Genomic DNA, 57,671 nt, shown 5'->3' on the forward strand with positions numbered 1-57,671 from the left:
CCCGCGCAGACCGCGTTCCGGCGGTCCATCGATGGCCGCGCCATGCCGGCGGTTTCGTGTTCTGTACAACGCGATAGCGCGGGCGCCACCATCACGTGCCGGCTCGATGCACGGAATGACGCGATCACGGCAGCATCGGTGTCGCTCGCAACATACACCGGTGCACACGTCGCCACGTTGCCCCTTGCGGATAACGGTCTGCATGATGACGGTGTCGCGGGCGATGGCATCTGGGGAGGCTCTACGCGCATCCCCGTCTGCTCCTCTGGCCTGAAAGCGAGCGCCGTGCTCACCTACGCCGGAGGTACGGAAGCCCGTTGGGAGAATGTTGCCGATCATATCACCACAGCCAGGCTGTCTGTGGTGTCGTTCGGCGTGGCGTCGGACAACATCAACAGCGACGGCATCGCGAACCCCGGCGAGAACGCTCGCTATGTGTTCGCGTTGAGGAATGATTCCCCCCTTGATCTCCGGATCTTGATCACACGTCCGAACCCGCTCGCGAATAATGGAACGTACGCCATCCCCATGCTGCCCGGTCACGCGGTGTTCCGGCCTCGCTACGACGTGAACGATGCGGCAACATACTTCATCTTTGACGTCCCTGCGGGATACACGGACTCCACGGTGCACATCGAGATCGCTGACCACGGACGACAGTCTGAATGTGGCCCGACACCTGATCTTTCCCGTCCGTCCCTTCCCCGCCACACCGTACGCGACACCGCTCGCCATGCGACAGGGAAGGCTTCCGGGGCGTATGCCGTCCAGATCGTGGATCCGACCCGGGTCAGGGACCATCTGTATGTCGTGAGGGGTGTCGATAGCGCCGGCGCAGTCGGAAGCTACACCGTGAAGGATTCGACGACGGGGGAAGTGGTGATCCCGCCGCATACGATCCCGGATGAACTCGGACACACAAGCCCGGTCGTGGACGGCTTCAAAGTGCTCCGGGGAACGATCGATGTGCATCCCGGCATGAAGTCCTGGATGGTGCCGTCGGGCGTGCGCCGCTTCACGCCGGTGGGCGGGCTTAACCGCGTTGGGTTGGAGGGGTTCAGTGCTGCGAATGACACGGATGCGTACGATCCGGCGCGCGGAACGATCGGGGGCGATGCATCACCTTCGGGGGTCGGTACAACGCTCAGAGCGTCGGACTGTCATGCGGTGCTGCTCAAGCTCGCGGCGGTGGACAACGTGAATCTCTGGGACCCGAAGAGCGTGCCGGTTGATGCGAATCCTCCCGGTGCGTACCGGTATCTGGGTTCGGCAACATCCGCTGCAGGACAACCGGCGTTCGCCCCCTGGATCATCAACCGGGAAGCGGGGTATCCCTATCAGGACTACAATCACAGCGTGCCGTTCTCCGCGTGGGATATGACTGCGGATCCGCCGGTGCGCCTTGCGGTCGGACATATGGAGACCAATGTTGCCTCCGGACTCGTCGACGGCCGCTACTGGCCCGGATATTATCAGAATGTGGAGAACAGCCAGGCGTTGGAGTTTGCGTTCATATTCAGTGCCCCGTACACGGACACGCCGGATCCGGCACTCGCCGTGAACCTGTCCAACAACGCCGGCACACCGCTCATGTGGGTGATGACGTGTGGCCGCCGCGAGGAAGCTCCCTGGGTGAAAGGCGATGAGTTCATGATCATCCCCCACCACATTCCGACCTCGCAGGATGCGTGGCTCTTCAACCCCGCGGTGATCGCAGGAGTGCAGGGGTCCGAAAGCCCCACGTCGTTCGCGTTGCTCCAGAACTATCCGAACCCGTTCAACCCTGTGACGACGATACGGTACGAGCTTCCGGCGCAGAGCGAAGTGACGATCACGGTGTACGATGTGCTCGGCCGCGCGGTGCGGCATCTGGTACGCGAAGTGCAGCCCGCCGGGTCGCACACGGTGTTGTGGCATGCGGATACCGATGCCGGCGGTACTGTTGCGAGTGGTGTGTACTTCTACCGGTACACCGCTGCGCGTTCCGACCGCAGCGGTCTGTACGAACGAACCATGAAGATGATCCTTCTCCGATGAACAGGAGATCTCCTCCATGCCATGACCAGGTGAGGCACGCCGGTACGTGAACGGCGGTCCTTCACGGCGCCGCCGTTCTTGTGACTCGCTTGTGACATTCCCATGACATGTCCGGCCGGTGCACTCGCTATCATGTCCGCAAGGACACGGTGCCATGAAGAAGAAGAAGTGATTCGGTCGTGCACGGCAATCCCGGGACCTGACGACATGGCCCGCATCCTCAACGATGCGCTGGCACATACGCGCAACCGCAGTACATGTGCACGCCGGACCTGGGCTACCGCTTCGACTATTCCCGATCGACAGCACGAAGATCTTCTTCATGCCGGTCCTGCTCGGGGTGGGATGCCGGAACACATGCGACTACTGCTGCATCGGGACCCTGTACAAGGGGCACTACTACCTGCGCAAGCTGCCGACCGTGCTTGACGAACTCGCAGAACTCCGCCGGAGAACCCGCCGGAGCGCTTTCGTCGAGACCAACAGCTACAACAACCGCGACTACCTCCGGCGTGTGTGCCGTGCGATGATCGACCGCGGGTTCCAATTCATCTGGGGCGCGCAGTCGACGGTCGATATCGGCGACGACCCGGAGACGCTTGCGCTGATGAGAAAGGCCGGATGCCGCGTGCTGTTCATCGGCATGGAGGCCATCGAGCAGATGAACCTCGACGCGGTGCACAAGCCGTATGCGGTGTCCTCGTACGAGCGCAAGATCAGGACGATCCACGAGGCAGGGATCAGGATCGCGGGATTCTTCATGTATGGACTGGATGGCGACACCACAGCGACTGCCGCGCAGATGAGCAGGTTCATCATCCGGCATCGCATCGCATTACCCATGGTGAATGTCCTCGTTCCAACGCCGGGTACCCCGCTCTACGAACGGCTCAAACGCGATGACCGGGTGCTGATGAAGGACGAGCAGGAATTCCTCACGAACAATCCCACATACAACTCCTCTTTCAACCTCTGTTTCTACAAGCCCCGGAACATGACCCCGGCGGAGGTGGAGGAGGGGTTCGTGGAACTGCTCGAGAAGGCTGTCGGATACTGGCAGGTCCTGCGGCGATCGGTCACCACCGACATCGCACTCTCCCTGTTCCTGCTCTATATGAACTATCTGTTCAGAAAGAATGTCTCACGCTCAGGAAACAGCGCAATGAACAGCAGCTTCAACCCTCAGGCGGCCGGACGCTCCAGACGGCCGACGCGGCAGGACCCCGGCCCTGACAATGTTGCCATGGCCGACGGGTCGAACCACGTGATCGAGGCAACACTCCTCCGCTATCTCCGCGAGGAATGCCTTCCCGGCAATGGATCCGTCACCGTAGGCCTCGACGACAACCTGTTCGACCGTGGGATCGTGGATTCCGCCGGCCTGATCTCGTTCATCGGATTCATGGAAAAGGAGTTCGGCCTGACGATCCCGGACGAGGACCTCCTTCCGGACAACTTCATGTCGGTGGCGGCGATCGCCCGGTATGTCCGATCGCATCAACAGGAGCCCCATGGCAGCCAGCAGAAAATGTCTCGTCTGGGATCTTGACGACACCCTCTGGGACGGCATCCGGCTCGAAGGGCCGGTGACGCTCAGGAAGGCGGTCGTCGAGGCGATCACGGAACTTGACCGCCGCGGCATTCTCCATTCCATCGCCAGCAGGGGCGAAGAGGACCTCGCGTTGGAGACGCTGAAGGAGTGCCGGGTCCGGGATCTCTTCCTCGTCCCGAAGATCAACTGGCTCCCGAAGTCGCAGAACATCACGGCGATCGCACATGAACTGGGGATCTCCCTGGACGCAATGGCATTCATCGATGACGACGCATTCGAGCGTGAACAGGTGGCCCACATGCTCCCCGCGGTGATGACCATACCGGCCTTGCAGGCCCCGGAACTCCCCTCGCACCCTGCCTTTACACCCACAACGGCCAGTGCAGAGGCGGCACACCGCCGGCAGATGTACCAGGCGGAAATGACCAGACGAAGCACGGAACATCAGTTCGCATCGCGGGAAGACTTCCTCGCCTCCTGTGCGATGACCCTGACGTTACGGGAGATGGCCCGGGAGGATATCCCCCGCGTCCTGGAGTTGATGACACGGACACATCAACTGAACACGACCGAGCATCGCCCATCCGCAGACCTCGAGGCGATCGTGACGTCAGATCACGGCGCGAGGAGCGTCGTCGTTGCCCGGCTCACCGACCGGTTCGGCGGCTACGGGATCATCGGTGTGGCCGTCGCGTCGAGGCAGGATGCACGATGGGTGCTGGAGTATCTTGCACTTTCCTGCCGCGTGATGGGCCGTGGCATCGAACGGGCCATCCTGGGGACCCTCATCGGGCAGGTGATGCACACCGGACAGATCGCCGTGGAGGCGGAATTCCGGGATACGGGCCGGAACCGGATGATGCGTGCACTCTACCAGATGATGGGATTCCTTCCTTCGGACCCCGATGCGCGTGGGATCGTGACCTTCCGCCTGAACCCGGCCTCCTGTGCTCGGAGTGCCATCATGGGTGCATGTCCAATGAGAATTCTCCTCGTTGATATCCTCCGCACCTCCTCGAGGAAGTGTGGCCGTCGGCCGAACACTCGCTCGGCTCATGTACCTCGCCGCGGCGGTCCGTCGTGAATTCGGCGACGGTATCGATGTCGCGATCTGGACGCTCATCTCCAGTTCCCGTCAGCCCGACCAGGAACGGACGGAACTCCTGAAGCAGATGGAAGAGTACCGTCCGGACATTGTCGGCATCCGCTCCCTGTCGATCGGACAGGATGCGTATCATCGTGCGGCGCGGACGATCAAGGAGCGGGATCCGGAATGTCTGGTCGTAGCCGGCGGGCCGTATGGCACGGACGATCCCGCGGGTGTGCTGTGCGATGGGTACACGGACTGCGTGGTCATCGGCGAAGGGGAGGTCACCTTCAATGAGCTCGTTCGCTGCGTGAAGAACGGCCTTCCCTGCAGGCGATCGCCGGGATCGTCCACCGCCGAACGGAACCATCATCCGGACAGAACCCGTGCCACGATCCAGGACCTCGAATCAGCGCCGATGCCGGACTACTCGTTGATCGACCCGAGCGCTTTTCCAACCGGTATCTCACGTTCACGTCGAAGATCTCGAAACCCCATGCCAACATCATGACCACCAGGGGGTGCCCGTACCGCTGCGCGTACTGTCACAACATCCTCGGGAAGACATTCCGGGTGCGCTCACCGGAACACGTCATGCGCGAGATCCGGATGATCCATGATACCTACGGGATCACGGACTTTCAGGTCATCGACGATATCTTCAATCTGGATATGGACCGCGCCAAGAAGATCTGCGATCTGATCGTCGGGAGCAGGTTGCCGCTCACGTTGTCGTTCCCGAATGCGATCCGCAGCGATCGCGTGGACGAGGAGCTCATCGACAAGATGGCGGCCGCGGGAACGAAGTTCATCTCGATCGCCATCGAGACCGCATCGCCACGCCTGCAGCGGCTGATCCGGAAGAATCTCGATCTGGACAGGGCATTCAAGGCCATCGACACCATCACGCGCGTGGGGATCGTCACGCGGGGCTTCTTCATGATCGGTTTCCCGACCGAAACTGAGGATGAAGCCCGGCAGACGATCGAATACGCCAAGGCATCGAGCCTGTGCGGGTGCAACGTTCTTCACGGTCGTCTACTTTCCCGGGACCGATCTGTACCGGATCGCCCGGTCGCTGGGGTACTTCACCGATCAACCGTTCAACGTGCAGGGACTATGTGAACGTCGGCGAGGGACCGTACGAAGATTCGATCTCGCAACGCTCACGGAGCTGAAGAAGAAGGCGATCTCGGGAGTTCGCTTTCACGCGGGAGCGTCTCACAGGTCCTCCGGCTTCTCCTGGCTATTTCACACAACGGGAGATCGACGGCTTCCTCATGGCCTATGTGGTGAGCCCAGGGCGGCGCTGGACGACATCGATGATCCGTATGTGCGGCAGATCCTGAAGCGCTACTTCGCCGTTGCGAACACCTTCTCAAAGAAGAATGAATTCTATGTCTGAACCGAAAGGCGCCGGAAGCACCAGGGCGTTCTATGAACGCTATCACTTCCCCGGACATCGGCCCGTCGATCAGGACGGACTCATCTTCCTCCGGCATTTCTCGAAGGCACTCGAACAGCAGTGCAGGGACGACGCGCGGCGGCCCTGCCGTGTTCTGGACGCCGGATGCGGCACCGGCAATACGTCCGTATCGCTCGCCAGACGCCTTCACGGATGTCTCGTTCCAGGGGATCGACCGCTCGAGACGTTCGCTGGCCTCGGCGCGCGGTGCGGCACGATGCGAAGGGCTGAAGAATGTACGGTTTCGGGGATGGGACCTTCTTGTCCCGCTCTCCCGGGGACCGCTACGATATCGTGCTGTCTCTCGGTGTGTTGCATCATACGGCGGATATGGCGCGTGTGCTTCGTAACCTGCGCCGGGCGCTGAAGCGGCCGGGACTGCTGTTCCTTTGGATCTACGGGAAGCACGGGCGATACAACCACACGCTGACCCGGCGTGCCCTCGCATATCTCGTCGCAACACTCCCCCCGCGGAAGGCACTGGATGTCGCAACGGCATTCGTCCACGATGGTGGCACCGGCCAGGCCCTTGCGGATCTTGTCGGGAAGGTCCCTGTGACCGCCCTGCAGCGCGAGGCATTCGAAAGCCCGGTCTGGATCGCGGATCAATTCCTCGTTCCCCATGAGGACCTGCTTGACATGGAGGGGCTGCTTGCTCTGGTGCAACGAACGGGATTCACGGTCGAATGCGACATCGGGCGGCATGCGGTGAAGGAGGACTGGTGTGCGGTGCCAGTGCTCCGCGACCGTCTCCGGCGGTTACCAGCGCGTGAACAGTTGATCGTGCAGGACCTGCTTGCGAAACCCGAGCGATATTTCGTCATCCTTTCGTCCCACCGACTGAGCGGAGCGCCGGCATGTACGTCCTTGGCTATAGCGGCTTCACACGGGATGCCCGGCATGGGCAGGGAAGACGGAGTCCCTTCGCGAACACAGCCCGGGATCTTGACTCCCTCTTCGCGTTCAGGGATGGCGAGGTGCCGTTCCCTCTGTTCCCGCTCGGATACTTCGGACACGACGCCTCTGCGGCCCTTCTCCATGATGGGCGGGTGGTGGCCTGTGCCGCGGAGGAACGGTTCACGCGCGTGAAGTACTCCTGAACCTTGCCGGCAACACCCTCCTTCCCGTGAACGCCGTGCGCTATTGCATCGCCGAGGCAGGGATCACGATGGACGATGTGGATCTCGTCGCTCACTACTGTGCGTTCACTTCTGCCTGGTGGATCGCCGGTGCGATCTTCTGCGGCCGTTCCTGAGTGACGCAGACCTCACCCGGCTCCGTGCATCGTACGGCGATGTCTATGAGGAGATGATGAGCCACGGATGCCGTGCACAGGCAGTTCACGGCAATGGCGGGTGCAGCCCGCGGTGTCTGGTGCCGGTCCGCCATCACCGTGCGCATGCCGCAAGCGCCTTCTTCCCGTCAGGGTTTCCGGAGGCCCCTGGTCGCCACGATGGATGGCACCGGCGAGGTGGAAAGCGGCATGATCGCGGTCGGGAGTGGAGGAGCATCACGGAGATCGCGACGGCCTCTTTGCCGGCCTCGCTTGGCACCCTGTATCTGATCATCACCGTCTTCCTCGGCTTCAGGAGTCTGGGGGACGAATACAAGGTGATGGGGCTTGCGTCGTATGGCGATCCGTCGCGATACAGGCGCGCGTTCGAACGGTTCGTGCAGCTCGGCCCGGACGGCACGTATGGAACCCCGCTTTTGCCTGGTGAAGCATTGAAGGACCATCTGCTGTCCGAACTCGGCCTGCCACGCGCGCCCGGAGAAGAGCTGGGATCGCGTCACGCGGACATCGCCGCGGCGCTTCAGGATGCGCTCCATCGGGCGGTCATGCATGTACTTGCCCATGCACGCCATGAAACAGGACTGGATCGTCTCTGCCTTGGGGGGCGTGGCCCTCAACTGTACGCTCAACGGCGTGATCGCGCGCTCGGGTCTGTTCAAGCGGGTCTTGTGCAACCGCCTCGGGCGACGAGGGCTGGCATCGGTGCGGCATATGCGGCGTATCTGGAGGAGACCGGCGGGGAATTGCCCGATGATCGGCGGTGGAGCACGCGTACTGGGGACCGGGGTATGCTGACGGCGAGGTGATGAACGCCCTGCAGGAATTCTCGGACCGCGTGAGCTGCGTGCGCAGCGAAGATATCGTCAATGAGACGGCTGCGCGGCTGGCCTCAGGTCAGGTCGTGGGATGGTATCAGGGGAGAATGGAATTCGGGCCGCGGGCACTGGGGAACAGGAGCATTCTGGCGGATCCAAGGGATGCGGGGATGAAGGACAGGATCAACGAGAAGGTCAAGCGCCGGGAACAGTTCAGGCCCTTCGCTCCGGCCATCCCGTGCGAACGTGCCGCCGAGTTTTTTGATATGAGCGGACTGCCGGAGTCGCCCTTCATGCTCTTCACGGTGCCCGTGTGGGAACAGTGCAGAGCGGTCATTCCTGCTGTGACGCATGTTGACGGGACCGCCCGCCTCCAGACCGTAGCGCGGGCCACGAACCCCCGCTTCTGGGATCTGCTGCATGCCTTCGGCCGGCTGACCGGCGTACCGGTCTTGTTGAATACGTCGTTCAATGTCAGGAATGAACCGATCGTATGCACACCGCATGATGCCTGCGCATGCTTTGTATCGACGGAGATCGACTGCCTCGTCATCGTGACTACATCGCCACGAAACGGGTGCCGCAATGACAGGGAAGACCGCACTCGTCACCGGCGCTTCGGGCTTCATCGGGCGGCACATGGTTTCCGCGCTCGCCGGCCGTGGGTATCAGGTGCGTGCCGGCATGCGGGATCCTGAGCATGGGACGGCCGGCGACGGTCAGGCCAATGTGACCCCGGTGCACATCGAGATCCTCGACAGATCGACACTCTGCGCGGCGATGGAGGGGGTCGATGTCGTGTTTCACTTTGCGGCGCTCCTCGATCCCTCGAGATCGCGGGAAGAACTCTATGCGGTGAACATCGACGGTACGCGCAATGTCTGGGAATGTGCTGCGGCGTGTGGTGTGGGCAAAGCGGTGTATTGTAGCAGCACGGCGGTGTATGGCCTTCTGACGCACAGGATGGCTCCGGTCACCGAGGGAACGAGCGCATGTGCCGTGGAACCGTATGGCCGGTCCAAGCTCCTTGGCGAAGAGGCGGCCCTGGAGGTTGCACGCCGGACCGGCCTCCATACGACCATCATCAGACCGGTGGCGGTGTTCGGTCCGGAGGAGCACACGCCGTTCGGCAGGGACTTCCGGGATGCGGCAATGTCGAGGATCCTTGTTGCCGGGGGATTTCAGGATCGGGAGTTCAGCTACGTGCATGTGGAGGATGTTGCGCATGCTGCCATGCATCTCGTTGAGTATGATCACGCGAGCGGAGAGATCTACAACATTGCCGTCAGTGAGCCCGTTTCATTTGAAGAAGCCTTCACCACGTTCGTGCGGGTTCTGGAGAAGGCCGGGAGAAAGTATGCAAGGGTGCGGATGCTTGCCTCCATCTCATCGGTCCTTCACCGCGCACCGACACTGCTTGCATGGTTGACGTCGGTCGGGGGCAGAGGGTCTTCTTTCGTATCTGGCACCCGGGGTACGATGTGTCGTACTCCTCCGGCAAACTGCTCCGTACGTCGTCTTTCGCCTTCGCCATGCGGCGTTTGAAGGAGGTGCTCTCTTCCTGCATGCGGGAATGAACGATGCGGAGGTGGGGAGAAGAGTCGATCGGTGGTGTTTGACTTTGGACCCACCGCGGGGTATATTTCTCTCGCGATCTGCATACTGTGTGCTGCGAGACCTTGCGCACGGCGACCATGCCGGTGGCAGTGGGCCCGATGCTAAGGGGGGGGGCGTCCGATGATGCGAACTTCAATACGCCGTCTGGCGGTACGCACGATTCTCGTGCTCGTAACGCTCTCCGCTTCCCACGGAGGCGCCCTTTCCTTCGTCTGCATCTCCGGCCGTGCCGCCGGCAAGGAGAGACCCGCTGCCTCCCGCACGACGCTGACAAACGATTCCTACCGTCCCCTCCTGATCAGCAGCGTCTTCGAATTACTACGGCAACAACGGCGACGGGTCGAACAACCCGTTCTCCACGAACAACGAGGGGTTTGAGTTCCCCGCAGGAACCACCAAAACGACCGTGTTCCAGGATGGTCTTGTCTGGGGCGGCTATCACAAAGGCCGTGCTATTCCGAAAGTGGGTGGTTCGGTATCCGCCATGGACTCGGGCCGGCCCCATCGTGACGAACGGAAGCCGTCCGCGGACCCCGTTGCCGCGGATGCCAGCCTGCCGTCGCACCGGATGTATCGCGTGCGTCCGGATGTTCATCCGGGCAAGGCGTTCGCGGACGTTGAAGCGATGCTGAATGCCGAAGAGGTGTCGTACATCTCCCGCTACGAAACCGTGACCACACGCGACCTGTATGACCGGTACATAGAGGATTGGAACGAGTGGCCGGCCGCCCTCGGCGCGCCATTCACGGATGTGAACGGGAACGGGTCGTATGACCCTGCTGTGGATGTCCCCGGACAGCCCGGCGCGGACCAAACGCTCTGGTACGTGGCGAACGATCTGGATACCGCGCGTACGCAGTACCTCGCCGGTTGCCCGCCGATCGGGATCGAGATGCAGCGCACGATCTGGGGATACCGGCGCGGCGGCGTGATCGGCAATACGATCTTCAGCAGCACGCTGCTCATCAACAAGAGCGGCGCGCGGGTGGATAGCATGTACATCGCGCAGTGGTCCGATCCGGACCTCGGATCCGCGGGCGATGATCTCGTGGGTTGCGATACGACGCGCGACCTCGGCTATGTGTACAATGGAGCGGTGACCGACCCCGTGTACGGTTCCGCCGTGCCCGCGGTGGGCTATGCTCTTCTGCAGGGGCCGGTGGTTGCAGGTACTCCAACGGACACAGCGTTGTTCCTGTCCTCGCACCGGCCGGGCTTCAGGAACCTGCGGCTGAGTGCGTTCACGCTCTTCGGAACCCCGTTCGGCGATCCGGTGCAGGGGGTGAACGGAGATGTGCAATGGTACCGCATCCTGAAAGGCCTGACACACGGTGCGGGGGTCCCGTTCGTCGATCCGCTGACCGGCAAGACGACCGCGTTCTGTCTCGCCGGCGACCCGGTGTTGTCCACCGACGGGAGTGCAGGGTGGGTGGACGGATTGGGTGGCTCCACGCCGGCCGACCGCCGTTTCAACATGATGATGGGCCCCTTCACGTTCGCCAACGGGGACACGCAACAGGTGATCGTTGCCTGTTTCGCCTCGCAGGGAGTGAACCGCCTTGCGAGCATCGCAACGATGCGGTCCGATCTCCGGGCTGTGCAGAGTGCGTATGCGAGTTTCACCACCGGCCGGCACATGCCCGCTATCGTTTGCTCCGCGTCCTCTGACAGCACACAGGCTGCCGTATCATTCAGGGTTGATGCGCGGGGCGCATCCGTGACATCCGCCGCGATCGTGCTCTCGACCTACACCGGACAGCCCGTCACTGCGTTCGTCCTTTCGGATGATGGGCTGGACGATGATGGCGCCTCGGGCGACGGCATCTGGGGAGGAACGACGTACGTCCCCCTCCGGCGCACAGGGCTGAAAGCCGATCTGCACCTCACGTATCTCGATGGCGATACGATCGTGTGGAACAACGCGGTGGATCATATCACCACCGCCCCACTCATGATAGCGTCACATACCCTGGTGTCCGACAATATCAACAGCGACGGCATCGCGAACCCCGGGGAGAACGTCCGCTTCGTGTTCTCGCTGAGGAATGATTCCCCCTTCCCGCTGTCGAACCTGACCGCCACGGGAACGTTGCGGGACCCGGAGCGTGGTTGGTACGACATCCCGGTGCTGAACAGCGGTGCGCTGTTCCAGCGCGCATATGATGCGGTCGATGGCACGAGCTACTTTTCCTTCGATGTGCCGCCGTCGTATCCGGATACGGTCTTCCGCGTGCCGATCGTCATGAAGGATGACAGCGCCAATATCTGGCGCGACACGCTGATTTCCCGGTGCAGGTCCCCCGGGGAAGGTGTACACAACGCCCCTGATGCATGCGGCAGGAAAGGCATCGGGCGAATATCACATTCAGATCGTCGATCCTGCGAAGGTGAAGAACCACCTCTATGTGATACGCGGTGACTACAGTACGGGGGACGGCCCGGACGTTCACGCTGAAGGACTCCACGACGGGCGTCGTTCTGCCTGACCACCATCCTGAACCCGACATGCTCGGGCACACTATTCCGGTGGTGGACGGATTCAAGGTGCTCCTTGGAACGATGGACCGGAACCCCGGCATGCGGTCGTGGGCGGTGCCGTAGGGGACGCTCAGGTTCTCGCCCACAGGCGGGTACCGGGGCCTTTGGTTGGAGGGGTTCAGCACTTCGGCCGACCCGTTTGTGTATGACCACACGCGGGGAACGATCGGCTCGGCAATGACCTTCGCCTTCGGCGGGATCGGGACGACGCTCACGATAGCGAACTGCCACACCGTGCTGCTCAAACTCGCCGCGGTGGACAACAATGCTTTGTGGGATCCCCGGGCGGGTTCCTGCAGACGCGAATTTCTCACGTGGTTATCGCTTTTTGCGGGGCGTTGGAACAACGAGCACCCCGCGAAGCCGGAATTCGCCCCATGGATCATCAACAAGGCAAGCTGTTACCCCTATCAGGACTACAAGTACAGCGTGCCGTTCTCGGCATGGGATATGGACACCGAGCCTCCTACGCGCCTTGCAGTAGGGCATATTGAGAACAACGCCACCGACGGGCTGCTCGACGGGCGTTACTGGCAGGACACAACAATAGACAATAGATCAGCACAAGAAATGGCATTCATATTCAGGTCGCCGTATACCGATGCGGCGGATCCGGTACTGACGGTGAACCTCTCAAACAACAAGACCACGCCCCTTATGTGGGTCATCGCGTGCAACCGGCGGGCAGAAGAGCCGTGGCCGGGGACGGATCAGTTCATGATCAACGCATATCACTTTCCGACATCGAAGGATGTATGGATGTTCAACCCGTCTGTCATGGCGGACGTGCGTCAGGCGGACCAACCATTGCGGTTCGCGTTGCTACAGAACTATCCGAATCCGTTCAACCCGGTGACGACGATACGGTATGAGCTTCCGGCGCAGAGCGAAGTGACGATCACGGTGTATGATGTGCTTGGCCGCGCAGTGCGGCACCGGATACGCGAAGTGCAGCCCGCCGGGTCGCACACGGTGTTGTGGCATGCGGATACCGACGCGGGCGGCAGTGTTGCGAGCGGTGTTTACTTCTACCGGTATACCGCTGCACGTTCTGACCACAACGGGTACTACGAACACACCATGAAGATGATCCTTCTCAAATGATGGGCACAAGGGGACACCGGGGATCTGTCATGGTGAGAACTGCAGGATTCTCTGAAACCGTGTGCACGGTGATCGTGCTGGCGCTGCTTTGCACCTTCTCCATGGCTGCCCACTCATCCGACAAGAACACAAGTGCGCGGCCCGCCAGCACGCTCACGAACGATCTCTATCGACCCTTCCTCATCAACAACGTCTTCAATTACTACGGCAACAACGGGAGTGGATCATTCACCCCGTTCGGCAAAGGGGTCGGCGCGGGCGAGGGATTTGAACTCCCCAAAGGGTCGCGCTCATTCATGGTATTCCAGGATGGCATTGTGTGGGGCGGCCGTCATAAGGGACGTACTGTGGCAAAGGTCGGCGGCTCCCAGTACACGGTAACCCTTCAGGCCGGACCTCTCCTCACTAATGGTACCGCCGGCACCGACCCGGTGCCGGCGAATGCCGCGGACCCGAAGCACCGGCTGTATCGCGTCCGTTCTGATGTCCGTCCGGATGTCCCCTTCGCTGCCGTTGAAGCGATGCTGAACGCCGAAGAGATGCCGCTCATTGGCAGGTATGAATCCGTGTCCGCAGAACTTCTGTATGATGGGTACATCACCGATTGGAATGAGTGGCCGGCCGCCGCCGGCGCGCCGTTCAAGGACGTGAACGGGAACGGCGCGTACGATCCCACGGTGGATGTCCCCGGACAGCCCGATGCGGACCAGACGCTCTGGTTCGTGGCGAATGACATGAACGACAGCCTGACACAGAGCTTCGCCGGCTGTCCACCGATCGGTATTGAGATGCAGCGGACGATATGGGGATACCGGTGCGGCGGCGTCCTCGGCAATACCATCTTCATCAGCACGGTGCTCATCAACAAGAGCGGCGCGCCGGTGGACAGCATGTACATCACGCAGTGGTCCGATCCTGACCTCGGGAATGCGGGGGACGACCATGTAGGCTGCGATACCACCCTCGATATTGGCTATGCCTACAACGGTAGGGCACTCGATGCGACCTACGGCGTGAACGTACCCGCGGCCGGATTTGCATTCATCCAGGGCCCGATGGTACCGGGGGCTCCCACGGACACCGCGCTGTTCCGCTCATCCCGGCGTCCGGGATTCAGGAACCTCCGGATGAGCTCCTTCGTGGCATTCGTGGATGGCTTCCACCAGTTCACCGACCCGGCCCGGGGACGCGAACAGGATCTCAGTGGTATCGACTGATGCAGGGCACCGATGTGCACGCCGGCCGCCAGTTCCTCGATATCAACACCTCGGACACCACGAGGTTCTGCTTCAGCGGCGACCCAGTGAAGTCGACCACGGGTGGCGCGGGGTGGGTGGACGGGCAGGCTCCTTTTGTCCCGAGCGACCGCCGCATGTGCATGAGCACTGGCCCGTTCACGTTCGCCAACGGCGACACGCAACAGGTGGTCATTGCCTGCCTCGCGTCGCAGGGGACCGATCGCCTCAAGAGCATCACAGCATTGCGGTCCGATGTTCGCACGGTGCAGAGCTTCCACAGGAACCTCTCCCTCGGGCGCCGCATGCCGCTGGTGTCCTGTTCTGTGGCGCGCGATACCGCACGGGCTGCTGTCACATTCCACTGCGATGCGCGCCAGGGGCCTCTCGTTGCTGCAGCCATCGAACTCACGACCGCAACGGGTTGGCCTGTTGCTACGGTCCCCCTCGCGGATGATGGGTTGCACGATGACGGCGCCGCGGGTGATGGCGTCTGGGCGGGGATGGCGCAGGTGCCCGTTCAGAACACAGGCATGAAGGCCGGGGCGCTGCTCATGTATCCCGGTGGTGAGACCATCGCCCTGGGCAACGTCCTCGACCATATCACCACCGTACCGGTCTCGGTCGTGTCGTTCGAGGTCGCATCGGACAATATCAACAGCGACGGCATCGCGAACCCCGGCGAAAACGTGCGCTACTCCTTCTCGCTGAAGAACGACGCGTCGCTGGCAATACCGAACCTCGCCGCTACACCGGCCCCGTTCACGGGGAATGGGAAGTACACCATCCCGGTGCTTCCCGCCCATGGGCAGTTCGAGCCGGACTACGATGCCAATGTTCCGGGAAGCTACTTCGTGTTTGATGTGCCCAACGGGTATCAGGATACCACGATGCGCATGGCGATCGTGGTGACGGACGACAGTGCGAACGTGTGGCGGGATACGCTCGTCTTTCCCGTGCGGCCGTTGCCGGGTCCGGTGTCCACCTCACCGCTCCGGCATATCAGCGGGAAGGCATCGGGATCGTTCGTCATCCGCATCGCCGACCCGTCGGTCGTGAAGGATCATCTCTATGTCCTCCGTGCCGTTGACAGCGCCGGCGTGATCGGCGCCTATTCGCTGAAGGACTCCACAGCCGGTCTGGTGCTCTTCGATGGTCACGCTCCGCCGGATTCGCTCGGGCACGAAAGTCCGGTGGTGGATGGCTTCAAGGTGCTCCGGGGAGCGATCGATACCAGCCCCGGGATGAGGTCGTGGGCGGTGCCGCAGGGGACGCTCAGGTTCTCGCCCGCAGGCGGGTTCCGGGGGATCGGGTTGGAGGGTTTCAGCGATGCTTCATTTCCCGATGCCTATGATCCGCAGCGTGGCACGATCGGAGCGGCGATGCATACTTCCTATGGAGGGATCGGGTCGATGCTCACGGTGGCAGACTGCCGCACCGTGCTGCTCAAACTCGCCGCGGTGGACAACAATGCTTTGTGGGATCCCCGGGCCGTTCCTGCAGACACGAACATGTCGCGCGGCTACCGCTTTCTGCGCGGCGTTAGCCCAACGAGCTCCCCCGCGAAGCCGGAATTCGCGCCGTGGATCATCAGGAAGGAAAGCGGCTTTCCGTACCAGGACTACAATTTCAGTGTACCGTTCTCGGCATGGGACATGGAGACGGATCCCCCGACGCGGCTTGCCGTCGGGCATCTGGAGAACAATCTGAACATCGGGCGTCTCGACGGCCGGTACTGGCCCGGTCCTCCCACAACGGACAACAGTGGGGCACGTGAACTGGCGTTCATTTTCAGATCGCCGTACACGGACACGCCGGATCCTGCGCTCACCGTGAACCTGTCCAACAATGCCACCACGCCGCTTATCTGGGTGATGGCTTGTGCCCGGAGTGCAGGGGACGTATGGCCGGGAACGGACCAGTTCATGATCATCGCACATCATTTCCCGTCGTCAGAGGACGCCTGGGTGTTCAATCCATCGGTCGTTGTGGGTGTGCAGCAAGCAGAGCAGCCGATGTCGTTCGCATTGCTGCAGAACTATCCGAATCCCTTCAACCCTGTGACGACGATACGGTATGAGTTGCCGCGAGAGCGAAGTGACGATCACGGTGTCTATGAGTGTGCTCGGCCGTGCGGTGCGGCATCTGCTGCGCGAAGTGCAGCCCGCCAGGTCGCACGCTGTGCTCTGGCATGGGGACAACGATGCCGGCGTGAGTATTGCGAGTGGCGTGTACTTCTACCGGTGCACGGTCGAACAGTCGGATCGTGGCGGAAAGTTCGATCAGACGATGAAGATGATCGTCCTCAGATGACGTTGGAGAGGGTTGGCTGCTTGAGCGCAATTTCCATTCTTCCTGAAGGGGCTTGCGGGCGAAACAACACCGGCGCCCCCGGCGGCGCGCCCGCCGGGGGGGCGGGCGATTTGTGCCTGTTAAACCGGGAATTTCGTACCACTGCACCAGGAGCGCATCCGGGGTTGAGCGCGGCCTGCCGATCGCCGGCACCGTACCGCCGGGGCCCCCAACCGCAACAGGGACCGGCACATCGACGTATCAGTAGCAACTCCACGGTCCCGCGTGGATCGCATCCGGCCCCACGTGTCTCACCGTGTATGGGAGCACCTGATGCAACTGCGGTTGAAGATGTGTACTGATCTCACATGAATCGGAGTTCAGCATGCCACGAACCATCCTCACGCAACGCGACATCGATGCACGCGCCGGTGCACGCGGATCTACAGCCGCCCCTTCTCCTGATGGCTACGGCTCCCGCATCCTGAAGTACATCCCCGCTGAGGTCGTCACGGTCTATATCGCCGTGCAGGGCGTCATCACCGCGGCCGACCCCGCCGGCCCGAACGCCACGATCCTCTGGATCGCCTTCGGCATTCTCCTGGCGCTCACGCCGGTCTATCTCTGGCGCATCACGCACGTGACGAAGGCCCTGCAGCTCGTCATTGCCACGGTCGCCTTCGCGGTGTGGGTCTTTGCTCTCGGCGGCCCGTTCGCGTTCCTGCCCTGGTATCAGGCGGTGTATGGCGCGGTGCTGCTCCCGTTGTTCACATTCATCGTAGGCATTGTCATCCCGAATGGTGGGTCGACGACCTGACCGGACGTTCGGCGGCAAGATGCGAATGTGAGGGTTTCACAGACTTCTGTGAGTCTGGATTTACTCAACGTCTTGAGTAATTGTACTCAATGCGTTGAGTAAACGTAGAGGAGCCCGCCCCCCCGAATGTCTCTCAGGAGCATCCGAGAAGAAGGCAGGAACTCCCGTCGCCACTCACGTTACGGAGTCAGCAGATACATCGATCACTCAAGGGAGGGAACATCATGGCTAGCGGATATGCGCTGTCGATCGGTCTCAATGCGGTGGATCCTGATCACTACGCCGGCTGGTCCGGCAACCTCATTGCCTGTGAGGCGGATGCCCGCGACATGATGGCGATCGCCGACAGCCAGAAATTCAAGGGGACGATGCTTCTCACGCGTGCGGCCACGCGCAAGAACGTGATCGCGGGTATCACGACGGCGGCGGGCAAGCTGAAAAAGGGCGACATCTTCCTTCTCACGTACTCGGGGCACGGTGGTCAGGTGCCCGACACGAACGGGGAGGAATCGGATGGACAGGATGAGACGTGGTGCCTGTTCGATGGCGAGATGATCGACGATGAACTCGATGCACTCTTCGCGAAGTTCGCTGCCGGGGTGCGCATCCTGGTGTTCTCGGACAGCTGTCACAGCGGCACGGTGACACGCGAAGCATTCCTCCGCGGCACCCCGTTCGAATTCCCGCGCGATGCCACGGGAGCTCCTATGAAGTACCGGTTCATGCCTCCGGAGGTCGCCCTCCGCACGTACCGCGAGAACAGGAAGTTCTACACGCAGATCGCGCGCCCGTTCGCGGACAAGAAAGCACCGCCGCACCCGAAGGCCTCTATCCTTCTGTTCTCAGGCTGTCAGGACAACCAGACCTCCGCGGACGGCACGTACAACGGGCTCTTCACGGCGAATCTTCTGCGGGTGTGGAACAACGGCCGGTTCAAGGGGGACTACACGCGCTTCCACCGCGACATCCTCCGGCGCATGCCGCCCGATCAGTCGCCGAACCTCTACAAGACCGGCGCGGTGGATACGGTGTTCTATGCGCAGAAGCCGTTCACGATCTGAGGTTCGCCGGACACTGCCCCCCTTCGTTCCGGGTGCGGTGTCCGCTGGATGCCGTTCCGTGCAGGACAGGGAGGATCCTCGAACAGCTCTGATGCATGTGTGAAATGCACACGGGGGGAAGTGGACCGTTCAGGTACCGCTTCCCCCCGGTGCGTTTCTGTCGGATGCCTGTCGCGTGCCTATCGCGTGCCTATTCCGTCGTCGGATCCGCGAGAGTCTCCACCCGCAGTCCCAGCCGCTGCTCCATCAGATGCCCGCTGAACACGTCCCAGAATTCCCACATCTCGGACGAAGTACCACCGGTCTCTTCCTCATGCATCTTCATGAGATGCGCCAGCCCCTGCTCCCGCGCATCGTCCGACTCCACCATTGCCTGTCTGGTCTCGAGGAACACATCCTGCGCCCAGAGCTGATCCAGCGCCAGGCAGAGCTGCAACGTGGAGCGCGACTTCTCCAGCATCAGCGCGTCGTGCTTGCCGATGAACAGCACCTTCCGGACGGGTTCCATCAGGAAGAAGAGCACCTGCCACGCCGATGGCATGGCGCTCTCGGTATCGCCGGGCTGCGAGACGAACACGTACTCGCGGGAGAGGTCGACACGGATGTTGTCGTCCTCGGAAAGATGGAAGTGCACGCCCTCGCCGTCGATGTACCCCGAGCAGTTCGATGCGGCGCCGACGGAACGGATGGATGCGACGAGCTCCGCGAGCGGCACAGAGGTGGGCACACGGAGATGGCAGTAGGGTGGGACCTCCTCGCCCCCGAAGTAGATCTGAGGGGCCAGGTCCCGGGTGGTTTCGAAGAGTTGTGGGAACATGGATGATTCCTCCGTTAGATTGAATACGTCAAGATACGGGGGGAATTCCGATGGGGAAGGATCATGAAATGAGACAAATCCTCCCGCCGTGCATGCGCGAAGCCTGGCGCAAGCCCGATCCATTGATAGAAAGGGCAATGCGGCGTGGCCTGCCAGAGCCGGCAGGTCATCGCTTGCTTCCCTCCATCGTGCTGAGTATACTGCGCTCAGCCAACTCATCAAATGCGCCCCGCACAGCCGCGCTGCACTGTTCCTTCATGTCGGGCATACTGCGCATACGCACCGCGACCGCTGAGCGTTTCGCGACCCTGACTCACGTCTCTATTATAGAGGACTGCGACACGATGAATTGTTCGGCCTGGAGGGAGAGAGCATACCAGCACACATGGTGGTATCCGCTCGTTGGTATCACAACGCTTATCGTCCTGCTGGCAGTGCATGCCACCCCGGCACAACAACGCTTCAGCCATCCGGACAGAAGCAACAGCCCGATGGACACGCTGCTCCGTTCCTTCGTCGCGCCCCCCGATCAGGCCAAACCGCGGGTGTACTGGTGGTGGCTCTTCAACCGGGTGGACAGTGCAGGGATCACCCGTGACATGGAAGAGTTCCGGGCGAAAGGCATCAGCGGCGTGAACCTGATCTGCACCGGCGGCTACGCCGGAAAAGAACCCCTGCCCGGTGTGACGTATCAAAGCCCATCGTGGTGGAGTCTCTTCCGCCATGCCGTGAAGGAGGCCAAGCGCTGCGGTATCGAACTCGGCTTCAACCTCTCGGCCGGAGGGTGGACGATGCAGGGTCCCTGGGTGACCAAAGACCATGCGATGAAGAAGGTGGTCTCGTCGGACATGAAGATGGTGGGACCGACCACATTTTCGGATACGCTGCCGCACCCCCCGACAGTCGATGCGTATTATCGCGATATCATGGTGCAGGCGTTCCGACTGCAGGCGGGAACGAAGATCAGCGATCCCGCATCGGTCACCGATCTGACCGACCGGTTGAGGTCCGACGGCCGCCGACTGGCAGGTGCCCCCGGGCGAGTGGGCGATTGTGAGGTCCGGTTACACACTCACCGGCCACCCGTGGAGCAGATGGTGGGCGTATCCCCAGCACTATCCCCAGGGAGATACGTTCGAAGGGGGCGACGGCTATGAGATCGACTATCTCGATCGGCGGGCACTGGACGATCACTTCCAGCATCTTGCGATACCGATACTGGAGGAAGTGAAAAAGGCGGGCGGAGAGCTCGCGTACTTCTGGTCCGATAGCTGGGAATGCGGCAAGCTCACGTGGACGCACGATCTCCCTGCACAGTTCAGGAAATTCCGGGGATATGATCTCACGCCGTACCTCCCCGTCCTCGCTGGATACACGGTGGCCGATACGAATGTGTCGGCGCGGTTCCTCGCCGACTTCGACCGCACGATCCAGGACTGCATCGCGGAGAACTTCTACGGCCACTTCATGGAGCTGTGTCATGCCCACGGTGTGAAGGTGGGGAACGAAGCGGCGGGACCGAACGACATCCCGCCGATCGATGCGTTGAGGAACCTGGGATACTGCGACATCCCCGCCGGCGAGTTCTGGGTGAACGGGCATCGGCGCGCGCAGCACGGATACAATGCCGACCGCGGACTGCGGCTCAACCTGAAGCAGACCGCCACGGCGGCGCATGTCTATGGAAAACGCGAAGCGATGGCGGAGGCATTCACCATGATGGATGGGGATGCTACGCACTGGGCGCTGGGGCCATCCGACCTGAAGCCGTATGCCAACGATGCGTTCTGCGAAGGCATCAACCGCCTAATGCTGCATCAGTCCACGTGTCAGCCGCCATCCGACGGCAAGCCGGGGTTTGAATTCTGCGCGGGACAGCATTTCACGCCGAACATCACCTGGTGGGAACAGTCGCCGGCATTCTTCACGTATCTCCCGCTGTCAGCAGATGCTGCAACAGGGTCTCTTCTCTGCAGACGTGTGCTTCTATCTCGGTGAACGTCCGCCACTGCTCGCGCCGCCCAAGTATCTCGTTCCTTCTCTTGGTGCCGGATACGATTGCGACTACGCCAACCCCGATGTGCTGCTCAACCGGATGTCTGTCAGGGATGGGCGTATCGTTCTCTCCGACGGCATGAGCTATCGGATGCTGGTCCTGCAGAATTGCACATCGCCCGTGCAGGAGATCTGCGACAGGGTGGGCGCATACCAGAGTCTGAAGGTCTCTTCCGTTCCTTCCACGGAAATGTCCGTGGAGGTCATCACCAAACTGAGGGAACTGATCCTTGCAGGTGCCACGGTCGTGGGGCCGCCGCCGCTCACTGCAGGCGGACTGAAGGAGTATCCGGAGAGTGACAGGCAGGTGAAAGCCATTGCCGCAAGTATCTGGGGGGACCTCGATGGCGTCATGCGCACGGAACGGCGCCTCGGCAAGGGGAGGATCATATGGGGGAAGACGCCGCGTGAGATCCTGATCGCAGATGGGATCATGCCGGACTTCTCCTACACGGGACAGGCGGCGAACCCGGAGCAATGCGACTACATACACCGCACCGTGGGCGATGCGGAGGTCTACTTCGTGATCAATCGCACCGACCGCATCGTGAAGAGCGAGTTCACGTTCCGTGTGGCAGGGAAGCAGCCCGAGATCTGGGACGCGGTGACGGGTGAGGCTTCCGCGGCGCGCGCGTACCGTCAGGCGAACGGCACGACCACGATACCGTTGGAGCTGGATGCGTTCGGTTCATGCTTCGTGGTGTTCCGCACACCCATTGCCGATGGTATGGCCGGACCGGCTGCGACGAATGTTCCCGGGTGGAAAGAGCTGAGCATGGTGAAGAGTTCATGGAAGGTCTCGTTCGATCCGGTGTGGGGTGGCCCTGCTTCAGCAACATTCCCCGCGCTCGTGAGTTGGACGGACCGGCAAGAGAGCGGCATCAAACATTACTCCGGCACCGCGATCTATCGAACGACATTCCAGCATAGGAAGACTGCAGGTACGGGAGGGAAAGGCGGTCGTTTGTATCTGGACCTGGGCGACGTCAGGAACGTGGCTGAGGTGAGCATGAACGGCAGGAAGCTCGGAGTTCTCTGGTGCGCTCCCTGGCGAGTGGAGATCACGGATGTTGTGCGGTCAGGCAAGAATTCGCTGGAGATCGGCGTCACCAACCTCTGGGTGAACCGCGTCATCGGCGACCTCAACCTGCCGGCGGCTCGCCGGATCGCGAAGACGCATGATGCGTTCCGGTTCGACTTCCTCACGGGGAAGACGCCGCTTGCACGATCGGGACTGCTCGGGCCGGTGCGGATACTGGCACGCGAAGACTAGCGTTGATGCCGGGTGCCCGGGGTTACTGGACATGCCGGGCGCGAACGGTGCTCCTGCCAGGGTCAAGCGACGTTCCCGGTGGGCACGAACGGTGTTCCTGCCGGCCACCCGACAGGCTCTCAGCACTGTCACAATGATATGCTGTACACGCCGAGCGATATGAACAACCGCGGCGAGTAGACGGGCCTGGTCCGTAGCAACGCCGGATCTGCGAGAATGTCCCCGGTGCTGTGTCCGTCCAGTGCGGTGTTCCTGATCCACAGCGCCCCCACGCTCAGTTTCGCGAACGAGTACGACGCACCCACCCCCACACCTATCCCGCGGAACGAATCGAACGGATTGACGATGAGTTCGGGCACGCTGATCGCAAGCCCCTTGTCCTTCACATCGCGGAAGTCCAGGAAGCGCCATGCGACGCCGAACGAGATCCCCTGCGACCAGTGGGAGATGTCGTCCTTCGACGCCCGGATGGCGTAGCCGCCCGCGACGCGTTCGGTGGAGTACGACCGGAAATCATCGCCTCCCCAGTAGATGACGGCAAGAGCGGACATCGGACGGGCGATGGGATCGGGAAGGACATTGATGCTGTAGCGCGAGAGCGTGGTATCGAGTCCGGCGAAGGACATTGTCTCTGACGATGCGATGGTGACCGTGGCGCTGATGCCGGCCTTCCACGTGCTGCGCGCATACAGGTTCACCTCCGTGCTGTTGCCAATGGTGCTGAGGCGGATGAGCGCGCGCTCGAGCTGCGTTGCCCGGGTAAGGATCGTCCTGCTCTGGTCCCTCAGCTCCGACACGTCCTTCGTCACCTTCACGCGCGTCAGCGCGTCGTACCACACAGCAAGAGAGTCCAGGAACCGGAGGCGCGGGCGTGCGCTGGTGCCTCCCAGATACTGCGCCGCGAACTGCCGTGTGGCAGAGATCTCTTCCTGCGTGAGCGATTCCGCCACCGAAAGGTTTCGGACCTTCCACATCGTCGTGGCACGGAGAGAGGCGATGGAATCCCGGAACGCGGTGACCTTCAGCGTGGCGAGCTCGGGCACATCGCGGTCGGTCGAGGCGAGGCCAAGGAGAAGCGGGACCTCCGCCGCGTACGGCTTGATCGCATCGAGGAGTCCCTGGTACAGCTCGTACTCCGCCGATTCGATCTCTTTGGTGGCGACCCTTGCATCCCAGATCGCGGTGACGTAGTTGCGCAGCACCACTTTCACCGGGTCGGCGGTGCGGATGGTGAGTGCCGGTGAGCCGATGCCGCCGATGTCCCGTGCTGTGAAGGATTCGCGTGCGCCGTCATGCGCCCGGTAGGCTTCCACGAATGCCCCCGCGGCATGATCGATGACGACGATGGTGGAGTCCCCGGCCCGGGAGGTGATCGTTGCTGCCAGAAGAAGGAGTATCAGAAATGTACCGCGTACGCGTGAGCTCATGATGATCGCTCCAGGAGGGGGATCATGGGATCGAGGTTTCGATGTGTTGGATCGCCGCATGGAAGCCGCGGCTCTCGTTCAGTATACGGAGACAGGCGGCAGAAGGTGTCGGTACGGGATGTGGGCGGAAGGTCCGCCGATGCCCCGGTCCGTTCTGCAAAGGCCTTCACGCTGTTCCGCTTCCCGGCTTCAACGGCTCTCCCCGTACGGCGACCAGCGCTTCGTCGAGCCTGAGGTGCACGCTGATGATCTCAGGGATGTGCGTCCGTTCGAGTACGAGCCAGACCACCGATTGGGGATCCAGGAGCACCAGATTGCCGTGGCGCTTCTGCACGGACTGCGCGAGGCGGACGAGCATACCGATCCCGATGGATGACATGAAGTTCACTTCGGCGAGGTCCACGACCACGCGCATGCCTTTGTCCGCGGTCGCCGCCGCAAGCCGTTTGCCGACCACGTCGGCCCCGTCAAGATCCATGCGGCCCTCAAGTTTCAGGACCGTGATGCCGTCTTCGCGCTGCAACGTCGTGAAGTCCATCGTGGCCTCCCTGTGGGTGTCGGGGTAGTATACGAACTTTCGGATTGAAGGAAAACCTCGAAGGACGGGGTTTCCGGCTGGCGTCCGGGAACGATCCTGCAGTGTCCGGGGGCGCGTGCCCCTGCGCCGGAACATCTCCGCCGTTCTGATCGTTCATAGAGAAAGTACCACAATGAATGGCGGCTCCAATGTTCATGAAGAACCGGGATCTCATCACCAGGACCATCCAGATCAATGCCCCTGCCTCCCGCATCTGGCCCATCATGTCCGGCGTGGAGCAGTGGCACACCTGGACCCCCTCGATCCGCACGGTGAAGCGTCTGGACGCCGGTCCGTTCGGCGTCGGCTCGCGGGTGATGGTCCTCCAGCCGAAGCTCCCGCCTGCATTCTGGAAGGTGACGGAATTCGCGCCGGGCCATCATTTCTCGTGGGTTTCCGCCGCCCCCGGACTCACCGTGACCGCCGTGCACCGCATCGATCCCGGTGCGAATGGATGCAAGGTGACGCTCTCCGTCCACTACGAGGGGTTCTTTGCCGGTCTTGCGGTGAAGCTGATGGGCGCCATCACGGAGAAGTACGTCGGCTGGGAGGCGGAGGGGCTGAAGAACGTGAGCGAGGGGGAGGACGATGCCACTGAACACTGAGGTCACGGCGCTGGTCGCGGCACTGAAGCACCCGATGGCGAAGGAGATCACCGCGCTCCGGAAACTGATCCTTGCCTCGCACAAGGGGCTCGGAGAGACCATCAAATGGAACAGCCCGAACTTCGCGGTAGGCTCCGAGGACCGTATTACGCTCCGGATCCAACCCATACGGCATATTCAGATCATTTTGCATCACGGCGCCAAACCCGTGAAACCAAAGACGAAGCCCGTCACGGATACATCAGGACTGCTCGACTGGAAGGGGACCGACCGTGCGGTGCTGGAGATACTGACGCCCGCCGATCTGAAGAAACATCAGCGGGTTATCGGGAAGATCGTGAGGGAGTGGGTGGAGGCGACGACCTGAAGCCGGATCTGCTTACCCTCGATGATCCATTCCGCACCGCGCGAACGTGCCATGGGGTCGATCTCTTGCTCATCATGCAAATGCATCATGAGGTCGGTCTCTTACTCATCGTGCGAATGCATCATGAGATCGAGATCTGATGTGATCACAACCCCACTCATGGAGACCCCATCATGTCGTTCCAAGCCTACCTGGATACCATCAAGGCCAAAACAGGCAAGTCCCCCGAGCAATTGAAGGCCGCCGCCGTGAAGGCTGGTGTCTACAGTCCGATGATGAAGGCCACGGAGCTGGTTGCCTGGCTGAAGGAGGAATTCGATCTCGGCCACGGACACTCCATGGCCATATGGGCTGTCTGGAAAGACAAGGGGTGGGTCCAGGCGCCGAAGTCGAAGAAGGGTTAGCCGGTGGGGGGCCGAGATTACCCTATTGGGGGCATTCCCGCGCCCTGCTGTTCAATTTGTTTATATGTTCAAAATATGTGAACTGTCATTATTTTTGAACACAAGGCAATATTGATTCAGTTCTTGATTTGTGTTCAATATTTATGTATGTTCATAATATGTGAACATAACTGGTAATTGAACATGCCGCGCCGCAGAACAGCGAAAAAAGCACCCGATCCCGAGACTCTCGATGAAGCGCTTGTTGCGTTCCAGCGGGCGACGGGCCTCCATGCGGAAAAACGTCAGGCCGGCTTTCTTGCGGGAAAGCAACCGGTCGACGCAGTGATTCGCCTCAATGAACCAACGGGCCCCGTGGAATACCTGGCCGAGATCAGGAAGACCCTGACGGAGCCAATGCTCGGCCAGCTCATGCAGAAGTTCACCGCGAATCCCGGCAAATGGATCGTGATCGCTCCCTACGTCCCGGCATATCTTGCGAAAAAGATGAGAGAGCTCGGCCTGCAGTTCATGGATACCGCAGGCAATGCGTACGTCCACGAGAATCCTCTCCTGATCTTCCTCCATGGGAACCGCGCAAAAGAACCGGTCCGCGAAAAAGGTGAGAAGGTTGCCTTCAACGCCGGGGCGATCCGCATCCTCTTCGTGCTCCTCTGTGAACCACGACTGCTCAATGCCACCTACCGCGAACTCGGCGCCGCCGCAGGCACGGCGCTCGGAACAGTAGCCGGGGTGATGAAGGCCCTGGCTGCGGATGGCTACATGCTCGACACCGGTGCGAAAAGACTCGTACGCAAACAGGAGCTCGTGGCCCAGTGGACGCGCGCGTATGCAAACCGCTTCCGGCGGCAGCAACTCATCGGACGCTTTGCGGCAGACCGGGCCGATCTCTGGAAGGAGCTGCAGCTCGGCGGTCGCGGTGCGCTCTGGGGCGGCGAGGTTGCAGTCCATAAGCTCCTGCATCACCTCAAGCCGGCGATCACCACGCTCTATGCCCACAAACCGGTCGATGCCCTCGTCGTCGACCTCCGCCTGCGCAAGGACGACAAAGGGCCGATCGAACTCCGCGAGCGGTTCTGGCGATTCAAGATGACCGACCCCGTGGCCGATACCGTTCCACCGTTGCTCGTGTACGCGGACCTGCTTGCCACCGCCGACGCAAGGAACATCGAGGCCGCACAGGAAGTCTATGACCGATTCCTCAAGAAACATCTCACATAAGCTCCCGCCGGAAAGTGCGGAGGTCCTCTGCGATGTGGCACGGCATGCCCTCCAACTGGATGTCCCGTTCTTCGTGCTCGGTGCCACCGCGCGCGATATGATCTTCGGCGCACTCTATGACATCCCCGTATCACGGGCAACGTTCGACATCGATCTCGCTCTGCGGGTTGCGGACTGGAAGCAGTATGCCTCGCTTCGCACCGCTCTCCTGCACACCCAACGGTACACAGAGGACCATCACCACCAACAGCGGTTGCATCACGACAGCGGCACCGCCATCGATCTGGTCCCGTTCGGGCCGGTCGAGACACCCGCGGGCGCGATCGCATGGCCACCCGGCAATGACGTCGTGATGAGTACGTCAGGATTCGAAGAAGCTCTGGCGAGCTCGATCGAGGTGATCATTGCGGAAGACCCTGAACGGACGGTGAAGGTCTGCACCCCCGCGGCACTTGCCGCAATGAAGATCATCGCCTGGCACGACAACTATCCCGCCCGCACAAAAGATGCACAGGACCTTCTGTTCCTGATGAAGGAGTACCTCCACGCCGGGAATCAGGAACGGCTGTATGATACCGCGGCCGACATTCTTTCGGCCACCGGATTCTCCCTCGAAGTGGCGGGCCCCCGGCTGCTGGGCCGCGACATCCGGCGGATGGTGCAGGCGGAGACACGGGAGAAGCTTCTCGCGATCCTTACAACTGAAACCGTCGATGACTCCCAGTTCCGCCTCCTCTCGGACATGACCCGGACGACACTGAGGGATGATGCGAGGTTGGAAGAGGTACTGCTGCTCTTGCGGCAAGTAAAGGCCGGACTTTCTTCTGACTGACCGGATCTGGGAAGGGCAACGGCGCCGGCGCCGCCTCCACCCCGGCCGTCGCCTTGACTTTCTCCCGTTTCCGCATCATATTCTCCCAGCACACCTTCTCCGGCCCCGTTCCACGGGCCCCGCAGTGGTTCTCCTCACACGCTCTTGCGCACGAAGGCGATGTCGATAGCACAGTTGTCGGGGGCACCTGCAGCGATCCACACTCGCGTTCCTCTCCCTCGCCGGGGACCGTTCGGATACTGCTGCAGTCACAACACCGGCCGGTTCCATCAGCCGCGCTGTCCGATCATTGACTTCCGAGAGGAGGAGCACATGAAGTGCGCTCTCCAGATCCCGCTCTGCATACTCTGCTTGCTCACCATCACGCAGCCCGTGCACGCCCAATGGCTCCGGGCGAACGGGCCAGAGGTCGCCCTGGCCCGATCTCTCGCCGTCATGGGTACTCACCTCTATATGGGCTCCGATGGCTATGGCATCTGCCGGTCGACGGATGGCGGCACGAGCTGGACGCAGATCAACGCCGGACTGCCTGATTTTCCTCAGGTCAATGCACTCGCAGTGATCGGGTCGACGATCTTCGCCGGCACCGGCGCAGGCATCTACGCTTCCACCGGTGGCGCATTACCCTGGAGCGAAATGGATGCCGGCATTCCTGCCTCTCCCTGGGTGTTCGCGCTTCATGCCAGCGGCTCAACACTCTTCGCCGGAACGAACTACGGCGCGTGGCGCTCCACGGACAACGGTGCTCACTGGACAAACATCGATTCCGGGCTCGCGCTCACTTTCGTCCGCTGCTTCGCATCGGATGGCACATCGCTCTATGCCGGCACCGATGTGGGGATCTATCGCTCCACCGACAACGGCACCACCTGGACCGCCGCGAACAACTGGTTCACGGTCACGAAGATCAATGCGCTCGTGATGATCGGGTCGGATCTCTATGCGGGGGCTTCCTCTCCGGGTGCGGTGAACAGAGGCGTCTTCCGCTCCACCGACAACGGCGTCACCTGGACCCAGCAGAACAACGGCATGGCGAATACCTACGTGCTCTCTCTTGCTGCCATCGGGCAAACACTCTTCGCCGGCACCACCGCGGGGAACGTGTATCGTTCCACGGACAGGGGCACCACATGGGGGAAAGCCCATGCGTGGTTCACCAGTGCGGATATCACCGCACTCCTCTCGGATGGTACCACGCTCCACGCGGGGACGGACGACAGCGGGGTGTTCCATTCTACGAACAATGCCGGGTCGTGGACACAGACGTATTCATGGCTGACCTCCACGAATGTGCGGACGCTGCTCGTGAAGGGCTCGTTCCTCTTTGCGGGTACCGAGTCGGGCGGCGTCTTCCGTTCTTCGGATGATGGCCTGCACTGGACACAGGTGAATGCCGGACTCACGTACCCGTCGGTCTATTGCCTCGCCGCAAGTGGTGCGAACCTGTTCGCCGGAACGTGGGGAGGCGGGGTGTTCCTCTCCACCGACGACGGCACGAGCTGGGCGCTCCGCGATTCGGGGCTCGCGAATACCTCCATCAACTCCCTTGCCGTCGATGGCCAGACCGTCTATGCCGGTTCGGACGACGGCGTGTATGTCTCTACGGACAACGGCACAACATGGTCGATGCCCTATACGGGTCCGCCACGTTCCACCATCGTCGCGTTCGCACAGCAAGCACACACACTCTTTGTCTGCACATACTTCGGCGGAGCCTTCGCATCAACCGACAGCGCCCGGAGCTGGACGCCGCTGGGTTATGGACTCCCGGGCACCGGTCTCTACTCGATGGCCGCGAGCCCGACGGCGCTGTTCGTCGGGGCCAACAGCGCCGGGATCAGCCGATCCACGGATCAGGGCGCGACCTGGACCTCTGTGGGCACCGGGCTGACGAGCAACTCCGTGACCGCCATCCTCCTCCATGGCGCGTACATCTTCGCCGGCACATGGGCCGGTGTCTCCATGTCCGCCAACGATGCCACGTACTGGTCCGGTATCAACTCGCCGCTCATCAGCAACACGATCGTGAACTCCCTGGCGATCATCGGCTCTGACCTTTTTGCGGCCACGCCGACGGGCGTCTACACGCGTGATATTGGTGGTCTCACGTGCGACGTCCGGACGGATGAAGGAGCGCGTATCAGCGGCTATGCGCTGGATCAGAACTACCCCAACCCATTCAATTCCTCGACGGTGATCAGATATCAGCTGCCGGCTGCCGGGGATATTCGCCTCAGCGTGTACGACCTCCTGGGACGTGAGGTCGCGGTGCTGGCAGATGGGAAGCAGGGATCCGGAACGCACGAGGTGCGGTTCGATGCGGCCGGACTTGTCAGCGGCGTCTACTTCACCCGGTTGCAGGTCCGTGTTGTGGATCCCGCTGAAGGCGGGACCCGCCCTCCGGACTCCGCCCCCGGGCGCGAGTCCCGGGATGGCGCAGCGGGCTCCGTGCTGATGCGAAAGGTCCTCCTGATCAGGTGACGTGCACGCCACGTTGTCCTGGCCTGCCCCGGGATCGTCCTTTGTGGGCCGAAAAGGGGACCATCCCGGTGCGTTCACATCCTCCGTCAGGCTCCGGGTCGCCATTCTAACTTCCGGCGAGAATCCCCTGGGGATAGAAAAGACGCGTGGTTCCGGACCAGGAGTTCCCGTGCTGACACGGGTTCCCGGACCCATCGCCGGTCCACTTTACTTTTGACAATCTCCCCAATTCTTCTACATTAATATATACGGCGTTCGGGTTCCCCTGTCTCACCGAAAGAGGCCTTTCGGCGAAGATGCCTTTCTTTGTGTCTTGTCCACCCGCACGCCCTTGAGCCTCGTTCTTCCCCAAGCGCCATGTTCATTATTACCGGGCAGTCCACTATGAGCTCTGCATATCAGGAAAATTTCCCGCTCTACGACCCCTCCAATGAGCACGACGCCTGCGGCATCGGCTTCGTCGTCAATACCAAAGGGGTGCGTTCCCACGATATCATCTCCCAGGGGATCAGCATCCTCATCAACCTGACCCACCGCGGCGCGTGCGGGTGCGACCCGGAAACAGGCGACGGCGCAGGGCTCACGATCCAGATCCCCCACGAGTTCTTCCTCCGTGAACTGAAGAAGGCCGGCATGGCCCTCCCGGCCCCCGGCGAGTACGGCGTGGGCATGATCTTCCTCCCGGTGGAACCCCAGGGCCGCCTCCAGTGCGAAGGCATCATCGACCGCATCGTGCAGGCGGAAGGGCTCACCGTGATCGGCTGGCGCGATACGCCCGTGGATTCCGACGCCATCGGCCGCATCGCCCGCGCCTCGCAACCCTACATCGAACAGATCTTCGTCCGCCGGGCAGCCGGTATGACCGAGGACCACTTCGAGCGGAAACTCTACATCGCCCGCAAACGCATCGAGGCGGAGATCGCGGCATCCGATATCAAGGACAAGTCGTTCTTTTATATACCGTCGCTCTCCTGTCGCACGATCGTGTACAAAGGCCTCCTCCTTGCTCCGCAGATCGAACAGTTCTACGGCGAGCTCTCGGACCCCGACACGAAGAGCGCCCTCTGCCTGGTGCACCAGCGCTTCTCCACGAACACGCTCCCGAACTGGCAGCTCGCGCACCCGTTCCGCTATGTCTGTCATAACGGCGAGATCAACACGCTCCGCGGCAACGTGAACTGGATGCACGCCCGGCAGTCCGTGATCCAGTCCGCACTGTTCGGCGAGGACATCAAGAAGATCAATCCGATCATCCAGCCCCACGGCTCGGATTCATCGTCCCTCGACAACGCCGTGGAACTGTTGCTCATGGCCGGCCGCACCCTGCCGCATGCGCTCGCGATGCTGATCCCGGAAGCCTGGGACAAGGACGCGACGATGGACGCGCAGAAGAAGGCGTTCTATGAATACCACGCGTCGCTGATGGAACCGTGGGACGGCCCCGCCGCCGTGGCGTTCACGGACGGACGCATGGTGGGCGCTACGCTCGACCGCAACGGTCTCCGCCCTGCACGCTACATCGTGACGGACGACGACCTCGTGATCATGGCCTCCGAAACGGGCGTGCTGCCGATCGAGAACGAACGCGTCCGCTTCAAGGGCTCGCTCGCCCCCGGCGAGATGCTGCTGATCGACCTGCAGGAACAGCGCCTGATCCCCGACGAGGAGATCAAGCGCACGCTCAGCTCGCGGCAGCCGTATGCGGAGTGGCTGAAAGAGAATCAGATCCACCTCGAGACGCTCCCCGATCCGCCGCGCGAACATGCGTTCAGTCCCACGGATATCCTCCAGCGCCAGCGCGCCGTAGGGTACACCGAAGAAGACATCCGCATGATCCTCGTTCCGATGGCCTCCGAAGGACAGGAACCGATCGGCTCCATGGGTGCCGATACGCCCCTCGCCTCGCTGTCCGATAAGCCGCAATCGCTGTTCAATTATTTCCGCCAGCTCTTCGCGCAGGTGACGAACCCGCCGATCGATCCCATCCGCGAAGAGATGGTGATGTCGCTGACGAGCTACATCGGCACCGAGCGCAACATCCTCGAAGAGACGCCGCAGAACTGTCATACGCTGAAGCTGCCCGATCCGCTCCTCACGAACCGCGACCTGGAGAAGCTCCGCCGCGTATCGCAGGGCGATTTCCTCGCGACCACGCTCCCGATGCTCTTCCGCGCCGATGGCGGGGAGGAAGAACTGGAGCGGTCGCTCACCGGCCTCTGCCGCCGCGCATCGCTCGCGATCAAGTCGGGCTACAGCATCATCATCCTCTCCGACCGCGGCATCGATGAAGAGTATGCACCGATGCCGAGCCTGCTCGCGCTCACCGCGGTGCACAACCACCTCGTCCGCGAGAAGACCCGCACCCAGGTGGCGCTCGTGGTGGAATCCGCCGAGCCGCGCGAGACGATGCACTTCTGCCTCCTCATCGGCTACGGCGCCAGCGCGGTGAACCCGTACCTCGCCATCGAAACGCTGGAGGACCTCGCGAACAAGGGGATCCTGCCGCAGGGGCTGTCGTTCGAATACGCCCTGAAGAACTACAAGAAGGCGGTGGGGAAGGGCCTGCTGAAAGTGTTCTCGAAGATGGGCATCTCGACCCTGCAGAGCTACCGCGGCGCGCAGATCTTCGAGGCGATCGGGCTCAACCGGACGATCGTGGACAAGTACTTCACCGGCACCGTATCGCGCATCGAAGGCGTGGGACTGGATGTGCTGGTGCGTGAGGCGCAACTGAAGCACCGCTTTGCGATGCGCGAGGTGACGGATGCCGAACCGGAGCTGGACCTGGGCGGAAATTACGCCTTCCGCATCAACGGTGAGAAGCACTCGATCAACCCAAACACCGTGATGAAGCTGCAGCATGCGGTGCGGAAGAACGAGTACTCCACGTACCGCGAATACTCCGCGATCGTGGACGAGCAGAACAAGCAGCTCTATACGCTGCGCGGGTTGATGGAGTTGAAGAACGCGGCGACGCCGGTGCCGATCGAAGAGGTGGAGCCGGCGAAAGAGATCGTGAAGCGCTTCTGCACGGGCGCGATGTCGTTCGGCTCGATCAGCAAACAGGCCCATGAGACGCTCGCGATCGCCATGAACCGCATCGGCGGCCGCTCCAATACCGGTGAGGGCGGTGAAGAGGAAGAGCGCTTCGTACGCGACGCCAACGGCGACCTCCGCCGCAGCGCGATCAAGCAGGTGGCGTCGGCACGCTTCGGGGTGACGGCGAACTACCTGATCAACGCGGACGAGATCCAGATCAAGATCGCCCAGGGAGCGAAGCCCGGCGAGGGCGGACAGCTCCCCGGACACAAGGTCGATGCCATCATTGCGAAAGTGCGTCATTCCATCGCCGGGGTGGGACTCATCTCGCCGCCGCCGCACCACGACATCTATTCGATCGAGGACCTGGCGCAGCTCATCTTCGACCTGAAGAACGTGAACCCGCGCGCTACCATCTCGGTGAAGCTGGTGTCCGAGGTCGGCGTGGGCACCGTGGCCGCCGGCGTGGCGAAGGCGCATGCGGACCTTATTCTTATCAGCGGCGACAGCGGCGGTACGGGTGCGTCGCCCCTTACCTCGATCAGGCATGCAGGCACGCCGTGGGAGCTGGGCCTCGCGGAGACGCAGCAGGTGCTCCTGCTCAACGACCTCCGCAGCCGCGTGCGTATTCAAACCGACGGGAAACTTCAGAACGGCCGCGATGTGGTGATCGCAGCGCTGCTGGGCGCCGAGGAGTTCGGCTTTGCGACGACGCCCCTCATCGCGATGGGCTGCATCATGATGCGCAAGTGCCACCTGAATACCTGTCCGGTGGGTATCGCCACGCAGGATCCGACGCTGACGAAGAACTTCCAGGGCACGCCGGAGCATGTGATCAACTTCTTCTTCTATGTTGCCGAAGAGGTGCGCGAATACATGGCACGCCTCGGCTTCCGCACCATGGACGAAATGATCGGCCGCGTGGATATGGTCGCATCGCGCCCGGCGATCGAACACTGGAAGGCGAAGGGGCTCGACCTCTCGGCGATCCTGCACCAGCCCACGATCCCGCTGCGCGTGGCACGGCGGTGCGTGATCAGTCAGGACCATGGACTGAACGAAGCGATCGACTTCCAGCTCATCGACAAAGCAAAGAAGGCGCTCGACGACCACACGCCGCTGGCGTTGACGTTGCCGATCAAGAATGTGCACCGCACGGTGGGTGCGATGCTGAGTGGCGAGATCGCGCGGCGTCACGGCTCGGCCGGGTTGCCGGAAGATACGATCACCATCAACTTCACCGGTTCGGCCGGACAGAGCTTCGGCGCGTTCCTGGCGAAGGGTGTGACCCTCCGCCTCGAAGGCGACGCGAACGACTATGTGGGCAAGGGACTGTCCGGCGGCAAGGTGATCGTGTTCCATCCCAGGAACTCCAACTATGCAGCGGACGAGAACATGATCGTCGGCAACGTGGTGCTGTACGGCGCCACGAGCGGCGAGGCGTTCTTCAACGGCAAGGCGGGCGAGCGCTTCGCGGTGCGCAACTCGGGCGCGAGCGCGGTGGTGGAGGCGGTCGGGTCGCACGGCTGCGAGTACATGACCAACGGCACCGTGGTGGTGCTGGGGAAGACCGGGAAGAACTTCGCAGCGGGGATGTCGGGCGGTATCGCGTACGTGCTGGATGAGACGGGCGATTTTGCGGCAACGAAATGCAACCGGGCGATCGTGGACCTCGATCCGCTGTCGGCGGAGGACGAGGAAACGGTGCAGGCGCTCATCCGCAAGCATGTGGACGCCACAGAGAGCAAGCGTGGGGCGTTCATCCTCGACAACTGGGACACGCTGGGGCCGAAATTCGTGAAGGTGTTCCCGCAGGACTATAAGCGGGTGCTGGCCACCCGGAGTCAGAAGGCAACGTCCGTGCAGCAGGCGGAGAAGGAGGCGGTCCATGGGTAAGCCGACAGGGTTCCTGGAATTTCAGCGCGAGACTCCGCAGCGGCGGGAGGTAGAAGAGCGGACGAAGGACTACAACGAGATCTACGTGAACTTCCCCGCACAGAAGGTGCAGACGCAGGCGGCGCGGTGCATGGACTGCGGACTTCCGTTCTGTCATAACGGATGCCCGGTGAACAACGTGATCCCGCACTGGAACGACCTGGTGTACAAGGGGCGGTGGAAGGAAGCGATCACGATCCTGCATTCCACCAACAACTTCCCGGAGTTCACCGGCCGCATCTGTCCGGCTCCGTGCGAAACGGCATGCGTCCTCGGCATCACCGACCCGCCGGTGTCCATCAAAGCCATTGAGCGGTCCATCGTGGACCATGCGTTCCAGAAAGGATGGATCAGGGCCGAGCGTCCGTTGCGCCGCTCGGGCAAACGGATCGCCGTCATCGGTTCGGGGCCGTCGGGGCTTGCCGCCGCGCAGCAGTTGAACCGCGCGGGGCACCACGTGACGGTCTATGAGAAGAACGATCGTCCGGGCGGCCTGCTGCGGTACGGCATCCCGGATTTCAAGCTGGAGAAGGAACTCATTGACCGTCGCATCGAGCAGATGCAGTCGGAGGGTGTCGTGTTTACCACGCGTGCGAACGTCGGCGGCAACATCGCCGCCGAGGAACTGCGCAGGAACTACGACGCCGTGGTGTTGTGCGGCGGCGCGGAGGCACCGCGCGATCTGCCCATACCCGGCCGCGAGCTGAAGGGGATCCATTTCGCGATGGAGTTCCTGCCGCAGCAGAATCATCGCGTTGCCGGCGACAAGATCGATCCGACGCACGAGATCCTTGCGACGGGGAAGAGTGTGGTCATCATCGGCGGAGGCGATACCGGCGCCGACTGTCTTGGCACGTCGATACGCCAGGGCGCAACGGTGATCCATCAGCTGGAGATCATGCCCAAGCCGCCGTTGGAGCGTGCGGCATCCACGCCGTGGCCGCTGTGGCCGATGCAGCTCCGCACGGAAACGTCACATGAAGAGGGTGGCGAGCGCCAGTGGGGTGTTGCAACAACGAAATTCGAGGGCGACGATCAAGGGAACGTGAAGCGATTGCATCTGGTGCAGGTCGGCCCGCCGCCGTCGTTCGCGCCGGTGGCAGGCACCGACTTCACGATCGATGCCGACCTCGTGCTCATTGCGATGGGGTTCACGGGCCCGAAGCAGAAGGGGTTGCTGGAGCAGTTGAACGTGGAGCTCGATGCGCGCGGGAACGTGAAGACCGACGGGCAGTACATGTCGTCGGTGCCGGGCGTGTTCTCGGCGGGCGACATGCGGCGCGGACAGTCGCTTGTGGTGTGGGCCATCGCCGAGGGGCGCAAGGTGGCGAAGGCCATCGATGCCTACCTCATGGGGGCGAGCGATCTGCCGTAAGCGGCTGCTGTGCGGCATCTTCAGGAAGAGCACTGCGGCGTGCAACGAACGCTGTCGCCCCCAACATGCCCCGGCCGTACCTATACGCAGTGGTCGTGGGTTCGTATCACATCGCCGGCAATCTTCTGAGCGCGGCGGTCCTGTTCTGGTTGATGTAGAGCGCACCCGGCCCGGCGACATGGTCCACGCGTTTGCGCCATGCCCTCCGGACCGGAGGAGCCTTGAGCCGGCCTCGTGCTACTACCGCACATGCAGCGCGTGTCCCGCAAAGAGCCCGACCACACCCAGGACCACAGCGAGGGCCACGCCGGCTTCCTTCGTCAGCACCATCTGTGCGCTCTTGCGGCAGTGATGTACGAGCGGTTTCCAGTTCAGTACAATGTGGGCGGCAGAAGCGAGCACGAAGAGTGTGGCCGCCATATTGTGCACCGCCATCCAGAAATGCCTTGCCGTCGTAAGCGTGTCCATCTGCAGTTGATGATTCATAACCCCCGACACCGGCAGGATCGCTCCTGCCGTGACCAGCAGGATGGCGATGAATCCCCGCGTGTTGAATGGTTTCCGTGATGTTTCCGCTTCCATGGTACCTCCCGGGTTCTGTTCCTTGTTTGCTGTGAACGCTCCGTGTGCGCATGTCCGTACACACTTCAGACATCCGCCGCACGCAGCGGGAGTCCCGGATCACAGCATGCCTGTGGCCGAGGAGATCAACCTTCCGATCACGGTCCTGTGACACTCCTCAACGCATTCCCAGCATGCCTGGCATCGGGCGGTGTCCAATGTGACGAACCGTGTTGAGGCGGTGCGATGATGTTTGAACGATACACGCATCCTGATCTCACTCATAGTGTGTGCGACGACTCCTACATATGAGACGGAGCGACGGATCCCGGGGTTGTTAACAAAGGATAAGAAATGCCGCTCAGCGCCGGTGTCGGATGCGGCTGAGGGAGACAGGGGTGATGCCCAGGTACGATGCGATGAGGTGCTGCGGCACGCGTTCGAGGATGCGCGGGTCGTCCCGCACCAGCGCGAGGTAGCGTTGCCGCGGTGTATCGCGGAGATATGACAGGAACAGCCGTGCATAGGTGTTGAGCCTGCGGAGCGCCTGCTCCAGGATGAGGTCCTTCAGTCCCGGGTTCTCCCGCACCATAAGGTCGAATCCTTCCTTCGTCAGGACAACAAGCTCGCTGGATTCGACGGCGGTGATGGCGATGGGGCTCGGTTGGGCGGAGCGGAATCCCTCGATCGAAGCTACGGCATCCCCTTCGAAGAAGAACTGAAACGTTACATCTTTGCCGCGCGCATGGATCGACGCGCGGAGACATCCCTTCTTCACGAAGAACATCTTCCGTGGGACATCGCCTTCTTTCAGGAGTGCCGTGCGCGGCCGTACGTTCACCGTCGTGATGTAGCGGGCGTAGCGGGGCCATCGTGCATCGAGCCGGGGGAGCGAGGAGCGTGCGAGATCGAGGAGCGTGGGGTGTTCCTCCCCGGACCGGATCGTCTGTCGTGGGCTCACTGCCGCAGCCTCATCATTGCTCCGAATGCATCCAGGCCGATCGGCTGGCACACGCCGTGCTTCTGCTGTTAATCCATTTCCGGGCATGTGACGGGGCGCATATGAATTGTCATGGGGCCATGATACTTTGGGAGTGCACAAGTTGCTGCAATGGAATTTGGCTCAATAATTTGCGAATATCAAGAAGCGAATCGCAGGCCTCCTCGGCCTGCCAGCCTACCTACGAGCTTTCCGACGTTTCGATCACTTGAGGCACACAGGCAGGGGACCCCCCTTGCCTATCACGATGCACCGGCAGCCCGTTGTCGCGACATCACACGATGCCGGAATCCGATCATATCGGGGATCTACGCCATGAAGAAACTGTTCCTGTTGCTTCTGTGCAGTGCTACTGCCCTCGCCGTCACGGCAAAGCGCACGCCGACCGTCGTCCCACAGCCCGATGGCTCGACCGTGACCGTGATCGGGTTCGGTGATGAGCGCTACAACTTCACCGAGACGACCGATGGATACGTTGTGGTGCAGGGGCAGGACAGCTACTATTATTATGCGACGCTGGATGGAGCGGGGCGGTTCACGCCCGGCCCGTTCCGCGTGAACGGCGGCAACGCCTCGCAGCGGAGTGCAGCACTCATGACGCTCACGAAGCATCTGCGGGAATCGCCGGCGGCGATCGCCGAGCGCGTGCAGGTGACCGCGATCGAGCGGACGATCTCCGACAGGGCGGTCCTCCAGCAGGCACGCCGCGGTGCAGCGCGCGGACAGGCGACGACGCTGAATGTGTTGATCCTGTGCGTGCAGTTCTCGAACCTCACCGCCACACAGACCGCCGTCAGTTTCCAGGAGATGGTCAACGACGATTCCTGGAAGGGCGGCATCGGCGGCATGAGCGCGTACTACAAAGAGGTTTCGTACGGCACCGTATCGGTTGCCGCCGACTACCAGAACTGGGTGACAGCGGCGCAGCCGTCGTCGTATTATGCCTACAGCAACGCGAACTTCACCACCCACGTCCATGAAATGATCGCCGCTGCCATCGATGCCGGCCAGGCGAACGGGGTGGACTTTTCCAGGTACGACAACGATGGTGACGGGGAAGTGGATGGACTCTTCATCGTGCATGCCGGCAAGGGTGCGGAGGAGGGCGGACAGACCCAGTACATCTGGTCCCATTCGGGCTCACTCGGCGCGTCGTACACACGGACCTACGACGGCGTGACGATCGAACCCTACATCATCATGCCCGAACTCTATGGTACGCAGCACGTGGAGATCGGGGTGTTCTGCCATGAATACGGCCACGCGCTGGGATTGCCGGACCTGTATGATACGAACGGAGCAACCAATGGCGACGCCGAGGGACTCGGGAACTGGTGCCTGATGGCATCGGGCAGCTGGGGGGCCGACGGCGACAGTCCGGAACGTCCCGCGCACATGTCGGCGTACTGCAAAGCCATGCTGGGCTTCGTCACTCCCGCGATCATCCCTTCGAGCGGTACGTTGAACATCGCACAGGCAGAGACCAATGCGGAGGCATACGCGATCTGGCTCGACGATTGCATGGGCGATGAGTATGTGTTGATCGAGAACAGACAGAAGACCGGGTTCGATCTGAATCTTCCGGCCTCGGGCCTCCTGGTCTATCATGTGGACAAGAACCTTGCGGAGATCTGGCCGGCGTCGAACAATATCAACGTGTCGAACGGTCATCTCGGCGTAAAGCTGTATGAAGCGGACGGCCTGGAGGATCTTGCGACCAGCAACAACCGCGGTGACTCCGGCGATCCGTATCCCGGGAACTCGGGCAACACGACATTGGATGGCAGTTCGGTGCCGAACACCCATCTCTGGAACGGCGCCTCCAGCGGCCTGTCGATCACCGATATCTCCGCGCCGTCGCCGGTGATGTCGGCGACGGTAACCGTTCCGCCGTACAATGGCACCGCGTTGCAGTTCTACCGCTGGTACGAGGGGTATGGCTACGGCAGCGCATCGGCCACCACGGGGTACGGCATGATCGCATGCGTTCCGCCGCTCACGGGACAGATCACCGGCATCCGTGTGTTCAGCTATGCGAACCGCTATACGAACATCACCGCGCGGTGCTATCAGACGTTCTCGGGCGGCGTGTTGTCGGATCCGATCGGGAGTGCCGTGATGGTCAGTTCCGATGCGGTCACCGATTTCGTGAAGCTGAATTTCTCGCCGGCCATCAATGTGAGTGAAGGCATCCCGGTCTACGTGCGGATCTACTTCCAGCGTACCTCGGGGGGGTACGTGGTACCGATCGATATCACCGGCCCCGCCACCGGCCTCTCGTACTACTCGGCGAACGGATCGACGTTCAGTCTGCTCGGGACGTATGATGTTGCCGCCCGTGCGATCTTCAAGGCCACGGCGCTGCCCGTGCAGTTGTCGTCATTCCGTGCGGCACCCGGGGGGGATGGCGTGAAGCTCGAGTGGACGACCGCATCGGAGATCAACAACTTCGGGTTCGAGGTACAGAAGGACACCGTGCGTGCGGTGCAGTCATTCAGCACCATCCCCGGCAGCTTTGTTGCGGGGAACGGCACCACGCTGGCCCCGCACACCTACACGTTCATCGATCCGCACGCCGCACCGGGGAAATGGGTGTACAGGCTCCGGCAGACGGACCTGGACGGCACGGAGTCGTTGTCCGAACCCATCATCGTCGAGAACGTCGCTACGGGGATCGAAGGCACGGAAGGTCTGCCAACAGCGATCGCGTTGAACCAGAACTATCCGAATCCATTCAACCCTGCAACAGTGATACCGTATGCGTTGCCCGAGGCGGGGCAGGTGCGCATCACGATGTACGACATGCTGGGGCGTGAAGTCGGGGTGCTGGTGAACGGGAAGCAGGAGGCGGGGTATCACCAGGTCACGTTCAACGCATCCGACCTGCCAAGCGGAGCGTACTTCGCACGGATGACCACCGGTTCGTTCGTGAAGACGGTACGGTTGATGCTCGTGAAATAGGAGTTGTGGTGATGTCGTACGTGTATCACGGAAGAGCCCCGGTAGCAGCGGGGCTCTTCCGTGTGGGCGCACGGCATCCCGGGCTCTGGCGCGATGCCTGCGACGCCCGTGGGGAACAGGGGGAGGGTGCCGCAGATCCGGATGGTACAGGTCATACCATGCGAACCCTGCATCGTGTTCCTGAGGCGGGAACCTCCTTCCGGGGCCATGCGTTGCCTACTACATCCCCCATCTCCCGATGCTGGCAGTTGCTACTCCCTGAGACCAAATCCAGGAGGCACCCATGACCACACTGCACTATTCGATCCTCATCAACGCCGGCCGTACGACCGTCTGGACCACCATGCTGGAGGACCGTACGTATCGTGAATGGACCCGCCCGTTCCGCGACGGCTGCTACTATGAAGGGAGCTGGAAAAAGGGGAGCGAGATACGGTTCCTCGCACCTACTGACGACGGCGGCGAAGCGGGGATGTTCAGCCGGATCAAGGAGAATATCCCGCACCAGTTCATCTCCATCGAACACATCGGCCTGATCATGAACGGTGAAGTGGATACGACCAGCGACGAGGTGAAGAAATGGACGCCGTCGTTCGAAAACTATACGTTCACGGATCTCGGGAGCGGAACGGAACTCAAGGTCGACATGCAGATCGAAGACGAGTATGTCACGATGATGAATGACACCTGGCCGAACGCCCTGAAAGTGCTCAAAAAGCTGTGCGAAAAGCCCGGGGCATAGTCTCCTCAGACGGCACCGGGACCGCATGATCCCTCTGGTTGTTGTCGCAGTTCGATGTTGATTCTGCCGTGGCGATTCCCTATACTTTTTCAGAACGGATCGGTGCACATCCCGGATGATCCGAAACCCGCATACTGATGGTTAGATCCATGGAACGCGCGCAGTATCCTCCTCCGATGATCTCTGGTTCGCTCCCGCGCTGCCGCGAGATCCGGTGCTCTTTCCTGGTGCCCCTTCGTGCGTGAACCCCGCTCCCACGACATGACCCTCCTGTGTGACTGACAACACCGTGGACGACCGCGTCACATCATTGCAGGAGAACCTGTCGGCGCTTCTGGACGGCCGCGCGACCCGCCAGCAGGTGGACGCCGTGATCGCGGTGTGCCATGCGCTGGCACTTACGCACGTCCGCAGCAAACGCAGCGCGTGGCGGATGATGGAGTTCCATGGCGTCAGCCATGCCGACCTCGCCTACGATTGCATCGCAGAGCTCTTCAGAAGAGATGATGCAGGGGTGTTCACCGACCTGCAGGCGTTCTTCAAGGACCTTTCCCCCGGTACCGCGGACAGCGCGGAGATCCTGGTCCATCTCCGCAGGCTCGTGTTTGCAAAGACGAACCGGACCCTCTCCCGCCTGATCGCCGATACCGACAGCCTCTTCTTCCGCATCACGCGCAACGTCCGCCTTGCTGCCTCGATGAGCGGACTCTTCGAAGAGACAGAGCGCTTCGGCGAAACACTGCTCGTCCCCGCGGGCATCGACCCGCAGTACCATCTTCCGTACCTGGCCGATGCGCGACTCGCACAGGTGGTGTGGAACGCCTACTCGCTGTCTGCGCTGATCCCCGTGTTCATGAGCCGGCTGCACGAGGCGTTGGCCGGGGTGCATGACGCATGCCGGGTGATACCGTTGATGCCGGTGGTCCTGCTCATCAAGGAAGTGCATGAAGGCCACTATGCGCATCGGGAGTCGGCGGTGCGTCCCGACGCGCTTGCGGAAGATGCGGCTCTGGAGATCGTTGCCGTTGCTCGCCGGGAAACCGGTGAACGATTTCAACGGGAGTACGTGGGGAAGGGGAAGGTAACGCTGGAGGAGTTCACGGCATACCTGAATGCGATCCAGAGTATCCTCGTCACGCGCATCGCAGAGGACGCCGGGAATGAACTATCGTTGTTCTCGGCTCTGAAGGGGGAATTGGGGGATGTAGCGGAGGAGTGCTACAAGCGTATGCACCGATCCCGGATCGAATATATGGCCCGCTACATGCACCAGCGTGTGGCTGAACATCTCAAATGAATCCGGTCAGGTTTCAGCATGGACGGCCGGATGCGCAAAGGTAGAGGTGATGGTTCATTGTGACGAACATACCCTGGAACTCTATGTGACCGGCTCGGGCCGGGTCCGGGACCAGAGGGCGGCGATCGAAGCGCATCTTGCCGAATGCGCCACCTGTGGCGATCTTGTGGCCCGCATGAGGGACTACTACGCCGGTTTTCATGCGCATCTCCCGGAGGTCGGAACCGGGATGGCCGCAAACAGCGGAGCCCTGGCCCGGCGTGAAATGAACGTCGGCCCTGCCTACCGCCGGGACATCCGCACCATCCCCGTGGAGCGCTTCGGCCCGCTCGCGAGGGCACAGAGATTCGTGCGCCACCATCCCGTAGCTGCGTCTGCGGGATCCACGTTCATTCTCGGCGCGCTCGGACTTCTGCTGTATCTCTCCTGGCCCGCACAGGGCGTGGAAAAGAATCCGTCGTACCCCCACTATGTGCAAGATCAAGGCCTTGTGGAGATCCGGAATGCTGAGAACAAACCGCTCTGGGACCTTCGCGCCAACGCGAATCTGACCGAATACGGACGTGCACCGGAGGCGAGCGTGGCGAAGTATCTCAGCATCCGCGATCTGGACGGCGACCATGTCAATGAAGTGATCACGGTCCTTCCCCAGAACGACGCGACGTACCCCGGTTCATTGCGCATCTACGATGCGAGGAAGAACCTCCTGAGAGAACGGGAGTTCTCTGAAGAATTCAATTACCTCAACCGGTCGTATGTGCCCGCCATCGATATCGGATCGATGCTCGTCGATGACGTTGTGGCAACCGGCCGTCCGGAGATCTGGGTCACAGGGAACAGCCGCGACCGATCGCCGGGTGTGACGATCCGCATGGATGCAATGGGTGCGCTCCTGGGAGGGTACTGGCACTTCGGACAGTTGCGGGAGATCTCGTGTCTTCCTTCCAGCCCGGGACACTCGAAGCAGATCCTGCTTGCGGGGACCAGCGATGCGGATGATACGACGCACGGTATCACGTCGGTGATCGTTGTCCTCGATCCGGCAAAGGTCACCAGCGTCGGGCGGTCCACCAGGAATCCGGGATTTCATTTCCCCGTGTCGGAGGCAGAAGAGTATTACATTGAACTTCCGACAACGGATATGAATGTTGCGCTGAAGACCCTGCCGGCGCCACCCGAATTCCGTGACATCACACCGACGATGATCCTCGTCCGTTCATCCACCCGGCCGGGCGAAGATCCGGCGGGGTTCTTCGAGATCGATTTTCTGTTCGACAGGGATATGAAGGTCCTCGAGGTCAAGAGCAACAATCACACCGATGACGTGCGGCGTGAGCTTCTGCAGCGCGGACTGGTCCGCGGACCGATCGACCGGGCATATTTGGATGAGCTCAAAAGCCGCGTCCGGTATTGGGATGGCAGGCAGTTGGTGAAGGAAGCGGTGCGGGTCAGGCGCCAGGCCGACGTGGCGCAGCAGGGAAACTGACCCGTACGTTTCCGCTCATTGTCCGGCCGCCCGATCAGCGAACCACGGCCCCGTGCGCGGAAGAGATCGAAGGATCTGCGTGAGTGATCACCGGTCCCGCCGCATGCAGCCTCCGCCAGATGAGATATCCGACAGCGCTCACGACCACCGCAACCAGCACACCGGATTCTCCGAGCCACAGACCGCGATCAACGCCGCCGGTATAGCTGGTGAACGGCCCTTCGATCACTGCATTCCATGCGGCGTGTCCGATCACCGCGCTCCACACGCTGCCTGTTCGTAACCGGAGCGTTCCCCAGAAGACGGACATCCCGACAGCGAAGACCAGGAAGAGGGCTGCAGCCAGAAGCGGCCGGGTGCCTGCTCCATACTGTCCGGTGAGTATGGCCGGGACATGCCAGAGCCCCCAGATGATGCCGCTGACCGTCAGTGGCCAACGGATGCCCGCCTGCACGAGACGGGGGAGAAGATATCCGCGCCAACCGAATTCCTCGCCCGCGGCGGTGATCATTCCCACGACACCACCCACGATCGTTGCTGTCGCCACCGCCAGAAGGAACCGCACGACGCCGGGTTCCATGCCAACATACCACCCCCCCGTGGGAACAACAAACTGCGCCAACCCGGTGAGCCAGGCAGCTCCGTACGCGACGAAGCCGACGGCCGCAGGAAAGGCGAGCGCGGCGCCGATCGCGCGCATACCACCGCGTCCGCCCACGCGGAACGAAACATCGCTGAATCCCTCGCGCTGCACGAGTCGTGTGATGAATGACGCCAGTGCCGGCACCCACATGAGGGCGACCATGAACGGCAGCATGGCGGGGTCTTCAACGCGTCGGCCGGATCCGATCACCGCTGTCAGCAACGGCACGGTACCGATGATCGTGAGTGTCAGGAATATCGCCAGTCCCTTCCGGGCGCGCTGTTGTTCGGATATGTCGGGGGTCATCGTCATGTGTGTGGAGTCGTGTGGTGTCTGTTCTGTGAGCTATGCCCCCGGAAAACAATGAAGGCCCGCGGGAGAGTGTGACCACGGGCCTTCTTCAATGAGCGTCCTTCTTTCTTTTCGTACGGTGGAACGCAGCGGTTGTTGCGGGAGTGCGCCGCGATACGGTGTGCAGGCTTGACAACGGTTGTGGGTCTCAGTATGTTAGCATCAGACCGACTCCCGGTTGGAACTCTCCGATCTTCTGAAAGCCGTCCATGCGCATCGTCCCGTCTCTCCTGCTGATCATCACATCGATCATCGGCATTGCAGCCCATGCCGGCGCGGGCACCCCCGATTCGTCCATGTTCACATGGGTGCGTCATTCGCGCAACCCTGTCTTTGCTGCCACGCCCGGCACCTGGCGTGATGTGCAGTGTGCCAACCCGGATCTGTTGGTATGGGGCGACACCTGCTTCATGTACTTCCGCGGACAACAGGGCGGACACGATCGTATCGGGGTCGCGACCATTCCGCGCAAAGAGTTCGACGGATCCACCTGGAACATCCATCCATCGCCCATCGTTGACGTGGGTGGGCCGGGTACATGGGACGAGAACCACGCACTGGATCCCGCGACGGTCCTGTACAAAGGAAAGGTCTATCTCTATTATACTGCTTCGAGTCCGCGTGAAGACCGGAGCGTATGCATGGCGGTGTCCAACGATGGAAGGAATTTCACCAAGTACGAAGGCAACCCCGTGGTGATCGGCGGCGCGCCGGAAGTCGTCGTGAAGGATGATGTGTTCTATCTGTACTTCTGGAAAGCCGTACCGGGAAGAAAGGGGTTCCAGTTGCACTATGCAACTTCGGGCGACGGCTATCACTTCATCGAGCCGCAGGCCGGGCCGGTGCTTCCGGTAGGCAAGGAGGGGGAATGGGATTCCTTCACGGTGGAGACGCCGCGGATCTTCAAAGAGGGCTTGCTCTATTATATGCTCTACTGTGGGTCGGACATCAACAAGGACTACCCGTATCATGCCGGGCTAGCGACATCCACCGACCTGGTGCAGTGGACGAAGTACCCGCGCAACCCGGTGTTCAGCCGGGGCGAGGAAGGTGCGTGGGATGAAGGAGCGATATGGTTCACGACGGTCGAGAAGATGAACGGCGTGTACTACATGTGGTATGAAGGATACGGGGGCGGTACCTCGCGCACGGTGCCGTACGGCAGCTATCTCAAAGGAGGGAAGTCGCAGGTAGGGATGGCGACGATGAGGGCGCCCTATTTCTATGAACGCCCGCCGGTGAACGGACAGACGAAGTGACGTCGGCCTGCGCAACGCGACTCAGATCTCCCCGTATAACGATATACTGCAAGTCCTTGCAGCATACCATTATCCGGCAATAACAGGGTTCAATCCATGAAAACGCGGCTTCTGTTCCTCCTCATGCTCCTTCCCGTCCTTGCGCTGGCCCAGGAAGCAACACTGCTCAGCGGCGAGGTCTCCCACGGCGGCTTTGGCGGTCCTGTCGTCAAGGTCACACGCATCAACGGTCAGGACGCCGTCCTTGTCGGTGGGCGTGGCGGGTGGATCATCAATCATACCTTCGTCATCGGCGGAGGCGGATACGGACTCGTCTCGGATGTTCGTCCCACGGTCCCGGGACTCTTCAACCAGGATAAGCTCATGCTCGGATACGGCGGTCTCGAACTCGAGTTCATCCTGCAATCGGACAGGGTCGTGCATCTAACGGTCCCGGTTCTGATCGGTGCGGGTGCTGTGGGGTACAGGACCGGATACTGGGGAGACGACTTCGATCTCAGTCTCGGGATCGACAACAAGTTCGATACGTTCTTCATCATCGAACCGGGGATCGACCTCGAACTGAATGTGGTCTCGTTCTTCCGCATCAACGCCGGGATCTCGTACCGACATGTATCCGGGGTGGGAGTCCCGACCGACATCACCGGCACACAGCGTCCGCTCACGAGCAACAGTGAGTTGCGTGGAGTCTCCTGGATGATCGGGTTCAAGTTCGGGAGTTTCTGATATCGGTCGCACAGGACCACCATCTTTCGCAGGGAGGCCGTCCATGACCAGATTCGCGGCTGTTGCGGACATCCATGGGAACATGCTTGCCCTGGAGCAAGTGATCGCGGACATCACGCGCCGCGGCATCGGGACGGTCGTGAACCTCGGCGACCACGCTTCGGGGCCTCTCTGGCCGCGCGAGACGGTGGACACACTCATGAAGTTGTCGTGGACACACATCCGGGGGAACCACGACCGGTCGCTCTCGCACGACGATCCGGGGTCCATGGGACCATCCGATGCGTATGCGCACAAGCATCTGGAGCGGGAACACTTTGAATGGTTGAAGGGCCTGCCGCCTGTGAAGCAGGGGGCGGATGGCATGTGGCTCTGTCACGGCACACCGTCGGACGACATGGCGTATCTTGCCGATACCATTGAGCATGGGCGTTTGAGGAGGGCGACACCCGGAGAGCTGACCGTCCGGGTGCATGGTATCGAGGCGAAGATCATACTGTGCGGACACTCGCACACCCCGCGCGTGGTCCATGCGGCGAACGGCACCGTGATCGTGAATCCGGGGAGCGTCGGGTTGCAGGCCTATGCTGATGATGGCGTGCAGCCCCATGTCGTCGAATGCGGATCGCCCCATGCGCGGTATGCCATCATCACGGTCGATGGCGAGTCTTGCTCCGTCGATCACGTCGCGCTTCCGTACGATCACAAGGCTGCGGCGAAGCAAGCACGCAAGAACGGCAGGCCGGAATGGGCGGCAGCGCTGGAGACGGGGTTCATGTGAAGGTCATCTGGCGATCGGCGGTCCCCCTCGGGTGATCCGGGCGTTGGAGGCGAAAAAGAAGAATTGACTGCGCTCTGTTCCGAATGCAAACAGCACAGGCCGCCCTTCGGGGCGGCCTGTGCTGTAAGATGGGTGAGTGTGTGGGTCACCAGGTACGCGAAGATACTCTGTGACGAGCCTATTTGAGCAACAAGAGGCGCACCGTTCCAACGAAATCACCTGATCTCATCACGCAGAGGTATACTCCACTCGACAGATGGGTTCCATCCACGGTGGCCCGGTGACGACCGGGTTCCCGTACTCCGCTCACCAGCAGTGCAACCTCACGTCCAAGCAGGTCATATAGAGTGAGTGTCACGAAGGAAGTGGTCGGGACGTGATACTCGATCTCGGTCGAGGGGTTGAAAGGGTTGGGGTAGTTCTGGCACAATTGGTAGACTGATGGCAGCTCGTCCGATGATGACTCCGGGTGTGATTTGACGCCGATGGTTGGCTCGATCTTGATCTGCAGTGAGCAACGACCAGTGTAACTTCCGAATCGGTCGCCGACAATGAAGAAGTAGTCCTTGGTTTCTCCCAGCTCGGTTCTTGGAATCAGTATTGACGAATGGCTGGTGTCAGATGATTGCCAGGCTCCCCTGGCGAGTAAGGTTCCATCCGGACGGAAAAGTTCAATCAATGGACGTAAGCTACCGGAATCTGAAAAGGCAGTTATTGTCACCGCGCGCCTGTAGCCCCCATAGAAGACGAACGGATTCATTTGTGTTGGGAGCAAGATCGTGGCAAATGTGGTATCAAGGCACACCCCTGTGAATCCGGCAATGTTACATGGCGCGCACCGCTCTGCACCTAAGGGTGTATTCGATTTCTGAAGGCTGAGATAGAAGTCTCCGGTTCTGCTGCGTGACGAGTCCATCACGCTGATCTTGTAGTATCCCGATGAGGGCAGGACAACATTGCCGATCCAAGAGCGGGCGTACGTTGAGTCGCCGAGAACTCGGTATTGTGCTACACCCACTGTTCCATCGGGATTCGTCACCACCACGCAAGGGTTCAGACTTCCCGATGCCCGATTGATGCGAAGTATCAGTCGATCACCAATAATTCCTTCGAATCCGTATCTCCTGATATGTGACCCGCTCATGATCGAGTCGTGGATCGTTTGACCGTAGGCGATGACCGCACCTGAGGAATAGCCCACTGATATCGCGATCCTCCCAGGGACAAATCCGGCAGTATCACCAATGAGTATCCCGAGTTGTCCTGTCAGCGGGATAGCGACACCACTAATTGTGGCGGGAGTCTCACCGGACGTTGCCTTTGCGTCGGCCAGCAAGGTCCCATCCGGCAGAAAAATGCTCATCGAGGGCGTGATATCTCCTGAATCACGTTGGACCGTGGCCCAAAGAGTGTCTCCCTCTGTGACCCCGATCGTGTATGCAAGCATTTGTGTCGGATGCTGAACTCTCCCGGTGACGGCTTTCCCGCTATCGAGAGGACTCGCATTGACCGGATCATTTGCCCGTTGCAGGGTGAGGTAGAACGTTCCCTCTTCGCTTCCGTAGAGATGAGAGACGGTGATCCTATGATATCCGGAAGATGTGAGTTTCAGTGTGTCGATCCAGGTCCGCGCATAGGCCTCTCCGTCGGGGATCGGTGTCTGTCCGAGGATGTGGATACCACCAGGAGTGTAGACGCGCACTCCCGGCTTTAAGGTGCGGTCAGTACGATTGACGTGCAGGATCATTCTATCCCCTGCCTCTGCGGCGCACTGGTACAATCTGAAGGGGGCTCCGACGATGATCGAATCCTTGATCGTCTGGCCGTAGGCGATATCCTCTGCTCGTGGGGAAATGCGGACGCTGATACGGTACCGGCCCATCTCAAAGCCATTGTCATCTCCGAGCAAGATCCACAACATTCCGGAGGCCGGCACGATCTGCGCACTGATCACGAGCGCACCAGTCCCGGAGCCAGCCTTCCAACTGCTCCCATCGGCTAGGTACATGTTAAGAAGCGGGTTGATGCTGCCTGAATCTCTTTGGACCCAGGCCCAGAGGGTGTCTCCGGCCCTTGCCGGAATAGAGTACGCCGACATACCCGTCGGGAGGAGCACTCTGCCGATGGTCGTATCAGCGCTTTGGAGTGCGAACACCCCTGCCGGGTTATTGGATCTCTGGAGCGTGAAGACGAAGGCCCCGGTTTCCCCACCATTGTCATCGGAGATGAAGACCGTATAGGTATCGGTAGATGGAAGGGTGTAGGTGTCGATCCACGCACGATACCAGTTGTAGTTGTCAGACCAGGTGTCCTGAGTGGTTGCGACAGTTCCATCGGATCTGAATATCTGGATCCGGGGCTGGATGCCGGATATCCTGTTGACCCGGAGGACGATCCTGTCGTTTGCCTGACCTGTGAACTGATAGACTTTGATCTGTGTGGTGAGCGTGATGGTATCGCGGCGGGTTTCGCCGTAGACAATAGGCTGAGGATTTGCCGGGTTGTTGGTCCTCCTGGAGCGTGAAGATGAAGGTCCCGGTTCCCCACCATTGTCATCGGAGATGAAGACCGTATAGGTATCGGTGGATGGAAGGGTGTAGGTGTCGATCCACGCACGATACCAGTTGTAGTTGTCAGACCAGGTGTCCTGAGTCGTTACGGCAGATCCATCGGATCTGAATATCTGGATCCGGGGCTGGATGCCGGATATCCTGTTGACCCGGAGGACGATCCTGTCGTTTGCCTGACCCGTGAACTGATAGACTTTGATCTGTGGTGAGCGTGATGGTATCGCGGCGGGTTTCGCCGTAGACAATAGGCTGAGGATTTGCCGGGTTGTTGGTCCTCTGGAGCGTGAAGATGAAGGTCCCGGTTTCCCCACCATTGTCATCGGAGATGAAGACCGTATAGGTGTCGGTGGATGGAAGGGTGTAGGTGTCGATCCACGCACGATACCAGTTGTAGTTGTCAGACCAGGTGTCCTGAGTGGTTGCGACAGTTCCATCGGATCTGAATATCTGGATCCGGGGCTGGATGCCGGATATCCTGTTGACCCGGAGGACGATCCTGTCGTTTGCCTGACCTGTGAACTGATAGACTTTGATCTGTGTGGTGAGCGTGATGGTATCGCGGCGGGTTTCGCCGTAGACAATAGGCTGAGGATTTGCCGGGTTGTTGGTCCTCTGGAGCGTGAAGATGAAGGTCCCGGTTTCCCCACCATTGTCATCGGAGATGAAGACCGTATAGGTGTCGGTGGATGGAAGGGTGTAGGTGTCGATCCACGCACGATACCAGTTGTAGTTGTCAGACCAGGTGTCCTGAGTCGTTACGGCAGATCCATCGGATTTGAATATCTGGATCCGGGGCTGGATGCCGGATATCCTGTTGACCCGGAGGACGATCCTGTCGTTTGCCTGACCTGTGAACTGATAGACTTTGATCTGTGTGGTGAGCGCGATGGTATCGCGGCGGGTTTCGCCGTAGACAATAGGCTGAGGATTTGCCGGGTTGTTGGTCCTCTGGAGCGTGAAGATGAAGGTCCCGGTTTCCCCACCATTGTCATCGGAGATGAAGACCGTATAGGTATCGGTAGATGGAAGGGTGTAGGTGTCGATCCACGCACGATACCAGTTGTAGTTGTCAGACCAGGTGTCCTGAGTGGTTGCGACAGTTCCATCGGATCTGAATATCTGGATCCCGGGTGGATACCGGATATCCTGTTGACCCGGAGAACGATCCTGTCCCCCTCCTGTCCGTCGAACTCATATTTCTGCACCTCCCCCTTGACGCTGATGGTGCCCTGCACCGTCTGACCGTAGCTTATGGGCGTCTGACCTGAGGCTTCCTGGTCAGCCAAAACAAGCAGTGAGAGGAGAATTGCGAGAAGGAGATAATGATGCTGGCGGAGACAGCGGTTCAGCGACAGTTGACCGTCCATGGTGGGCCCCCACTGGATGTTGGATCGTCGGTACTGCTGAATGATTGAATAAGGGAAGCGAAGAACAGGTTACGGCTGGATCGAGGGTGGGTGTCTGTGTGCACGCAGGAGATTCGGCCTCTAGAGGTGGCGAAGCCTCTCGAACAAAGGCTGAGAGGCCGATCAGGGATCCCTACGAAAACGATATACACACATCATCTACACTCATTGTACTCTACGAATCGTGAATTGTCAAGTGCGGCGTCGAAAAACGTGACGCGCTTCACAGAGTATCGCCGAATTCATCTGGATGGATCCCGAATCCCCCCAAATGATCTGGAATCGAGGGGCGTCCCAACGATCTCCAAAGGTGTTCGCCTGGAAGCCGACTACTGCGCAAGCACGGGAGCACACATGGGTAATGCCGTACTCTGCTCTCGTTGACAATCTCATTTTTGCGCCCGACATTGTAGCATAGGCTGTGCACCCCGACAGAGGGTGGTGCCCCTGCACTACAGATGCCACCTGTCCCGGCCGATTCAGGGGATCGGTCCGTGGAAGGATATCCTATGCTTTCTCGCCGGAACGCTCTCTGGCTGACCTGCATCCTCGCCTGCACCGTCCATCTTTCGTTTGCCCATTCGTGGATCACCAGCGTCTCTCCACCCCCGTATTCCGTCGCGGCACTGCCGGATGCGAACATCAGCGTCGTCTTCACACAGGCGATCGACCCCGCATCGCTCGTCGACAGCGCCGTTGTGGTGTGGGGGCACATGTCCGGACTGCACGTACGCTCCCTCTCGTATGATCCCGGCACAATGACCCTGACCATCGATCCCACAACGGATCTGATGGCAGGTGAACGCGTGGATGTGATGCTCACTCCGTGGCTCCGGAACGCGGGAGGTGCACCGATACCCGCATTCCTCTGGACCTTCGAAACCACTGCTGCAAACGGAAGCAGCTCCTTCGACGTCCAGACCTTTGAAGGGCGGACCCCTCAGGGAGCTCACATGCTCCTGCATGATTTCACGCAGGATGGTATCGCGGACATCGAGATCGTGGACCGGCATCAGACCAACCGATGCGTGTCGTTCTACGAGTATCCGGCCATGGGCTCGTGGCAAATGCCTGCTCCACGGGTCTATTCCGACCACCTCCCCCGGTGGCTTGCCGTGGGAGATCTGGACAGGGTCCCTCCTGCGGAGTTCGTATTCGCGAAGGACGACCATGAAGAGCTGACCTCCATCATGACATGGCCCCCGTATGGCTATTGGACCGCGGACCCGATACGCGTCGGGTTCGATGCCTCGCGGGTGCAGATGGAGGATCTCACTGGCGATGGCCTGTCAGATATCATCGTGGCCTACGAGGCCCGCGACACGGTGCGGGTGTTCAAAGGCATCGGCGGCCGGAAGGTCGACTCCGCCTGCGTGGCCATGAGGGTCGCGACACCTTCACGCACGATCGTCATCGATGTGGATCTCGATGGCGATCTGGACCTTGTGATGGTGTCGCGCGGGGAAACGGTGCTGCGCATGTTCAGGAACGATGGCACCGGCGCGTTCACCGGCCCGTCAGACATTTCCGTCGGCGCTGTCACGGACGACGTGGCGGCGGCAGACATGAACCACGACGGGTGGCCCGATCTGGTGTGCGTCAGTGGGACAACGAACACACTCACGGTACTCACCAATCAGAACGGCGCATCGTTCCATGCCGGGCTTTCCTCCCGGACCGGCGGAACGGGGTCCATCGGACTCCTCGTCCATGACTGGAACATCGACGGCGTTCCCGAGGTGAGCGTCATCAACGTCTCTTCCCGCACGGTATCGGTCTTCGTGAACAACGGGAGCGGTTCCCTCACGCGCCAGGCCATCGTCAGCCTCCCTCTCACGCCGGTGGACTGGGCCGTGGTCGACTGGGACCGGGATGGCGATCTGGATATTCTCCTCCTCAACGAGCTGACCACGGAGATGACGTTGCTCAAGAACAGGTCGGGGGCGCCACGGATCGCTGTCGACCGTGATACCTGCGCGTTCGGGGGTGTGGCACCGGGCAGTACGCGGACCTTCGCGCTGAAGGTCAAGAATGTCGGCGGCACCAGCGACCTCGTGGTACAGGCCGGCGCCCCGGCCGATCCGCGGTTCACCGTGAGCCCGTCAGCGCTCCGCATCACACCGGATGACTCCGCGACGGTGAGCATATCGTTCACGCCCACAACGGTTGCGCCGTATGCGTCGTCGCTGATCCTCGCTCACAATGACTCCACACTCGACACACTGACCATCCCGCTGTCCGGCTATGGCCTGGCCGTGCGGCAAGCCCTCCCTCGTACATCCTCTGTCTGGCAGGCAGGAGCTCTCCGCTGCAGTGTCGTATTCGCGGCGCCGATGGATATCGGGTCCTTCACCAACACCACCATCGTCGCGTACGGGACACGCAGTGGCCGCCACATCCTCGCGAGCCTCATGCCGGCACCTGACGGGAGCTCGGTGGTCTTCGATCTTGTAGAAGGCTTCTTCGTGGAAGAGGTGGTCACGGTCACGCTCACGCGGGGACTCCGCCTCGCCTCCGGCGCCGCCATCGTGGAACCGTACTCCTGGAGTGTTCGCCTCCATGCGCCTGGAGGCAGCGGGATCTTCGGCAATGCACAGGTGATCAAGGAACTGACACTCCCGATGGAGATCCACTGCGGCGATCTCAACCGGGATGGGCTCGAAGACCTGAGTATCCGCGGTGGCTACGAACACTCGCTGTCCTATCTGTTCGGCCAGGGTTCGACCTGGGCCCCGGTTGGCGGCCCGGGGTCGGTCGGCGGCGCGTCGATGGGTGATCTTGCCGGAGAGGGAGGGGTTGGCTCGTTGTATGGCGATTGGACAAGCGCGACCTTCGCCTGGCGGTACCAGGACCCGTACACGGGCATGATGCTCGAGAAGTTCGCAAGTCTGGGCGCTCTTCCGGATTTCCCGTCGTCATCCATGGCATGCGATCTGGATGGGAACGGCGCACTGGATGCCTTCTTCTGCATCACGTGGGAAATGCGCCTGACAGGATTTCTCAACGATGGAGCGCTGCACTTCACCCCGATCAACACCTTCGTGGACAATGCCCCGCTACGGGCGGTCCCGGCCGACTTCAATGGCGATGGCCTCACGGATGTGGCGGTGACCACCGGGGGGACGGGTGACGTGAAATTCCTGATGAACTCCGGAGGAGGCATTCTCAAGGAGGTGTCCCGGTATCATGTCGGCCCGACCGCCATGCCGATCGTCATCGCAGACTTCAACCGTGACGGCATGATGGACGTTGCCGCCGCGCCGACGGACGGATATGTCGTTTCGGTGCTGATCAACCGGGGCGACTTCCGCTTTGACCAGTCGCTGCTCGGCGCGGCGGGAAATCCGAGGGATCTCGTCACCGCGGACCTGAACGGGGACGGCTCTTCCGATCTCGCAGCGGTGACACAGGATACGGGATCGCTGACCGTGTGGGAGAATGATGGCAGTGGTGAGTTCACGGAGACCCTGAAGTGGAAGGTAGGTGCGAAGGCATTCGGGATCCAGGCGGTCGATCATGGCCACGATGGGCGGACGGATCTTCTCGTGACCGCCGACGGCTATCTCTTCCTCTTCGAGAACATGGCGCCTGTGCCGGAGATCGCGGTAGATCAGACAATGATCTCTTTCCCGAATCTTCCGCTCGACTCCTCCGCGAGCGCGACGATCACGATCGAGAACACCGGCGGATCAGGTACCCTGCATGTCTCTGCCATGAATGCCGGCGATCCGGTGTATTCCATTGCGACCCCTGCCGGGGCCCCCCCCCGGGGGGGGGGCCCCCGCCCCGGGGGGGGGGGCGCGGGGGGGCAGGCCGGCAAAGGTGACGCCGCCTCCGTATGGATGGGCACGCAGGAGAGGAGACTCCATCTGCGTCGCGTGTGCAGCCCCCCTGCCGCAGGGTGGCGTGCCTCACGGTGCGGCCACGATCAGATCCGTGTATCGGAGCATCGACTCTCTCGCGGTATCCGCCGCACTTCATGCGTCAGGCAACGAAGCAGTGATCAGCGGCCTTCCTGCATTCCAACCGGGAGAAGAGGTGACCGTGACGCTCACGCCACGGTTCCTTCCCGGACGGATCGCCGTTCGCATGGTCGTTCCGCGCAATGTCGGCTCGGGGAACGCCGGCACTTCAGGCCGGTGAAGAACTCCCGTCCGGTGCCGCACCGGGTATCATCTTCACCGATGCCGACGCGGACGGTGATCTTGACCTCATCAGCACGAGCTTCCTCAACCACGAACTCTATGTAATGAAGAACGATGGGAAGGGGGCGTTCAGCATCTTCCAGCGCATCGTCGACATCAAGGATGCCGCGCAGGTCGCAGCTGCCGATCTGGACAGCGATGCCGACATGGACCTGGTGGTGGCACAGACCGGATGGACCGGTGCCGTGACGGTCCTCTTCAACGACGGAACAGGTAGCTATACCGTTGGCCCGCACGGACCCATCGAAGGGTTCCAGGCCCCCCTGTTTACCATCGACGGGACGGCGATGGGGATGTGGATATCCTCTTCGCGGCGAACGGCGTGCTCTCGGCACTGGAGAATGACGGACACGGCACGTTC

At 61.3% G+C, this 57,671-nt stretch carries 40 protein-coding genes and 1 pseudogene; 34 read left to right on the forward strand and 7 right to left on the reverse strand.

Annotation, left to right across the window (positions count from 1 at the left end; translation table 11 throughout):
- The 16 genes from IPI01_15630 to IPI01_15705 form a co-directional block, all read left to right on the forward strand.
- Window positions 1-2,037 (forward strand): T9SS type A sorting domain-containing protein (locus tag IPI01_15630; GenBank protein MBK7259200.1); only part of this gene is annotated, 2,037 nt, incomplete at its 5' end.
- Window positions 2,038-2,359: 322 nt separating this feature from the next.
- Window positions 2,360-3,586, forward strand: a complete 1,227-nt coding sequence (locus tag IPI01_15635; GenBank protein ID MBK7259201.1) for a radical SAM protein — start codon at window positions 2,360-2,362, stop codon at window positions 3,584-3,586.
- Window positions 3,549-4,673: an HAD-IIIC family phosphatase gene (locus IPI01_15640; GenBank protein ID MBK7259202.1), complete on the forward strand. Its 1,125-nt coding sequence runs from the start codon at window positions 3,549-3,551 to the stop codon at window positions 4,671-4,673. Before IPI01_15635 ends, IPI01_15640 begins: the two co-directional genes overlap by 38 nt.
- Window positions 4,615-5,187 carry a cobalamin-dependent protein gene (locus IPI01_15645; GenBank protein MBK7259203.1) on the forward strand — a complete coding sequence of 191 codons (573 nt, stop codon included), beginning with the start codon at window positions 4,615-4,617 and terminating at the stop codon, window positions 5,185-5,187. The genes IPI01_15640 and IPI01_15645 overlap by 59 nt, the downstream gene beginning before the upstream one ends.
- Window positions 5,184-5,801: a radical SAM protein gene (locus tag IPI01_15650; GenBank protein MBK7259204.1), complete on the forward strand. Its 618-nt coding sequence runs from the start codon at window positions 5,184-5,186 to the stop codon at window positions 5,799-5,801. Before IPI01_15645 ends, IPI01_15650 begins: the two co-directional genes overlap by 4 nt.
- 601 nt (window positions 5,802-6,402) lie before the next feature.
- On the forward strand, window positions 6,403-7,230 hold the full coding sequence (locus IPI01_15655) for a class I SAM-dependent methyltransferase (GenBank protein ID MBK7259205.1): 828 nt from the start codon (window positions 6,403-6,405) through the stop codon (window positions 7,228-7,230).
- A gap of 129 nt (window positions 7,231-7,359) precedes the next feature.
- A complete protein-coding gene (locus IPI01_15660) occupies window positions 7,360-8,241 on the forward strand; it encodes a hypothetical protein (GenBank protein MBK7259206.1) in 882 nt (293 codons plus the stop codon).
- Entirely contained in the window at window positions 8,196-8,948 is a 753-nt protein-coding gene (locus tag IPI01_15665) for a hypothetical protein (GenBank protein ID MBK7259207.1), read from the forward strand. The genes IPI01_15660 and IPI01_15665 overlap by 46 nt, the downstream gene beginning before the upstream one ends.
- Window positions 8,836-9,795, forward strand: coding sequence for an NAD-dependent epimerase/dehydratase family protein (locus tag IPI01_15670; protein ID MBK7259208.1), 960 nt, complete (start codon window positions 8,836-8,838; stop codon window positions 9,793-9,795). Before IPI01_15665 ends, IPI01_15670 begins: the two co-directional genes overlap by 113 nt.
- A 556-nt stretch (window positions 9,796-10,351) precedes the next feature.
- Window positions 10,352-12,286, forward strand: a complete 1,935-nt coding sequence (locus tag IPI01_15675; GenBank protein MBK7259209.1) for a hypothetical protein — start codon at window positions 10,352-10,354, stop codon at window positions 12,284-12,286.
- On the forward strand, window positions 12,283-12,468 hold the full coding sequence (locus IPI01_15680) for a hypothetical protein (GenBank protein MBK7259210.1): 186 nt from the start codon (window positions 12,283-12,285) through the stop codon (window positions 12,466-12,468). The genes IPI01_15675 and IPI01_15680 overlap by 4 nt, the downstream gene beginning before the upstream one ends.
- A 114-nt stretch (window positions 12,469-12,582) precedes the next feature.
- On the forward strand, window positions 12,583-13,509 hold the full coding sequence (locus IPI01_15685) for a T9SS type A sorting domain-containing protein (protein ID MBK7259211.1): 927 nt from the start codon (window positions 12,583-12,585) through the stop codon (window positions 13,507-13,509).
- A gap of 29 nt (window positions 13,510-13,538) precedes the next feature.
- On the forward strand, window positions 13,539-14,726 hold the full coding sequence (locus IPI01_15690; GenBank protein ID MBK7259212.1) for a hypothetical protein: 1,188 nt from the start codon (window positions 13,539-13,541) through the stop codon (window positions 14,724-14,726).
- Complete coding sequence (locus tag IPI01_15695; protein MBK7259213.1) at window positions 14,726-17,398, forward strand: hypothetical protein; 2,673 nt, start codon at window positions 14,726-14,728, stop codon at window positions 17,396-17,398. The genes IPI01_15690 and IPI01_15695 overlap by 1 nt, the downstream gene beginning before the upstream one ends.
- Before the next feature lie 23 nt (window positions 17,399-17,421).
- Window positions 17,422-17,853: a hypothetical protein gene (locus tag IPI01_15700; protein ID MBK7259214.1), complete on the forward strand. Its 432-nt coding sequence runs from the start codon at window positions 17,422-17,424 to the stop codon at window positions 17,851-17,853.
- 224 nt (window positions 17,854-18,077) lie between these two features.
- On the forward strand, window positions 18,078-18,914 hold the full coding sequence (locus IPI01_15705) for a caspase family protein (protein MBK7259215.1): 837 nt from the start codon (window positions 18,078-18,080) through the stop codon (window positions 18,912-18,914).
- A 190-nt stretch (window positions 18,915-19,104) separates the two neighbouring features.
- Here IPI01_15705 and IPI01_15710 read toward each other — a convergent pair whose 3' ends face one another.
- Window positions 19,105-19,731 carry a hypothetical protein gene (locus IPI01_15710; GenBank protein MBK7259216.1) on the reverse strand — a complete coding sequence of 209 codons (627 nt, stop codon included), beginning with the start codon at window positions 19,729-19,731 and terminating at the stop codon, window positions 19,105-19,107.
- A gap of 491 nt (window positions 19,732-20,222) precedes the next feature.
- Here IPI01_15710 and IPI01_15715 point away from each other — a divergent pair.
- Window positions 20,223-23,059, forward strand: a pseudogene (locus tag IPI01_15715) (glycosyl hydrolase).
- Between the two features lie 128 nt (window positions 23,060-23,187).
- Here the strand turns inward: IPI01_15715 and IPI01_15720 are convergent.
- Complete coding sequence (locus tag IPI01_15720; protein ID MBK7259217.1) at window positions 23,188-24,486, reverse strand: hypothetical protein; 1,299 nt, start codon at window positions 24,484-24,486, stop codon at window positions 23,188-23,190.
- A 166-nt stretch (window positions 24,487-24,652) separates the two neighbouring features.
- Window positions 24,653-25,024, reverse strand: a complete 372-nt coding sequence (locus IPI01_15725) for an STAS domain-containing protein (protein ID MBK7259218.1) — start codon at window positions 25,022-25,024, stop codon at window positions 24,653-24,655.
- Between the two features lie 194 nt (window positions 25,025-25,218).
- Between IPI01_15725 and IPI01_15730 the strand changes: the two genes are divergently transcribed.
- The 8 genes from IPI01_15730 to IPI01_15765 all read left to right on the forward strand — a co-directional run bounded on the left by IPI01_15730 (window position 25,219) and on the right by IPI01_15765 (window position 37,322).
- Entirely contained in the window at window positions 25,219-25,668 is a 450-nt protein-coding gene (locus IPI01_15730; protein MBK7259219.1) for an SRPBCC family protein, read from the forward strand.
- Window positions 25,652-26,035 carry a DUF1801 domain-containing protein gene (locus tag IPI01_15735; GenBank protein ID MBK7259220.1) on the forward strand — a complete coding sequence of 128 codons (384 nt, stop codon included), beginning with the start codon at window positions 25,652-25,654 and terminating at the stop codon, window positions 26,033-26,035. Before IPI01_15730 ends, IPI01_15735 begins: the two co-directional genes overlap by 17 nt.
- 173 nt (window positions 26,036-26,208) lie before the next feature.
- Window positions 26,209-26,439 carry a DUF4287 domain-containing protein gene (locus IPI01_15740; GenBank protein MBK7259221.1) on the forward strand — a complete coding sequence of 77 codons (231 nt, stop codon included), beginning with the start codon at window positions 26,209-26,211 and terminating at the stop codon, window positions 26,437-26,439.
- Between the two features lie 183 nt (window positions 26,440-26,622).
- Window positions 26,623-27,660, forward strand: coding sequence for a hypothetical protein (locus IPI01_15745; protein MBK7259222.1), 1,038 nt, complete (start codon window positions 26,623-26,625; stop codon window positions 27,658-27,660).
- On the forward strand, window positions 27,629-28,492 hold the full coding sequence (locus tag IPI01_15750) for a nucleotidyl transferase AbiEii/AbiGii toxin family protein (GenBank protein ID MBK7259223.1): 864 nt from the start codon (window positions 27,629-27,631) through the stop codon (window positions 28,490-28,492). Before IPI01_15745 ends, IPI01_15750 begins: the two co-directional genes overlap by 32 nt.
- A 312-nt stretch (window positions 28,493-28,804) precedes the next feature.
- Entirely contained in the window at window positions 28,805-30,973 is a 2,169-nt protein-coding gene (locus IPI01_15755) for a T9SS type A sorting domain-containing protein (protein ID MBK7259224.1), read from the forward strand.
- A 384-nt stretch (window positions 30,974-31,357) separates the two neighbouring features.
- Window positions 31,358-35,908: a glutamate synthase large subunit gene (gene gltB, locus IPI01_15760; protein MBK7259225.1), complete on the forward strand. Its 4,551-nt coding sequence runs from the start codon at window positions 31,358-31,360 to the stop codon at window positions 35,906-35,908.
- Window positions 35,901-37,322, forward strand: a complete 1,422-nt coding sequence (locus tag IPI01_15765; GenBank protein ID MBK7259226.1) for a glutamate synthase subunit beta — start codon at window positions 35,901-35,903, stop codon at window positions 37,320-37,322. The genes gltB and IPI01_15765 overlap by 8 nt, the downstream gene beginning before the upstream one ends.
- A gap of 240 nt (window positions 37,323-37,562) precedes the next feature.
- Here the strand turns inward: IPI01_15765 and IPI01_15770 are convergent, their stop codons facing one another.
- Window positions 37,563-37,904 carry a DUF4405 domain-containing protein gene (locus IPI01_15770; protein MBK7259227.1) on the reverse strand — a complete coding sequence of 114 codons (342 nt, stop codon included), beginning with the start codon at window positions 37,902-37,904 and terminating at the stop codon, window positions 37,563-37,565.
- 340 nt (window positions 37,905-38,244) lie between these two features.
- Window positions 38,245-38,844, reverse strand: coding sequence for a Crp/Fnr family transcriptional regulator (locus IPI01_15775; protein ID MBK7259228.1), 600 nt, complete (start codon window positions 38,842-38,844; stop codon window positions 38,245-38,247).
- Between the two features lie 354 nt (window positions 38,845-39,198).
- Here IPI01_15775 and IPI01_15780 point away from each other — a divergent pair, with 354 nt between their 5' ends.
- The 4 genes from IPI01_15780 (at window position 39,199) to IPI01_15795 (ending at window position 45,369) form a co-directional block, all read left to right on the forward strand.
- Window positions 39,199-41,844, forward strand: coding sequence for a M6 family metalloprotease domain-containing protein (locus IPI01_15780; protein ID MBK7259229.1), 2,646 nt, complete (start codon window positions 39,199-39,201; stop codon window positions 41,842-41,844).
- 283 nt (window positions 41,845-42,127) lie between these two features.
- Complete coding sequence (locus IPI01_15785) at window positions 42,128-42,586, forward strand: hypothetical protein (protein MBK7259230.1); 459 nt, start codon at window positions 42,128-42,130, stop codon at window positions 42,584-42,586.
- Between the two features lie 274 nt (window positions 42,587-42,860).
- Window positions 42,861-43,883, forward strand: a complete 1,023-nt coding sequence (locus tag IPI01_15790) for a hypothetical protein (GenBank protein ID MBK7259231.1) — start codon at window positions 42,861-42,863, stop codon at window positions 43,881-43,883.
- Window positions 43,884-43,932: 49 nt separating this feature from the next.
- Window positions 43,933-45,369 (forward strand): hypothetical protein, encoded by a 1,437-nt coding sequence (locus IPI01_15795; protein MBK7259232.1) that lies wholly within the window; start codon window positions 43,933-43,935, stop codon window positions 45,367-45,369.
- Between the two features lie 34 nt (window positions 45,370-45,403).
- Here IPI01_15795 and IPI01_15800 read toward each other — a convergent pair whose 3' ends face one another.
- Entirely contained in the window at window positions 45,404-46,324 is a 921-nt protein-coding gene (locus tag IPI01_15800; GenBank protein MBK7259233.1) for a CPBP family intramembrane metalloprotease, read from the reverse strand.
- A 248-nt stretch (window positions 46,325-46,572) separates the two neighbouring features.
- Between IPI01_15800 and IPI01_15805 the strand changes: the two genes are divergently transcribed.
- The 3 genes from IPI01_15805 to IPI01_15815 all read left to right on the forward strand — a co-directional run bounded on the left by IPI01_15805 (window position 46,573) and on the right by IPI01_15815 (window position 49,129).
- Window positions 46,573-47,622, forward strand: a complete 1,050-nt coding sequence (locus IPI01_15805) for a hypothetical protein (protein ID MBK7259234.1) — start codon at window positions 46,573-46,575, stop codon at window positions 47,620-47,622.
- 96 nt (window positions 47,623-47,718) lie between these two features.
- Complete coding sequence (locus IPI01_15810; GenBank protein MBK7259235.1) at window positions 47,719-48,348, forward strand: hypothetical protein; 630 nt, start codon at window positions 47,719-47,721, stop codon at window positions 48,346-48,348.
- 43 nt (window positions 48,349-48,391) lie between these two features.
- Window positions 48,392-49,129 (forward strand): metallophosphoesterase family protein, encoded by a 738-nt coding sequence (locus IPI01_15815; GenBank protein ID MBK7259236.1) that lies wholly within the window; start codon window positions 48,392-48,394, stop codon window positions 49,127-49,129.
- Between the two features lie 178 nt (window positions 49,130-49,307).
- On the opposite strand, the gene IPI01_15820 is transcribed toward IPI01_15815, so the two are convergent.
- Window positions 49,308-51,944, reverse strand: a complete 2,637-nt coding sequence (locus IPI01_15820) for a T9SS type A sorting domain-containing protein (protein MBK7259237.1) — start codon at window positions 51,942-51,944, stop codon at window positions 49,308-49,310.
- Between IPI01_15820 and IPI01_15825 the strand changes: the two genes are divergently transcribed.
- Window positions 51,895-52,941 (forward strand): hypothetical protein, encoded by a 1,047-nt coding sequence (locus IPI01_15825; protein MBK7259238.1) that lies wholly within the window; start codon window positions 51,895-51,897, stop codon window positions 52,939-52,941. The genes IPI01_15820 and IPI01_15825 overlap by 50 nt on opposite strands.
- A 673-nt stretch (window positions 52,942-53,614) precedes the next feature.
- On the forward strand, window positions 53,615-57,355 hold the full coding sequence (locus tag IPI01_15830) for a VCBS repeat-containing protein (protein ID MBK7259239.1): 3,741 nt from the start codon (window positions 53,615-53,617) through the stop codon (window positions 57,353-57,355).
- Window positions 57,356-57,671: the final 316 nt, after the last annotated feature.

The organism is Ignavibacteriota bacterium, from assembly GCA_016707525.1.
Lineage (GTDB): Bacteria > Bacteroidota > Ignavibacteria > UBA10030 > UBA6906 > JAGDMK01.

Excerpts from the sequence above, each read along its gene's own strand:
- IPI01_15735 (MBK7259220.1), top strand. The coding sequence starts at position 25,652 with ATGCCACTGAACACTGAGGTCACGGCGCTGGTCGCGGCACTGAAGCAC.
- IPI01_15740 (MBK7259221.1), top strand. The coding sequence starts at position 26,209 with ATGTCGTTCCAAGCCTACCTGGATACCATCAAGGCCAAAACAGGCAAG.
- IPI01_15780 (MBK7259229.1), top strand. The coding sequence starts at position 39,199 with ATGAAGAAACTGTTCCTGTTGCTTCTGTGCAGTGCTACTGCCCTCGCC.
- IPI01_15650 (MBK7259204.1), top strand. The coding sequence starts at position 5,184 with ATGACCACCAGGGGGTGCCCGTACCGCTGCGCGTACTGTCACAACATC.
- IPI01_15725 (MBK7259218.1), bottom strand. The coding sequence starts at position 25,024 with ATGGACTTCACGACGTTGCAGCGCGAAGACGGCATCACGGTCCTGAAA.
- IPI01_15670 (MBK7259208.1), top strand. The coding sequence starts at position 8,836 with ATGACAGGGAAGACCGCACTCGTCACCGGCGCTTCGGGCTTCATCGGG.
- IPI01_15635 (MBK7259201.1), top strand. The coding sequence starts at position 2,360 with ATGCCGGTCCTGCTCGGGGTGGGATGCCGGAACACATGCGACTACTGC.
- IPI01_15810 (MBK7259235.1), top strand. The coding sequence starts at position 47,719 with ATGAAAACGCGGCTTCTGTTCCTCCTCATGCTCCTTCCCGTCCTTGCG.
- IPI01_15700 (MBK7259214.1), top strand. The coding sequence starts at position 17,422 with ATGCCACGAACCATCCTCACGCAACGCGACATCGATGCACGCGCCGGT.
- IPI01_15830 (MBK7259239.1), top strand. The coding sequence starts at position 53,615 with ATGCTTTCTCGCCGGAACGCTCTCTGGCTGACCTGCATCCTCGCCTGC.
- IPI01_15730 (MBK7259219.1), top strand. The coding sequence starts at position 25,219 with ATGAAGAACCGGGATCTCATCACCAGGACCATCCAGATCAATGCCCCT.
- IPI01_15710 (MBK7259216.1), bottom strand. The coding sequence starts at position 19,731 with ATGTTCCCACAACTCTTCGAAACCACCCGGGACCTGGCCCCTCAGATC.
- IPI01_15785 (MBK7259230.1), top strand. The coding sequence starts at position 42,128 with ATGACCACACTGCACTATTCGATCCTCATCAACGCCGGCCGTACGACC.
- IPI01_15800 (MBK7259233.1), bottom strand. The coding sequence starts at position 46,324 with ATGACGATGACCCCCGACATATCCGAACAACAGCGCGCCCGGAAGGGA.
- IPI01_15640 (MBK7259202.1), top strand. The coding sequence starts at position 3,549 with ATGGCAGCCAGCAGAAAATGTCTCGTCTGGGATCTTGACGACACCCTC.
- IPI01_15675 (MBK7259209.1), top strand. The coding sequence starts at position 10,352 with ATGGACTCGGGCCGGCCCCATCGTGACGAACGGAAGCCGTCCGCGGAC.
- IPI01_15745 (MBK7259222.1), top strand. The coding sequence starts at position 26,623 with ATGCCGCGCCGCAGAACAGCGAAAAAAGCACCCGATCCCGAGACTCTC.
- gltB (MBK7259225.1), top strand. The coding sequence starts at position 31,358 with ATGAGCTCTGCATATCAGGAAAATTTCCCGCTCTACGACCCCTCCAAT.
- IPI01_15765 (MBK7259226.1), top strand. The coding sequence starts at position 35,901 with ATGGGTAAGCCGACAGGGTTCCTGGAATTTCAGCGCGAGACTCCGCAG.
- IPI01_15815 (MBK7259236.1), top strand. The coding sequence starts at position 48,392 with ATGACCAGATTCGCGGCTGTTGCGGACATCCATGGGAACATGCTTGCC.
- IPI01_15720 (MBK7259217.1), bottom strand. The coding sequence starts at position 24,486 with ATGAGCTCACGCGTACGCGGTACATTTCTGATACTCCTTCTTCTGGCA.
- IPI01_15690 (MBK7259212.1), top strand. The coding sequence starts at position 13,539 with ATGGTGAGAACTGCAGGATTCTCTGAAACCGTGTGCACGGTGATCGTG.
- IPI01_15795 (MBK7259232.1), top strand. The coding sequence starts at position 43,933 with ATGGTTCATTGTGACGAACATACCCTGGAACTCTATGTGACCGGCTCG.
- IPI01_15770 (MBK7259227.1), bottom strand. The coding sequence starts at position 37,904 with ATGGAAGCGGAAACATCACGGAAACCATTCAACACGCGGGGATTCATC.
- IPI01_15705 (MBK7259215.1), top strand. The coding sequence starts at position 18,078 with ATGGCTAGCGGATATGCGCTGTCGATCGGTCTCAATGCGGTGGATCCT.
- IPI01_15750 (MBK7259223.1), top strand. The coding sequence starts at position 27,629 with ATGACCGATTCCTCAAGAAACATCTCACATAAGCTCCCGCCGGAAAGT.
- IPI01_15755 (MBK7259224.1), top strand. The coding sequence starts at position 28,805 with ATGAAGTGCGCTCTCCAGATCCCGCTCTGCATACTCTGCTTGCTCACC.
- IPI01_15805 (MBK7259234.1), top strand. The coding sequence starts at position 46,573 with ATGCGCATCGTCCCGTCTCTCCTGCTGATCATCACATCGATCATCGGC.
- IPI01_15695 (MBK7259213.1), top strand. The coding sequence starts at position 14,726 with ATGCAGGGCACCGATGTGCACGCCGGCCGCCAGTTCCTCGATATCAAC.
- IPI01_15685 (MBK7259211.1), top strand. The coding sequence starts at position 12,583 with ATGACCTTCGCCTTCGGCGGGATCGGGACGACGCTCACGATAGCGAAC.